Below are 56,629 nucleotides of genomic sequence, written 5' to 3'. Positions count from 1 at the left end.
GAAGGTCAAGGACAACCGTTCCGACGCCGCCGAGTCACTGCGCAACATCGCCGACTTCAGCAGCGATTCCCAAGTCAGCGCCATCATCATGGGCGGCTGTAACGAATGCGCGGTGGGTGCGGTCGGTACCATCAACGAGAAGCGGATTCCCACCATTGCGCTCGCCGCTTCCGGTGCGATCGCCTCCCCGGTCGCCGAACGGCGCTACGTGTTCAAGCTGGGCCCGAACGCCGCCGACAGCGCCGCCGCACTCACCACCGAACTGCGCCGCAAGGCGGTCCGCAAGGTGGGTCTGCTCTACAGCGACGACGACTACGGCCGGGAGGGCGCGACCGCACTGCGCCGCGAGCTGGCCAAGGCCAACATCAAGGCGTCCGCTGAGCAGGTGGTGAAGACCACCGACACCGAGGTCAGCCAGCAGATCGGCCAGCTCACCTCGAAGAAGCCGGACGCGCTGGTCATCTGGACGCCGCCGGAGCAGGCGACGCTGGCCGCCACGACAGCCCAGCAGGCCGCCTTCCGTGGGTCGCTCTTCTTCGACGCGGCAGCGGCCGGTGACCTGTTCCTCGGCGCCGCGGCCCGCGCCACCGAACAGGCCACGCTGATCTTCACGCAGACGATGGTGATCGACGACGTGATCGCCACCACGCCGGCGAAGGCGGCCCGGCGGCAGTGGTTCCAGGACTACACCGCGCGCTACGGCGGGTACAACGGATCGTCGTCGTTCGCGGCCGACGCCGTGCAGCTGATCGCCGACGCCGAACTGCGCGCCGGCGGCGAGCCCGGCAAGGTCGACCGCGGCGGCATCCGGGACGTGCTGGAGACGTCCCAGATGGACGGCCTCTCCGGCCCGATCCGGATGACGCCGGACAACCACTCCGGGCTGATGCCGCAGGCTCTCACCACGCTGGTGGCCCGCAACGGCCGGTGGCGGCTGGCGGGCTGAACCCCACCACGAACGGCGAGGGCCGGCCTCCTGTCGGGGGGCCGGCCCTCGCCGTTGTTCGGGGGGTGGAGCCGTCAGCGGCTGCTGGTGGTCTCGCGCACCCAGGGCAGGGCGATCCGCTCGATGAGCAGGAGCGCCGAGTAGAGCAGGATGCTCACCAGCGCCACCAGCATGATCGCCGCCCAGGCGGTGGCGGTGTCGCCGACGCCCGCGTACTGGAGGATGACGTAACCCAGGCCGCTCTCGCCGGCCTGGAACTCACCGATCACCGCGCCAATCGCGGCAAGCGGCATGGCCACCTTGAGACCGACGAAGATCTGCGGCAGCGCCGCCGGGAAACGCACCTTGCGGAACGCCTGCCAGCGGGAGGCGTTCCAGGACCGCACCAGCTCCGCCAGGTCGGCCGGGGTGGTGGTCAACCCGGTCGCGGTGGAGAGCACGATCGGGAAGAAGCACAGCAGGAACACCATGGTCAGGATGGGCTTCTGACCCCAGCCCAGCGCCACCACCAGCAGCGGGCCCAGCGTGATCTTCGGCACCGCGTTCACCGCGACGAGCAGCGGGGTGAACATCCGCTCCACAGTGCGGGAGCTGGCCAGGGAGAGTCCGATCAGGACACCGGCGGCCGCCGACAGGGCGAACCCGAACAGGATCTCCAGCAGCGTGTCCCAGGTGTGTTCCAACATCCGGGCGGGCTTGTCGACGAACGCGGTGAGCACGTCACCCGGCGGTGGCAGGGCGGCCGGGTGGACCAGCTCCAGCCGGGCGATGAGCCACCACGCCGCCAGGGCGACGAGGATGCCGGCCACGGGCAGCAGCGTCGCCCCGGTCCCGGCGCGCAGGCCGGCGCCCCGACCCGCCTCGCGGCCGGGGCCCGGAGGCGGGGTCGCCGCCACGGCCGGCTCTGCTGAGCGGACGTCGGTCATCTTCTTCTCCTCGATATCCCACGGCCCGCGGGGGCCGACGAGCGACGGGGGTACGTCCCGCCGGAACCGGCGGAACGTACCCCCTGGTGACGACCGGACGATCAGGCCTTCGGCGCGAGGCTGAAGTCGATGATCTGCTCGGGGGTGATGTTCTGCTTCAACGCGCCGGCGCCCTGCAGGATCGCGATGCTCTTGGCGACCCGGCCGCTGTCGAGCGTGCCGATGGCGGTGCCCGAGTTGCCGGAGCGGACGTACGCGGCCATCAGCTCGAGCTCGGCGGCGGCGGACGCGGTGTTGGTGGCGTCGACGTTCTTCTTCAGCAGGTCGGCGGCCTCCTTCGGGTTCGCCAGGCTGTACTCCAGGCCCTTGAGCAGCGCCGCGGTGAACCGCTTCACCATCTCGGGCTTCTCCTTGGCGATCTTGGAGGAGGTGATCAGCACGTTGCCGTAGAGGTCCTGCATCACGTTGCTGTACGGCAGCATGACAGCCTTCTTCTTGGCCACGGCCTCGATCGTCGGCTGACCGACGACGAACTGGCCGATGCCGTCCACCGAGCCGGAGGCCAGCGTGCCGATCAGTGCCTGCGCCTCACCGTTGACCCAGGTCACCTTGCTGGCGTCCACACCGGCGAGCCGGGCGTACGTCGGGAACAGGTTGCGGACGACGGAGCCGGGGGTGTCGGCGAGCTTCTTGCCCTCGAGGTCCTTCGGGGAGGCGATGTTCTTGCCCTCGACGGTGGCGATGCCGGCCATCGTGCGCTGCTGGATCGCGGCCACCGCGACGAAGTCCTTCGCCTGGCCGTTGCCGAGCTGGAGCAGACCGCCGGTGAGGTCGATCGGCCCGAAGTCGGCCTGTCCGCCGACGACCGTCTGGATGACGCCGCCGGTGCCCTGGCCCGCCTTGATCTCGACGTCGAACCCGGCCTCCTTGAAGAAGCCCTTCTCCTTCGCCACCCAGGCGTAGGAGTCACGACCGAAGTTGCCGAAGGAGGTGAGGTAGGTCACCTTCTCCGGCGTCCCTCCGCTGCCGCCCTTGGCGTCGTCACCCGAATCCGACCCGCTGCTGCACGCGGAGACGAAGGCGAGGGCAGTGGCCAGCGCGGCCGTAGCGACCGTACGGGTCAGCCTTCTCATCAGTAGCACCATGTCCTTTCCGACCGGGGCCGGCAGGCCACCGGAGGGGGTTGTCGCGGCGGAACCGGCGAGAGGGGTGGAAGCCGGCACCGCCATCGTGAGGGGACTCTTCGCGGGCACAGCGTACGAGAAACCCACAGTTGCGACGCCAGGCGTATCGGGTTGCGGAACGGAAACAACATGACGAGCACCCCGGACGGTGCGTTACACAGACACGCCCGCTAGCCTTTGTCGGATTCCTGACCGTCCACTCAGCGGAGGTCCGCCGGAGATGATCCGACTGTCCGGGGTGTCGCGTACCTTCGAGGGCCGGTCCGGCCGGGTCGAAGCCCTGCGCGGCATCGACCTCGACGTCACCGAGGGTGAGTTCGTCGCCGTCCTCGGCCGCTCGGGCTGCGGCAAGTCCACCCTGCTCCGGCTGATCGCCGGGCTTCTCCCGCTGACCGCCGGCGAGATCACCGTCGCCGGTACGCCGATCACGCGGCCCCGCCGCGACATCGCCATGCTCTTCCAGAAACCGGCGCTGCTGCCCTGGCGCAGCGTCCTCGACAACGTCCTGCTGCCGGTCGAGGTCTTCGGCTGGAGCCGCGCCAAGCACCGCGGGCGCGCCCGCGAGCTGCTCGACGTCGCCGGGCTGTCCGGTTTCGAGAAGCGGCTGCCGCACGAACTCTCCGGCGGCATGCAGCAGCGCGTCTCGCTGTGCCGTTCGCTGATCGGCGAACCCCGGGTGATGCTGATGGACGAGCCGTTCTCCGCGCTGGACGCGCTCACCCGCGAGGAACTCTCCGGTGAACTTCAGCGGGTGCACATGGAGAACAAGCCGACCATCGTCTTCGTCACCCACTCGATCGACGAGGCGGTGCTGCTCGCCGACCGGGTGGTCGTCCTGAGCCCCCGCCCCGGCCGGATCCGCAAGGTCGTCGAGGTGACCATCCCCCGCCCCCGCACCCTGGGGCGCAACGCCCACCTGGCCGACGTGGCCCAGGTCAGCGCCGACCTGCACGAGCTGTTGATGGAACGCGACCAGCCGGCCGTGGCCGGCGCGGAAGGACGATGACCATGCGGGTGTCGGTCTTCACCGAGCCGCACCGGGGCGCCAGCTACGACGACCAGCTCCGCTTCGCCAAGCTGGCCGAGGCCGGCGGGTACGAGGGCTTCCTGCGCGCCGACCACTACCAGTCGATGGGCGCCGACCCCGGCCTGCCCGGCCCGACCGACGCCTGGCTGACCCTCGCCGCGCTGGCCCGGGAGACCGAACGCATCCGGCTCGGCACCCTGGTGACGTCGGCCACCTTCCGGTTGCCGGGCCCCCTGGCCGTGATGGTCGCGCAGGTCGACCAGATGAGTGGCGGCCGGGTCGAGTTGGGCATCGGCGCGGGCTGGTACGAGCGCGAACACCTCTCGTACGGCATCCCGTTCCCGGCCGTCGGCGAACGCTTCGACCGGCTGGCCGAGCAACTTGAGGTGATCACCGGTCTGTGGGCGACGCCGTCGGGCGAGACGTACAGCTTCACCGGCGACCACTACCGGCTGGTGGACGCGCCCGCCCTGCCCAAGCCCGTGCAGGTGCCCGGACCACCGATCATCGTGGGCGGACGCGGCCCCAAGCGCACCCCCGACCTGGCCGCCCGGTACGCCACGGAGTTCAACATGCCGTTCAAGTCCGTGGCGGAGACCGCCACGGCGTACGACCGGGTGCGGGAGGCGTGTGACCGCGCCGGCCGGGCCGGGTCCGGGCGTGCGCCGCTGGTGCTCTCCGCCGGGATCGTGGTGGCCATCGGCCGGACTGACGCGGAGGCGCAGCGGCGAGCCGCGCCCCTGCACGAGAAGAGCGCACTGCCACCGGAGGACCCGGTGGTCGGGTCGCCCGCGCAACTCGTGCAGCGGCTCGGCGAGTTCGCCGAGATCGGCGCGACCCGGGTGCACCTGCGGATGACCGACCTCGCCGACCTCGACCACCTCGAGCTGATCGCCGCCGAGGTGCTCCCGCAACTGGACGGAGAACGATGACCAACGTGATCGACGGAACCGAACTCGGGCCGGTGGGCCAGGAGATCGTGTACGAGAACGACCGGGTCCGGGTCTGGCACATCCGGCTCGAACCGGGTGAGCGGCAGCCTCTGCACCGCCACGACCACCCCTACCTGGTGGTGGCGATCGAGGGCGCGAAGAACGTCGTTCAGACCGTCGACGGCACCCTGATCGACGCCGACGAGCCCACCGGTGGCGTGGTCTACCGGGACCCGGGAGCGGTGCACATGCTCACCAATGTCGGAGACACGACTTACCTGGCCCGGCTGGTCGAACTCAAGTAGACCCGCCGGGCGCGGTCCGGCGTGCCGCGCGGCGCGCCGGTGGCGATCCGGTGTACCAGGTGCGTAACGTGCCGGACATGGCCTTTCGGACCTGGGGCAGACTGCTGCTCACGGCGCTCGGGGTGAGCGTGCTGGCCGGGGCCGGTCAGCTCGGTGTCGCGTACGGCTTCGGCATCGTCCGGCTCACCGGCGCTTTCACCGGCACGACCGTCAACCAGTGGCCGGCCCAGCTCGTCTGGGTGGGCTGGTTCGCCGCGAACGCCGCCGTCGCCGGCGCCGTCCTGACCGGACGACTGGCCCGCCGGGACACCCCGGCGGCCGGCACTGGCCGGCAGCTGGCCATCGGTGGCGCCGCCGCGCTGGGCGCCACCGCCGTCGCGCCGCTCTGCATGCAACCCGCCCGGGCCGCCGAGTTGATCTCGGTCGACCCGGTCTGGGCGGTGGGCATCTGCGCCATCCTCGGCGCGATCATCGGAGCGGGCGCGGCCATCGCCGTCCTGCTCCGGCCCGAGCTGGGCTGGAACATGGCGGCCGTGGCCGGCGCGGTCTGGCTGCTGGCGCTGATCTCCGTCCTGCCGTCGCTCGGCACGGCCGGCCCACTGCCCACGGTGCGGCTCGGCGTACTGGAGCCGAGCTGGCTCGACGACGACGCCGCCCAGCGGCTCGCGCTGCTGCTGCTGCCCATCACAGCGCTGCTCGCCGGCGCGGCGACCGCCGGGCTCTCCCGCTGGCGGGGTCAGGTCCCCCTGGTCAGCGGTGCCACCGGCGTGGCCGGTCCGGTCCTGGTGGCGATCGCCTACCTGACCGCCGGCCCCGGGGACGCGGTGGACCGCTACCAGACCACCCCCTACTACGGCGCGCTGATCGCGGTCCTCGCCGGTGCGCTCGGCGCGGCGGCGGCAGCCCTGCTGCGCTGGCCGGTACGCGCCCGTGGCACCGACCCGCAGGTGGTCGAGCCGACCACCATCCTGCGTCCACTGCCCGCCGGCCCAGCCCTGCCCGGTGCCAGGTCGGCCGGTGCGGCGGACGACCTCGACGCCACCGGTCACCCGGCGGACGAGCCAACCGCCACCGGGCGCACCGCACTCGCGACGTTCGCCGGCACGACCACCACCCCGGGGCGGACGGGGTCCGGCCCGGTCACCACCGACGGCGCGGTACGTACCGTTCCGGCGCACTGGGACTGGCCGGGGACCACGGCGAGCGGCCAGCACGGCCCGGCCGCCGCCTCTCCCCTCGCCGGGCTCGACTCGTCGCTGGGCGCCGAGGTGTCGGACCATCCGCTGGGCAGCACCGCTGGCCGCACGCTCCCGCCCACGGACGACCTCCCGACGAGCGAGGGCGGGGCCGCCGAGCGGACGGACCCCGACACGGACGCCAGCGACCGGGCCACGACCGACCCGGCCACGACCGACCGGGATACGACCGGCGCGAGCAGCTCCGACGGCGCGAGCGCGACGGGCGGTGCCGCCACCACGGCGACGCCGACGCCCAAGCCGCGCCGGACCCGCAAGGCGAAGTCCACCCCCTCCACGTCGGACGCCGATCCCACACCGTCGGCCACCGAGTCCGCATCCATCGGAGTCAAAGCGGCCACGGCGCCCGACGCCAGCAGCTCCGAGGCGCCCGACGCCAGCGGCTCCGAGGCGCCCGCGACGCCGGTATCCACGGGCTCCGCGGCGCCCGCGACGCTCGTATCCACCGGCTCCGAGGCGACCACGACGTCCGGTGCCGGCGAAATCACCGCCGCCGGTGCCGCCGGCAAGCCGGCGGCGGGCGCGGGTACGGGACGGGCCAGGAAGGCCACCCGGCCCGGCAGCGCCACCGACGACGCCCGACCCACCAACCCGGCCACCCCGACCGGCCCGGACACTCCCGCCACCCCCACCGCCTCGGACACTCCCACCGGTCCGGACAGCCCGGCCGCTGCGGAAGCCCCGGCCGCCCCGCGCGCCGAGGACGCCCCGGAGCGCGACGCGGTAGGTGAGCACGGCGCGGCTGGTCGGGAAGCCGTGACCGCTCCGGCGACGGATGCCACGCCGGCCGTCGCGTCCGGTCCGGTACGCGCCGGCCGCCGGACCGACCCCACCGACGCCGAACGGTTCGAGGACGACTCCGCCGCTCCCCTGTTCGCCGGGGAGCCCGTCGGCGACGCGCAGCCGGACCGGTGGACACCGACCCCGGTGGCCTGGCCGGTCACCTCGGGGCGTACGACAGCGGCGCAGACCAGGGACGCCAGGTCGGCGACGCCGGACGTCGAGACCTCCTCGGACCCGGCCGAGTGGACGCCCCGCCCCCGTCACCGGGCATCCCTGCCGGACCTGAGCCGGGCCAGCACCTGGGACGCCTTCAACACCAGCCGTCGCGCTGGCCCGGCTGGCGCGCAGAACAGCCCGACGCCCCGCAAGCCGTCGACCGACACGACCCCGACCGACACCGCGCCGTCGACCGACACCACGGAGAACGGCACTACGGAGAACGGCACAGCGGGGAACGGCACTACGGGGAACGGCACGGCGGAGGGTTCGACCGCGTCGACCGAGCGTGGCGGCAGCCGCAGCGCGGTGGACCGGGCGGCTGCCCGCTGGCGCCGGGCGACCGGTACGTCGACCCGCACCAGCGGAACCCCGTCCTCCGAGGCGGAGCCGATCCCGGCGCCCCCGGTGGTGGCGGGGCAGGTGGAGTCGGTGCCCGACAGCCCGGCGAACGTCGAGCCGACGCCCGACGACGAGGCGGAGCAGCCGGCTCGGCGTGGACGGCTCGGCGGCCTGTTCCGCCGCAACCGCTCCCGGGCGGATGAGGAGACCCGGCCCGTGTCGGAGGCCGAGGAGCCGCTGCCGGCGCAGGACGAGGAGTTCGTCGACTGGGTCGCCGGTCTGGGCAAGCCGGTCGCCGACAACGAGCCGGAGCAGGAGAACGGCCGCCGCTCGCTGCGCTCAACCGGGCGGCACCACCGCGACTGACCGGCCCGCCCCGCCGTTGCCGGCCCGACCCGCACGAAGGCGGGCCGGCAACGGTGCGAGCCGGCAAACGGTGCGAGCCGGCAAACGGTGCGGGCCGGCAAACGGTGCGAGCCGGCAAACGGTGTGGACGGATCAGGCCAGCGGCAGGTAGACCCGACCCCCGCCGGAGACGAACTCCTCCGACTTGTCCTTCATGCCGCGGGCCGCGTACTCCTTGAGTTCCTGGGTGATCTTCATGGAGCAGAACTTCGGTCCGCACATCGAGCAGAAGTGGGCCGTCTTCGCCGGCTCGGCCGGGAGCGTCGCGTCGTGGTACGAGCGCGCGGTCTCCGGGTCGAGTGAGAGGTTGAACTGGTCCTCCCAGCGGAACTCGAACCGCGCCTTCGACAGCGCGTCGTCCCACGCCTGCGCGCCGGGGTGTCCCTTGGCCAGGTCCGCCGCGTGGGCGGCGATCTTGTACGCGATCACGCCCGCCTTCACGTCGTCGCGGTCGGGCAGTCCGAGGTGTTCCTTCGGGGTGACGTAGCAGAGCATGGCGGTGCCGAACATGCCGATCATCGCGGCGCCGATGGCCGAGGTGATGTGGTCGTACGCGGGCGCGATGTCGGTGGTCAGCGGACCGAGGGTGTAGAAGGGCGCCTCGTGGCACCACTCCTGCTGGAGGTCCACGTTCTCCTTGATCTTGTGCATGGGCACGTGACCGGGGCCCTCGATCATCACCTGCACGTCGTGTTCCCAGGCGACCGTCGTCAACTCGCCGAGGGTGCGCAGCTCGGCGAACTGCGCCTCGTCGTTGGCGTCCGCGATGGAGCCGGGGCGCAGCCCGTCGCCGAGCGAGAACGTCACGTCGTACCGCGCGAGCAGCGCGCACAGCTCGGCGAAGTTGGTGTAGAGGAAGTTCTCCTCGTGGTGGGCCAGGCACCACGCGGCCATGATCGAGCCGCCCCGGGAGACGATCCCGGTGACCCGGTCCACGGCCAACGGCACGTACGGCAGCAGCACGCCGGCGTGCACGGTCATGTAGTCGACGCCCTGTTCGGCCTGCTCGATGACCGTCTCACGGAACACCTCCCAGCTCAGCTTCACCGGGTCGCCGCCGACCTTCTCCAGCGCCTGGTAGATCGGCACGGTGCCGATGGGCACCGGCGAGTTCCGCACGATCGCCTCGCGGGTCTCGTGGATGCGCTTGCCGGTGGACAGGTCCATCACGGTGTCCGCGCCCCAGCGGGTCGCCCAGGTGAGCTTCTCCACCTCCTCGGCGACCGACGAGCTGACCGCCGAGGTGCCGATGTTGGCGTTCACCTTCACCAGGAACGCCTTGCCGATGATCGCCGGTTCGCACTCCGGGTGGTTGACGTTGAGCGGCAGCACCGCCCGGCCGGCGGCGATCTCCGTCCGGACCAGCTCCGGGTCGACGTTCTCCCGGATCGCCACGAACTCCATCTCCGGCGTCACCACACCGGCCCGCGCGTAGGCGAGCTGCGTCGGACGGCGACCGTCCCTGCCGGCCAGCGGCGTGCCGGCGCCCCGCACGGGCGCCACGTCACCCCGCTCGGCGATCCACGGCCCCCGCAACGCGGGCAACCCCACCTCCGGGTCCGATCCCGGGCCGGACGTGTCGTAGAGCCGCACCGGCGGATGGTCACGGGTCAACGCCACCTCCGCGAACGGCACCCGCACATCCGGCCGCGAACCCTCGACGTACACCTTGCCTCGTGCCTGCACGACAACCTCCCTGGTGATCAAGAGGACCAGCCGAAGTGGTCCAGCGGTCCACGTCCCGCACCCAGCTCCCAGCTCCGCGCACCGGTCAGCGCGCGGAGCACGTACTCCTTGGCGGCCTCCACCGCCGCCGGCACCGGATCGCCCGACGCGAGCCGCACCGCGATCGCCGCCGAGAACGAACACCCGGTGCCGTGGGTGTGCCGGGTGTCCACCCGGGGTGCGCGCAGCAGGGTGGTGACGCCACCGCCGCACAGCACGTCGACCGCTTCGTCGCCGTCCACGTCACCACCGGTGACCACGACGAACTCCGGGCCGCCGGCCGCGAGCGCCTCGGCGGCCACGACCATCCCGGCCACGTCGTCCACTCCGCGTCCGGTGATGGCCGCGGCCTCCGCGCAGTTCGGCGTCGCCACCATGGCGTACGGCAGCAGCCGCTCCACCGCGCTCACCACGCCGAGCCGGTGGCCGCTCGTGGCGACCAGTACCGGGTCGACGACGAGGCGTGGCAGCCGGCCGTCCCGGGCGGCCTCGGCCACCACGTCGGCGACCGCCGGTGTGCCGAGCATTCCCGTCTTGACCGCGCCGACCGTGAAGTCGTCGAGCACGCTGTCGAGCTGTTCGGCGACGGTTCGCGGCGGCAACGGCAGCACGGCGTCGACACCCCGCGTGTTCTGCGCGGTGACCGCCGTGAGGACGCTCGTGCCGTACGCCCCGAGCGCGGCGAAGACCTTGAGGTCGGCCTGGATACCCGCGCCGGCACCTGAGTCGGAACCGGCGATGGTCAGCACGGTGCTTGGGGTCATCGTCTTTCCTTGGTTGCGGTTGAAGGCTGCGGCCGACCGTGCCTGCGAACGACCGCCTCGGCACAGGCGCTGGTCAGGGTGGTGGCTACCTCGGCTGGGTCTTCCGCGCGCATGAGTGCGCCCAGCACCGCCACTCCGACGGCTCCCGCCTCGACGCAGGCGGTCACCTGCTCCGGGGTCTCCACTCCCCCGAGGGCCAGGACGGGCACCGGGCTCGCCTCGACCAGACTGCGCAGCCCCGCAGCGCCCAGGGGCGGGCCGTAGCCGGGTTTCGTCCTCGTGGGATGCACGGGCGAGAGGGTGGCGTAGTGCTCGGTGGTCAGTCGGTCCAGCTCGGCCCGGTCGTGGCAGGAGCGGCCGACCAGCCCGTGGACCGGTGGCGGGTACGGGCCGGCGGCGGGCAGGTGGACGGCGTCGCCGCCGAGCGGGTCCGGGCCGGCCACGACGAGGGTTCCGCCGACGTCGGCGAGGATCGCGCGCAGGTCGGCGGCGAGGGCGGCGCGCTCGGCGCGGGGCAGGTCCTTCTCCCGCAGCACCACCCACCGCACTCCCCCGGCCACGGCCCCCGCCACCACCCGGTCGAGCCCGGCCCGCGCGGCGAGCCGATCGGTGAGCACGACAACCCCGGACGGCGGGGTCACAGGTCCGGTCTTCCCTCGTCGGGGCTGGATGCCAGGGCGTGGAAGCGGCGGGCGATCCGTCCGGCGCCGGCGGCCAGGCGGCCGGCCTCGACGGCGTACCGCATCGCCGTGGCCATCGCCACCGGATCGGCGGCCCGGGTGACCGCGCTGGCCAGCAGCACCGCGTCGCAGCCCAGCTCCATGGCCAGGGCCGCGTCGGACGCGGTGCCGATGCCGGCGTCCAGGATCACCGGCACGTCGACGCTCTGCCGGATGAGCCGGATGTGGTGCGGGTTGCCGATGCCGAGCCCGGAGCCGATGGGCGCGCCGGCCGGCATCACGGCGGCGCAGCCCACGTCGGCGAGCCGGCGGGCGAGCACCGGGTCGTCACTGGTGTACGGCAGGACGGTGAACCCGTCGGCGACCAGCTCCTCGGCGGCGCGGAGCAGTTCCACCCCGTCGGGCAGGAGGGTCCGCTCGTCGCCGATCACCTCCAGCTTGACCCAGTCGGTGTCGAACGCGTCCCGGGCCAGTCGGGCCACCTTCACCGCCTCGGTGGCGGTGTGGCAGCCGGCGGTGTTCGGCAACAGTCGTACGCCGCAGCGGTCCAGCAGCTCCAGCAGCCCACCGCCGGTGCCGGGGGCGGTGTCCACGCGGCGCAGGGCGAGGGTGACCAGCTCGGTCCCGGACGCGCGGATCGCCTGCTCCAGCACGTGCAGGTTCGCGGCACCGCCGGTGCCGAGGATCAACCGCGATCCGAACGTCTCCCCACCCAGCTCCAACGACACGCCGCTCACCCGCCCTGCGCGGCGGTGAGCACCTCGACCCGGTCACCGTCGTGCAGCACCGTGACCGGCCAGCCGGCCCGGGGCACCACCTCGCCGTTGACCGCCACGGCCACTCCCCGGTGCTGCGGGGCCACGTCCCGTACGAGGTCGGCCACCGAGGCGCCGCCGGGGACGTTGCGCCCGGTCCCGTTCACCGTCAACTGCATGGGTCCTCCTGGTCGGTGCGGGCCGTGCCGGGGAACCGGTCGGGCCGAAAGGGCGCGAGCAGCGGGTCGGGTACGCCGGTGAGCACCAGGTCGGCCATCAGGTCGGCGGTGACCGGGGTGAGCACGATGCCGTGCCGGTGGTGTCCGGTGGCGGCCAGCACGTCCGGCCGGCCGGGCAGCGGTCCGAGGATCGGCGCGTTGTCCGGGGTGCCCGGTCGGAGCCCCGCGACCGCCTCGACGAGGTCGTACTCGGCCAGCTCGGGCAGCAGGTCGACGCCGGCGCGGAGCAGTCGCAGCACGGCACCGGCGGTGACCGTGGTGTCCGTGCGTTCCTCGACCGTCGCGCCGAGCACCACCTCGCCGTCGACGCGGGGCACCGCGTACACGTGCTCGCCGTCGGCGTACCCCCGGATGACGTGCCGGAAGCCCGGCGCGACGCCGCCGGGTGCGCGCAGCCGGAGGATCTGGCCCTTCACCGGCCGCACCGGCAGCCCGGTGAGGGCGGCGGCGCCGCAGCCGGCCGCGACGACAGTGACGCGGGCGTCCAGGTCGGACAGTCGGCGGACCGGTCGCGGCACGAGCACCGCGCCGGCCCGCCGCGCGGCCGTGCGCAGAGCCGGCACCAGCAGCCGGGGGTCGACCTGATGGTCGGTGGGCGCGAGCGCGCCGCCGCGCACCCTCGGCGCGAGCGCCGGCTCGCGGTCGCGCAGCCCGCTGGGCAGCAGCGGGGTCACCGGCAGACCGAGACCCTGCTGGTACGCCCACAGCCGCCGCGCCTCAGCCAGGTCGTCACCGGTCAGGCCGACCATCAGGGTGCCCTCGGTCCGGTAGCCGAACTCGACGCCTGTCGCCTCGGTCAGCTCGGCGGTGAACGCCGGCCACCGGGCCGCGGACGCCAGCAGCAGCCCGGTCAGCTGCCGCTCACCGAAGTACGCCTCGGCGACCGGGGAGAGCATGCCGGCGGCCACCGCCGAGGCTCCCGACCCGGACGCCTGGTCGTGCACCGCCACCCGCAGGCCTTGGGCCGCCAACCGCCAGGCGACGGCCAGCCCGATCGGCCCGGCCCCCACCACCGCCACGTCGGTGGCGGTGTCCTCGCCCGTCACGCCAGTGCCCGCAGCAGTTCGGCGGTGGCGCGGGCCGGATCGGCGGCGGTGGAGAGCGCACCGACCACGGCCACCCCGTACGCCCCGGCCGCGCGCAGCGCCGGTACGCGGGCGGCTGTCACTCCGCCGATCGCGATGACCGGGACGTCGACCGCGTCGGTGACCGCGCGTACTCCCTCGGGGCCGATGGGGTCGGGCAGTCCCGGTTTGGTGCTCGTGGTGTGGCACGGCCCGACGCCCAGGTAGTTGGCCCCGGCGACGACCGCGTCGACCGCGGTCCCCGGCTCGCGGGCGGTGGCGCCCAGCACGCCGGTGGGGCCGAGCACGTGTCGGGCGGCGGTGACCGGCAGGTCGTCGGCTCCGACGTGACCGCCGGCGGCACCGGCCGCGAGCGCCACGTGCAGGCGGTCGTTGACCAGGCAGGTCGCCCCGTACGGCGCGCAGAGGGCCAGCACGGCACGGGTCAGCTCGTACGCCGCGCGGTCGGTGGCGGAGTCCTCGACGCGGACCTGCACCACCAGGTCGGCGCGGGCCGCCGTGAGGGCGGCGCGGACCACGCCGAGCGGGTTGCACCCGGCTCGGGTGTCGGTGATCAGATGCAGTCGTCCCAGGGACGGCACGGCAACGCTCCTCCCTGCGCCGGCATTACCCGGATCAGGTTCGACGGTCGGGGGCTGTCAGCCCCCCTCTCAGCCCGGTACACCGGGCTCCCGTGGGTTACTTGCGTGTCACCGTACGACAGATCCGCCAGCCTGCCAAGGGAGGGGTCGACGGGCCTGCGCGACCAAATCGACCGGGCGCTTTCTCCCGGTCCTGTTCGGAATGTCGCCCCCCGTTGCAGAACCGTTACCCGCCGGCATCTTGCCGGACATCGAGCGAGCCGAATTAATTTGTTCAGCGATTCGACAAAATGCCGGCGTGGACGCCCTGGCACGGCATCCCCACCGGCTCCATCCGGGACGGTCTTCGGCGAGCCGACCCCCGCGTATTCCTGTCCACTTGCGACATTGGAGGCGGCGTGTCCCGTTCTCGTCGTGCCCGCGTACCCATCACCGCGACCCTCATCTCCCTGGCCCTCGCCTCGACGACCCTGCTCGGGTCGCCGGTGCAGGCGGCTCCCGCCGCAGCCCAGATCCCCCCGCGCGACGCGCAGGCCGCTGCCCCGGTCACCCAGGTGGTGCCGAAGGCGCCGAAGGCCGCAGCCGCCGACCCCTACTCCGTGCTGGTCTTCTCCAAGACCGCCGGCTTCCGGCACGACTCCATCCCCACCGGCATCGCCGCCATTCAACAGCTCGGCGCCGCCAACGGATTCACCGTGGACAACTCCGAGGACGGCGCCGTATTCACCGACGCCAACCTGGCGAAGTACAAGGCGGTGGTCTGGCTCTCCACCACCGGTGACGTGCTCAACGCCGAGCAGCAGGCCGCGTTCGAGCGTTACGTGAAGGCCGGCGGCGGCTACGTCGGCATCCACGCCGCGTCCGACACCGAGTACAGCTGGGCCTGGTACGGCGACCTGGTCGGCGCGTACTTCGCCAACCACCCGCAGAACCAGCAGGCCACCGTCAAGGTGGAGGACCACGCCCACCCGTCCACCGCCGAACTTCCGGACCGCTGGTCCCGGTTCGACGAGTGGTACAACTTCCAGACCAACCCGCGGCCGGACGTGCACGTGCTGGCCAGCCTCGACGAGAAGAGCTACACCCCGGGCGCCGGCGCGATGGGCGCCGACCACCCGACCGCCTGGTGTCAGGACTTCGACGGCGGTCGCTCCTGGTACACCGGCGGCGGGCACACCCGCGAGTCGTACGCCGAGCCCGAGTTCCTGGGCCACCTGCTCGGTGGCATCCAGACAGCGGCCGGCGTGGTCGACGCCGACTGCGGCGCGTCGAAGACCTCGAACTTCGAGAAGGTCGCCCTGGACAGCAACACCAGCAACCCGATGGAACTGGACATCGCCCCCGACGGGCGGGTCTTCTACATCGAGCGCGACGGCCGGGTGCAGATCATCAAGCCGGACACCGGCAACACCGTCACCGCCGTCGACCTGGACGTCTTCACCGGAAACGAGGACGGCCTGATCGGCATCCGGCTCGACCCGGACTTCGCCACCAACAAGTGGGTGTACCTGTACTACGCCCCCAACGACGGCGTCACCCGCAACCTGCTGTCCCGGTTCACGGTGACCGGCGACACCATCGACCTGGCAAGCGAGAAGCAGGTGCTGCGGGTGGACACCCAGCGCAACACCTGCTGCCACGCCGGCGGCAGCATGGCGTTCGACAGCGCCGGCAACCTCTACCTGGCCACCGGCGACAACACCAACCCGTTCGAGTCGAGCGCGTACGCGCCGCTCGACGAGCGTCCGGGCCGCCAGGACTACGACTCGCAGCGCACCTCGGCCAACACCAACGACCTGCGCGGCAAGGTGATCCGGATCCACCCGGAGGACGACGGGACGTACACCGTCCCGGCGGGCAACCTCTTCGCGCCGGGCACCGAGAAGACCCGTCCCGAGATCTACGCGATGGGCTTCCGCAACCCGTTCCGGATCGGCACCGACCCGAAGACCAACACGCTGTACGTGGCGGACTACGGGCCGGACGCCAACGCGGACAACCCGAACCGGGGCCCCCGCGGCCTGGTCGAGTGGAACATCGTCACCCCCGGCAACTACGGCTGGCCGTACTGCACGGGCACGAACGAGGCGTACAACGACTACACGTTCCCGTCCGGACCGAGCGGCCCGAAGTTCGACTGCGCGGCACCGGTGAACAACTCGCCGAACAACACCGGCCTGACCAACCTCCCGCCGGTCGTCCCGGCCACCGTCGACTACGGCTACGCCGGTGACGCCCGGTACCCGGAGATCGGCGGCGGCGGCGCACCGATGGGCGGCCCGGTCTACCGGTACGACGCCGACCTCAACTCGACCCGCAAGTGGCCGGCGTACTACGACGGCAAGGCGCTGCTCGGCGAGTGGAACCAGAACAAGATGTACACCATGCAGGTGACCGCCGACGGCAAGTCGCTTGTGGACATCAACCAGCTGCTCACCGGCATGACGATGGTCCGGCCGATGGACTTCGAGTTCGGCCCGGACGGCGCGTTGTACCTGATCGAGTGGGGCAGCGGCTTCGGCGGCAACAACGACAACTCGGGCGTCTACCGGATCGACTACACCGCCGGTGACCGCGCGCCGATCGCGGCGGCGTCCGCCAACCCGACCTCGGGTCCGGCACCGTTGACCGTGGCCTTCTCCAGCGCCGGATCCCGGGACCCGGACGGTGGGACGCTCACCTACGCCTGGGCCTTCGGCGACGGGCAGACGTCCACCGAGGCGAACCCGACGCACACGTACGCCACGGCTGGCAACTACACCGCCCAGCTCACCGTCACCAACCCCAAGGGCCGTACGGCGGTGGCGAACGTACCGGTCACCGTGGGCAACACCGCGCCGACGGTGACCATCGAGTTCCCGCCGGACGGCGGCTTCTTCAACTGGGGCGACCAGGTCCGCTACTCGATCACGGTGACCGACCCCGAGGACGGTCAGATCGACTGTGACCGGGTGCAGCTCCAGGTGCTGCTCGGCCACGACGAGCACGCCCACCCGCTGGAGCAGCACACCGGCTGCACCGGCACCGTCCAGACGTCACTCGCCTCCGGGCACGGCGCCGAGGCGAACGTGTTCGCGGTCTTCGAGGCCACCTACACCGACGAGGGTGGTGCCGGCGGGTCCGGCGCGCTGACCGGCCGGCAGATCGAGATCCTCCAGCCCAAGCAGAAGCAGGCCGAGTACTTCACCGCCACCGGGCGCGCCCCGGTGAGCACCGGCGGCGGCGACGCCGGCGTGCAGCGGGAGACCGGCGCCGACACCGCCGGTGGCGGCCAGAACATCGCGTTCATCGAGGACGGCGACTGGTGGTCGGTCGCCCCGGCGGACCTCACCAACATCACCGAGATTCGGTTCCGGGCCGCCTCGGCCGCCGCCGGCGGTCGGATCGAGGTCCGGGCGGGCGCGGTGGACGGGCCGGTGGTCGCCACGGCGACCGTGCCGGCGACCGGCGCGTGGCAGACGTACACGGACGTGAGCGCACCGGTCACCGGCGCCGCGAGCGGCTCGCTGTACTTCGTGGCCCGGGACCCGAGCGGCGGAACGGGTTCGCTGTTCAACGTCAACTGGATGGACTTCGTCGGTCGGGGCGTCACCGAGAACGCGCCGCCGGTGGTCACCGCCACCGCCACCCCGGCCACCGGCACCGCGCCGGTCACCGTGGCGTTCGACGGCACGGCCACCGACGCCGAGGGCGACACCCCGCTGACGTACGCCTGGGACTTCGGTGACGGCGGCACGGCGTCCACGTTGGACGCCAGCCACACCTACGCCAGCCCGGGCACCTTCACGGCCACCCTCACGGTGACCGACAGCAAGGGCGCCAGGTCGTACGCCACAGTGCCGGTGCGGGTCGACGCCCCGGACACGTCCTGCTTCGGGGCGCGTTCGGACGACTTCAACGGCAACAGCCTCGACAAGGCTCGCTGGTCCAGCGTCATCCGCGAGAACCAGCTCTACTCGGTCGGTGGCGGCGCGCTGCGGCTGCCCACCGGCGTGGGTGACCTCTACGGCGCCCGCAACGACGCCACGAACCTGGTGCTCCAGCCGGCACCGACCGGCGCGTGGCAGATGACCACCAAGGTCACCCTCCCCGTCACGGCCAACTACCAGCAGGCCGGCCTGCTGGTGTACGGCGACGACGACAACTACGCCAAGGTGGACCTGCTGTACAACGGCAGCCGTCGGGTGGAGTTCATCCGGGAGACGGCGGCCACGCCACGCAACGAGGCCGCCGACGCCACCAATGCACCGGCCGGTGACACCGTGTACCTGCGGATCACCAGCGACGGGACGAACCTGACCGCCGCCGCCTCGGGCGACGGACAGACCTTCACCCCGGTCGGCCGCTCGGCCGCGCTCGCCGGCATCACCAACCCGCGGATCGGGGTCTTCGCGCTCAACGGAGGCACCGAGGCACCGGTGGTCGACGCCGCGTTCGACTCGTTCCAGGTCACGCCGGACGCCCCGGCCGGCCCGGTCGACCCGTCGGACGAGTTCACCGGCGACACGCTGGACAAGTGCCGGTGGGACGCCATCACGCGGGAGGACCCGAACGGTTACCGGGTCATCGGTGGCGCGCTGCGGATCGACGTGCCGAACGGTGACATCTACGGCACCGACAACACCGGGCCGAAGAACTTCATCCTCCAGACCGCGCCGTCCGGCGACTGGACCCTGGAGACGAAGGTCGACGGCAGCCTGCTGAACGAGCAGTACCAGCAGGCCGGTCTGCTCGTGCAGGCCGACGACGACAACTACCTGAAGTTCGACTTCATCGCGGACAACCAGGCCGGCCAGGCGGTGACGCGGCGGATCGAGTTCCGCAGCGAGATCGCCGGGGCGGTGCAGAACCCGCAGCCGGAGGCGGCCAACCTCACCTCGGCGGTGTGGCACCTGCGGCTGGCCCGCACCGGTGACACGTTCACCGCGTCGTACTCGGCCGACGGGACGACCTGGACCGCGTTGGAGACGTTGACCAACAGCGCGGTGGGTGCCACCCCGAAGGTCGGGTTGTTCACCCTGGGCGCCAACCAGACGGCCTCGAAGACCGTCGCGTTCGACTACTTCCGGTTGAGCACGACTGTCGCCGACGAGACCGCGCCGGTCACCACGGCGACGGTGTCCGGCACCCCGACCGAGGGGTGGTACACCGGGCCGGTGACGGTGACCCTCACCGCCGCCGACGAGGCCGGCGGCAGCGGGCTCGCCAGCACCGAGTACCAGCTGGACGGTGCCACCACGTGGACGGCGTACACCGCTCCGGTGACGGTCAGCGGGGACGGCGAGCACGAGCTGCGGTTCCGCTCGACCGACGAGGCGGGCAACGTGGAGGCGACGAAGACCGTCACAGTCAAGATCGACACCACCGCGCCGGTCACCACCGTCACGTTCGCTCCGGCGAACGACGCCGGTTGGCACAACGGGACCATCCCGGTGGTGCTGACCTCGACCGACGCCGGCTCCGGGGTCAGGACGGTGGAGTGGTCGCTGGACGGTGGCACCTGGACGCCGTACACGGAGCCGGTCGAGGTGACCGGTGACGGGCAGCACGAGCTGCTGTTCCGGTCCACCGACAGGGCCGGCAACGTCGAGACGCTCAAGTCGGCGGTGCTGCGCATCGACGGCACGAAGCCGACGCTGCTGGTCTCCGGTATCGCCGACGGCCAGCTCTACGGTGACAGCCAGGACGTCCGGGTGTCCTGGCAGGCCGTCGACCCGACCTCGGGCATCGCGTCCGTGGTCGGCACGTTGAACGGCAGGGCGTACGCCAGCGGCACCCTGCAGGCCATGTACGAGCTGCCGCTCGGCCTGCACGAGCTGACCGTCACCGCGACCGACAAGGCGGGCAACACGACCACCTCGACGGTCCGGTTCTTCGTCACCACCTCGTTCCGGGACATGCAGAACCTGCTAGACCGGTTCAAGGCGACGGGGCGGCTCTCGGCCAAGGCGCACAAGCAGTTGACGGCGAAGCTCGACGCGGCCCGCCAGGCCGAGGCGGCCGGCAACGACGCCAAGGCGATCAAGCAGTTGACGCAGTTCCGGACGCTCGCCGCCGACGCCACCCTGGTGGCCGAGGCGGAGGTCCGGGACGTCCTGGTCCGGGACGCCGACGCCATGATCGTCCGGCTTGGGGGCACGGCCAGCAAGGCCGGAGTCAAGGCGAACGACGGCGAACCGGTCAAGGGCGCGGGACGGCTCGGTGGCGACGCCACCCGGTTGGCGCCCGGTCGCCAGCTCTGATCCGACGAGGCCCCTCCCCGGCGCTGCGGCGCCGGGGAGGGGCCTCCCTCATCGGTAGTGGGGAGATGTCCGTGACGGGTATCCGCAAGCTGGCCGCCGCCGTGTTCGTGGGGCTGGCCCTGACCCTGTTCGCCGCGACCCCGGCCGCGGCTCGGGCCGACAAACTCAAGCTGACGGTGGCCGGCGACGGGGCCGAGGGGGTCACCATCCAGGCCACCTACGCCGACGGTCGTCGACTCGACAAGCTGGTACGGCTGGTCCTCACCGCCACCGGCCCGGACGGGCAGAAGGTCGGCCCGCTGCAACTGGAACCGCAGCCCGAGGGGCAGGGCTTCTACAGCAGCGGTCCGGTGCTCTCCGCCGGCGCCTGGAGGGTGACGGTGACCTCCCCCGCTCCGCTGCCCGGCGAGGCCACCGCCACCGTGCGGGCGCGGCCCGCGCAGACGCCACCGGCACCCGCGCCGGTCGCGGTGACCACGCCAACGGACGACACGGGCGGCGCGAACTGGTGGCCGTTCGCGGCGGCCGGTCTGGTGCTCGTCGCCGCGGCGATGGGGGTGGCCATGCTGTTCGGCAGGCGGCGCGGTACGCCGGACGACTGATCGGCCCGGCATCAGAGAAACAGGCGAACGCCGTGCCGGATGCCCTCTTCAGATCGACTGTCGTTCGGGAGTGGAGGCGGCGGTGGAGGTGCTGGTGGCGTCGGCGGTGTCGGAGCGCCGGTGACGCACCTCGGTCGGTAGCACCGCCAGCGCGACAAGCGCGCCGACCAGGCCCGTCGCGGCGAAGCCCCACGCCGGTGCGGAGGCATCGATCACCGCTCCGGCCAGGGGGGCTCCGAGGGCCACCCCCACCGTCATGGCCGAGCCGTGCAGGCCCATCGCCTCACCTCGGACGTTGGCCGGCACCAGGCGACTCACCGCGTCGGCGGTGGCGGCTACGGTCGGCGCGGTGAGCGCCCCGGACGGCAGCAGCACCAGCGCCAGCAGCCACCACTCGCCGCTGCCCAGACAGGCCGGAATGGTGACCAGGCCAAGCACCACGGCGAGGCCCACCGACGACACCGGCCGGGACAGCGCGCCGTAGGTGAAGCCGCCGACCAACGAGTACGAGGCCCAGAGCGCCAGCACCACACCGCTCCAGTCGACCTGACCGGCGTCACGCAGCACCGCCACCACTGTCACATCGGTGCCGGCGATCACCAGAGTGCCGGCCGCGCCACCGACGAGCAGCCCGACCAGCCGTGCGGTCAGCCACCGTCGACGGGGCGGCGGCGGCTCCGTCGTCGTCTCCTCGTCCCGTGCCCGCGTTGGTGGGTTGAGCACCAGCAGCGCGAGTCCGGTCAGCACGATGCCACCGCCCACCGCGTACATGGCCAGGGTGGGCGAGACCGTGGTGGCCAGGGCCACAGCCGCCGCCGGCCCGATCATGAAGCTGAGCTCCACCGACATCGAGTCCAGCGCGTACGCCTGACGGCGTTGGGCCGGCGGGACCAGCGCGGCGATCGACTGCCGAACGACGGAGAAGACCGGGAGGGTGAGCAGCCCGCCAACGAACGCGGCGCCGAGCAGGAGCGGGTACGGCAGGACCGGTGCCGTACCCCAGAACAGCGCCTCTGCGACCGTGGTCAGCAGCAGCATCGGCCGCAGGCCACGCCTGTCGACAAGCCGCCCGAGCAGTGGGGCACCGAGCGCCGAACCGACCGTCAGCGCGGCCCCGACGAGTCCGGCGGCGAAGTAGCCGCGACCGAGATCGAGTACGTGCAGCGTGACCGCCACGGCAGTGGCCGCCACCGGCACCCGGGCCAGGATCGCGACCAGCAGCAGTGGTCGCAACCCTGGCAGCGCGAGCGCGTCCCGGTAGGGCGTCAGATCCACCATGCGGCCGACCGTATTACCGGCCCCGGCGGTCGGGCGAGCGGTCCGATCGCACGATAAACAGTGCTCAGAGGCCGATCGCGCCGAGACAGTCACCGCCCCTGGGCGACGTAGAGGGGGACGCCGCACCCCCGTCCAGAGCCGCGTCAGGGACCTCGGTGCGGACCTTCCACAAAGGAAGGGCGATCAGCCCGGATCGACCTCAGGCCCACTCCGTGTGATGTGCGCCACATACCGCTGATCGCTGTCGCGACCCCGACCCCGAGGGCTCAGAGAACGGCGCGCAGCGCGGCCAGATCCTCGTCGCTGGGCTCCCAGGTGCCGGCGGCGGCGTTCGCCACCACCTGCTCGGGCGTGGTGGCCCCGGCGATCACCGAGGTCACCGCCGGCTGGGCGGCCAGCCCACCGATCGCCACCTGGAGCATCGTCAGACCCCGCTCGGCCGCGTACGCCTCGATCGCCTCGATGGTGTCCCAGTCGGCGGCGGCGAGCCGATCGGCGTACCGGCCACCGCCGGAGAGCCGGCTGCCGGCGGGCGGCTGCTCGCTGCGCTTGTACTTGCCGGTGAGCAGGCCATTGGCGAGCGGGAAGAACGGCAGCATGCCGAGGCCGAACCGCTCGCACGCCGGGATCACCTCGGTCTCCACCGAGCGTTCCAGCAGGCTGTAGTGGTTCTGCGCGCTGATGAAGCGGGACCGCCCGTTGGACGAGGCCACCCAGTCAGCGTCGGCGATCTGCCAGCCGGCGAAGTTGGAGTTGCCCAGGTAGCGCACCTTGCCGTCGCGGACCAGGTCGTCCAGGGCGGCGAGGGTCTCGTCGATCGGGGTGCCCGGGTCGGGCTCGTGCATCTGGTACAGGTCGATGTGGTCGGTGCCGAGCCGGCGCAGCGACGCCTCGACAGCACGGGCGATGTAGCGCCGCGCGCCACGCGCGCCGAAGTCCGGCCCGTTCAGGCCGTTCATGTCCATGCCGAACTTGGTGGCCACCACCACGTCGTCGCGGCGACCCTTGAGGGCCTGCCCGAGCAGTTCCTCGGAGCCGCCCTGCGGTTCGCCGTAAATGTCGGCGGTGTCGAACAGGTTGATTCCGGCGTCCAGGGCCGCGTCGACCACCGCGCGGGTGCCGTCGAGGTCGAGCTTCCGGCCGAAGTTGTTGCAGCCGATGCCGACCACGGACACCACGAGCCCGGAGTCGCCCAGCCGGCGATAGGTCATCTCAGTCACGAGATCCACCCTATGCCCAGCGAAGGAAGGGCACCTTACTAGCGCCTAGGCGCTAGTAAGGTGCCCTTCCTTCGCGCTCAGCCGACGTCCCAGACCGGCTCCGGGGTCTCCACCACCTCGTTGTCGCCCCGGAACAGCACGAACCGGTCGAAGGACCGGGTGAACCAGCGGTCGTGGGTGACCGCGATCACCGTTCCCTCGAACGCGTTCAGCCCGGCCTCCAACGCCTCGGCACTGGCCAGGTCGAGGTTGTCGGTGGGCTCGTCGAGCAGCAGCAGGGTCGCCCCGGACAGCTCCAGCAGCAGCACCAGGAACCGGGCCTGCTGGCCACCGGAGAGCGTGCCGAAGCGCTGGTCGCCCTGCCCGGCGAGCTCGTACCGGCTGAGCACCCCCATCGCCGCGTGCCGGTCCATCCCGGTGCGGTGGTCGTCACCCCGCCAGAGGATCTCGACGAGGGTCCTGGACATCAGCTCCGGCCGGTCGTGGGTCTGCGAGAAGTGCCCGGGACGGACCCGCGCGCCGAGCCGGGCCGTGCCGTCGTGCGCCACCGGGGCGAGCGCGCCCGCCCCGTCGACCGGCCCGTTGGCCGGGTCCGGGTCGGTGCCGCCCCGGGCCAGCAGCCGCAGGAAGTGCGACTTGCCGGTGCCGTTGGCACCGAGCACGGCGACGCGGTCGCCGTACCAGATCTCCAGGTCGAAGGGGAAGGTCAGGCCGTCCAGCTCCAGCTGCTCGCAGACGACCGCGCGCTTGCCGGTCCGCCCGCCGCTCAGCCGCATCCGGATGTCCTGGTCCTTCGGGGGTACGGGCGGCGGCCCGGCCTCCTCGAACTTGCGCAGCCGGGTCTGCGCGGCCTGGTACCGCGAGGCCAACCCGTCGTTGTACGCCGCCTTCTGCTTGTACATCAGCATCAGCTCGCGGAGCTTCTGATGCTCCTCGTCCCAGCGTCGGCGCAGCTCGTCGAGGCGGGCGTGCCGGGCGACCCGCGCCTCGTGCCAGCTGGCGAAGCCGCCCGGGTGCACCCAGGCGCTGCCGCCCTCCACGGCGACCACCCGGTCGGCGCTCTGGGCCAGCAGCTCACGGTCGTGCGAGACGTAGAGCACCGACTTGGTCGACTCGCGCAGCCGCGCCTCCAGCCAGCGTTTGCCGGGCACGTCGAGGAAGTTGTCCGGTTCGTCGAGCAGCAGCACCTCGTCGGGGCCGCGCAGCAGCAGCTCCAGGGCGAAGCGTTTCTGCTGGCCGCCGGAGAGCGTGCGCACCGGACGGACCCGGGTGGCGTCCCAGGGCTTGTCGAGCACGATTGTCGAGACGGTGTCGAAGAGCACCTCGGCGTCGTACCCGCCGACCTCGCCCCAGGCGCCCAGCGCGTCGGCGTACGCCAGCTGGGCCTTGCCGGCGGCGGTGCTGTACTTGCCGCGGACCTCGGCGGCCCGCATGTCCGCCTCGGTCTCGGCCAGTCGGAGGCCGGCGTCGCGCAGCGCCGGCGGAGCCAGCGACAGGGCCAGGTCGGCGAGTGTCGACTCGTCTCCGATCATGCCGATGAACTGGCGCATCACGCCCAGGCCGCCGGCTCGCGCGACGACTCCGGTACGCACCGGCAGGTCGCCGGCGACCATCCGCAGCAGCGTCGTCTTACCCGCGCCGTTCGGCCCGACGAGGGCGACCTTGGCGCCCTCGCCGACCCGGAACGACACGTCGGCGAAGAGTTCCCGACCGTCGGGCAGGATGTGCCCGACTCCTGCCACGTCCACGTATCCCACGCCGGGATCCTGCCGCAGACGGCGGCGGGGGCATATCCATTTACCGGGTGACCCGCAGCACCCGGAAGCCCTTCTGGCTGGCGTGCCGCTCGACCTGCCAGCCCTGCTCGGTGAGCCAGCGCTGGAGCGAGTCACCGCCGAGGTGCCGGGCGACAACCAGCCAGCCGACGCCGTCCGGGGCGAGCCGGGGCAGCCAGCGCAGCAGCAGCTCGTGCAGCTCCTCCTTGCCGATCCGGATCGGCGGGTTCGACCACAGCTCGGCGAACGTCAGGTCCGCCGGTATGTCGTCCGGCGCGCTCACCCGGACCCGGTCGGCGGCGCCGATCCTCGCCGCGTTGGCGGCGGTGAGGTCGCGGGCGCGCGCGTTGACGTCGACGGCCCAGACGGTGCTCGCCGGCGCCATGTCGGCCAGGACGCACGCGATGGGGCCGAACCCGCAGCCGAGGTCGAGCAGGTCGCCTGTGGTGTCGGCGGTGGGCAGCTCGGCTTTGCGCAGCAGCACGGCGGTGCCCGGGTCGAGCCGGCTGGCGGAGAAGACCCCGCCGGCCGAGGCGAGCCGGTAGTCGCGGTCGGCGACGGAGAACTCGACCTCGCGCGGCGGGGCGTCGCTTGCGGGTTGAGCGGTGAAGTAGTGGTCGCCGGTCACGTCGGCAATTCTCGCACCGGCAGGGACACGTGCCGACACGGCCCACGCATACATTTCCCGTTATTACCCCCTAAAGGGACAATGCCTCTTACTCTGGGCGACATGGTGTATCGGTACGAGTCCGATCAGGACGCTTTCGAGGAGTACCCGGAGCCCGGGTCCGACGTGGCCGAGTTCGACGGCCCACCCCCGCCGGCCGGGCCCTCTCCGTCGCGCTTCCCCGCGCCGTCGCTGCCCAGGCCGAACCAGCTCGTCCTGCCCTCGACGCAGCCGCCGCCGGCCCGTGCCGAGATTCCGCTGGCCGCACCACGCGAGCAGGTCTACACCTCGGCACAGCCGATCGAGCAGACCAACCGGCGCGGCGGGGGCCGACTCTGGCAGGTGGTGATCGGCGGCGCGGCCGTCCTGGTCCTGCTCGCACTCTGCGGCCTGGGCGCCGCCGCGCTCCTCTCCGATCGCGACAAGCCGCAGCCGGACACCAGCCCCACCTACCAGCCGAACGCCGTCGCGTCCGCCCCCGCCGAACGCCAGGACCTCGACTCCCGGGACACCGACCAGTCCCCGCTCACCGCCCGGGAGGTCTTCCCGGGCAAGGAACTGAAGCTCGCTGGCGGCCAGGCCCCCTATGAGGTGCTCAAGACACACTCCAGCGGCAGTTGCGCCGTCGCCGCCACCGGTGAGGTGGCCGACATGCTGGTCCGGCTCGGCTGCAACCAGGTCGTACGGGCCACCCTGCGGACCCCCGACGGCGACCACCTGGTCACCACCGGCCTGTTCAACCTCACCGACAAGGCCAGCGCCGAGCGGACCCGGGAGCGGATCCGGCAGCTCCTCGACGAACGGCAGGGCCGCTTCCGGGGTCTCACCGCCGGCGACGACACCGATGTGCTGGGCACCGCCCCCGCCCGGGTCGGCTGGCAGGTGCGCGGCCACTACCTGGCGTACGCGCTGGTGGTCCGCGCGGACGGCGCCGCCGTGAAGGCCGGCGACCCCAGGATCCGGGAGATCATGTTCGACGTGCTCGAGCTGCATCTCAGCAAGGGCGTGCTCCAGCGGCGCGCGGACGGCGGCACAGCCGGGCAACCGACCGCCGCACCGGCGGAGAGCAGCGGCACCCAGAGCGGCGACGGAGAACTGCCGGGCGACTGACGACGGCGACGACCCGCCGGCCGTGGTCAGCCCTCGACGGTCACCCGCAGCCGGCGGGTCAGCTCGGCGCGACGGGCGTACTCGGCCGGGTCCTGCGGGTAGCCCACCGCGACGAGGGTCAGCCCGTGCGCCGGCGCCACGGTCACCTCGCTGGACCGCTCCCGGTGGACGAGCAGACTGCCCGGCCACCGCACCGGGCGGCGGCCGTCCCCGGCCACCAGCATGGCTCCCACCAGGCTGCGCACCATGGCCTGACAGAACGCGTCCGCCTGCACGGTGGCGACCAGGACGCCGTCGGGGTCCCGGCGCCAGTCCAGCCGCGTCACCTCGCGCAGCGTCGTCGCGTTCTCCTTGCGCCGGCAGTACGCGGCGAAGTCGTGCTCGCCGACCAGGCCGGCGGCAGCGGCGTTCAACGCGGCCAGGTCCAGCGGTCGCGGCCAGGCCAGCACCTCGTGCCGGCGCAGCGGCTCCGCGCCGAACGGCGCATCGGTCACCCGGTACTCGTACCGCCGGAAGGTGGCCGAGAACCGGGCGTCGAACTCGGCCGGCACCTCGGTCATCGCCCGGACGCGCACATCGGTGGGGAGCAGGCGGGCCAGTCGGCGCAGCAACCGTCCCTCGTGCTGCCGCCACACGTCGACGGGCAGATCCAGGTGGCAGACCTGCCCGGTGGCGTGCACGCCCGCGTCGGTCCGGCCGGCCACGGTCAACCCGGTGACCGTACCGGCGCCGAGGACCAGGTCCAGGGTCTCGACGAGCACCCCCGCGACGGTCCGCCGGGTCGGCTGGGGTGCCCAACCGGAGAAACCGGCGCCGTCGTACGAGACGTCCAGCCGTAGCCGGATCCGCTCGTCCACCTCGTACCTCCTGTCACGGGTCGGGCCCGACACCCCGATGGGGTGCCGGGCCCGACGTTGCCCTTGATCAGGCCTTGTTCTCGGTGGCCTCGTCGCTGTCCTCGCGGGCGGCGTCGGTGTCACCGGAAGCCGACACCGGAGCCTCGGAGTCCTGGTCGGCGTCGGCCGACTTCGGGGTCTCGTCGGCCGGGGCGAGGGCCTCGACCTTGTCCTGCTGCGCGGCCTTGCGGGCGGCGGTCTTCTTGTTCGCCTTCGGCTCGGCGACCTGAAGCTCCTCCACCAGCTCGATGATGGCCATCGGAGCGTTGTCACCCTTGCGCGGACCGGTCTTCACGATCCGGGTGTAACCGCCGGGACGGTTGGCGTACCGGGGCGCGATCTGGTCGAACAGGGCGTAGACCACGTCCTTGTCCTTGACGACACCCAGCACCCGCCGCCGCGAGGCGAGGTCACCGCGCTTGGCCTTGGTGATGAGCTGCTCGGCCAGCGGACGCAGCCGCCGGGCCTTCGTCTCGGTGGTCTGGATCTTGCCGTGCTGGAACAGCGCGGTCGCCAGGTTGGCGAGCATCAGCCGCTCGTGCGAGGGGCTGCCGCCGAGGCGGGGGCCCTTGGTGGGCGTGGGCATTTTTGGTGCTCCTCAGTTGTGGCGGCAGCGCGGACTAGAGCTGCTCGGTCTCGCGGTAGTCGTCGGTGTCGTAGTCGGCCTCGCCGAAGGTGTCCACGACGTGCGCCGGGTCGAAGTTCGGAGCCGAGTCCTTCAGCCCGAGACCCATCCCGGCGAGCTTCATCTTGACCTCGTCGATCGACTTCTGCCCGAAGTTGCGGATGTCGAGGAGGTCGGCCTCGGTACGCCCGATGAGCTCACCAACGGAGTTGATGCCCTCGCGCTTGAGGCAGTTGTAGGAGCGGACGGTGAGGTCCAGCTCCTCGATCGGCAGGGCCAGGTCCGCCGCCAGCTGGGCGTCCTGCGGGGACGGCCCGATGTCGATGCCCTCGGCGGTCTCGTCCAGCTCCCGGGCCAGCCCGAACAGCTCCACGAGCGTCGAACCGGCGGAGGCCAGCGCGGTACGCGGACCCATCGACGGCTTGGTCTCGACGTCGATGATCAGCCGGTCGAAGTCGGTGCGCTGCTCGACACGGGTCGCCTCGACGCGGTAGGTCACCTTCAGCACCGGCGAGTAGATCGAGTCGACCGGGATCCGGCCGATCTCGGCGCCGGACTGCTTGTTCTGCGCGGCCGTCACGTAGCCCCGGCCCCGCTCGACGGTCAGCTCCATGTCGAGCCGGCCCTTGCCGTTGAGGGTCGCGAGCTTCAGGTCCGGGTTGTGCACCGAGACGCCGGCCGGGGGCTGGATGTCCCCCGCGGTCACGTCGCCCGGGCCCTGCTTGCGCAGGTACATGCTGACCGGCTCGTCGTGCTCGGAGCTGACGCACAGCTCCTTGATGTTCATGACGAGCTCGACCACGTCCTCCTTGACACCGGGGATCGTGGTGAACTCGTGCAGCACACCGTCGATCTTGATCGAGGTGACGGCCGCGCCCGGGATCGACGACAGCAGCGTACGCCGCAGCGAGTTGCCCAGGGTGTAGCCGAAGCCCGGCTCCAGCGGCTCGATGGCGAACCGGGAACGGGTCTCGTTGATCGACTCCTCGGAGAGGGAGGGTCGCTGGCTGATGAGCATCTTTTCTCTTCTCTTCCGGGACGCCCGCTATTTGACGTCCACGACACAAACTGTTCCGGTGGCCCGCCCCGAGGGGCGGGCCACCGAACGAGCTCGGACTACTTGGAGTAGAGCTCGACGATCAGCTGCTCCTGGACCTGCGTGTCGATGACCTGCCGGGCCGGGAGGGAGTGCACGAGCACCTTCATCTGGCTCGGGATGGCCTCGAGCCACGCCGGAACCGTCTTCGAGCCGGCCTGAGCCTGCGCGACGATGAACGGGGTGAGCTCCTTGCTCTTGCCCCGGACCTCGATGATGTCGTGCTCCTTGACGCGGTACGACGGGATGTCGACCTTCTTGCCGTTCACCGTGAAGTGACCGTGCTTGACCAGCTGGCGGGCCATGTCCCGCGAGTGGGCGTAGCCGGCCCGGTAAACGACGTTGTCCAGCCGCGACTCGAGGATCTGCAGGAGGACCTCACCGGTCTTGGCCTGCTTGCCGACGGCTTCCTCGTAGTAACCGCGGAACTGCTTCTCCAGCACGCCGTAGACACGACGGGCCTTCTGCTTCTCACGGAGCTGGAGCAGGTACTCCGTCTCCTTCGTGCGGCCGCGGCCGTGCTGCCCGGGCGGGAACGGCCGGGACTCGAACGGGCACTTCGGTCCATCGCACTTGCTGCCCTTGAGGAACAGCTTCATCTTCTCCCGCCGGCAACGGCGGCAGTCAGCACCGGTGTAACGAGCCATCTCTCTCTACCTCTCAGACCCGACGACGCTTAGGCGGACGGCATCCGTTGTGCGGCTGCGGGGTGACGTCGGCGATCTGGCCGACCTCCAGCCCGACGGCCTGCAGCGAACGGATCGCGGTCTCCCGGCCGGAGCCGGGGCCCTTGACGAACACGTCGACCTTGCGCATGCCGTGCTCCATGGCCCGACGCGCGGCGGCCTCGGCGGCCAGCTGCGCGGCGAACGGAGTCGACTTGCGGGAGCCCTTGAAGCCCACCTGGCCAGCGGAGGCCCAGGAGATGACCGCACCGGTCGGGTCCGTGATGGACACGATGGTGTTGTTGAAGGTGCTCTTGATGTGCGCCTGCCCGTGGGCGACGTTCTTGCGTTCCTTGCGCCGGACCTTCTTGACAGCGGCTCCGGCACGAGCCTTCGGTGGCATAAGTCTGTGCGCTCCTAGTTGACTTTCCGGACTGGGTCCCGGCCTGGCCCGCCCTAGCGGCGGCCGACCCCGTCATCCGGTTAAGAACTACTTCTTGCCGGGCTTCTTCTTGCCGGCGACGGTCCGCTTCGGGCCCTTGCGGGTCCGGGCGTTGGTCTTGGTCCGCTGGCCACGCACGGGCAGGCCCCGGCGGTGCCGGATGCCGGCGTAGCAGCCGATCTCAACCTTGCGGCGGATGTCAGCGGCGACCTCGCGGCGCAGGTCGCCTTCAACCTTGTAGTTGCCCTCGATGTGGTCGCGGAGCTGCACGAGCTCCTCGTCCGTGAGGTCCCGAGCGCGCTTGTCCGGCGAGATGCCGGTGGCGGCGAGTGTCTCCAGGGCGCGGGTGCGACCGACCCCGAAGATGTAGGTGAGCGCGATCTCCATCCGCTTCTCGCGGGGGAGATCCACGCCGACTAGACGTGCCATGTGCGGGCGTACTCCTCGTGATGTGTGGCGGAGGTGTGGACCCGTCCCATCCCGCTACCGGCCGTCCCGTCTTTCCGACGCGGTGAGCGCCGGCGACCGGGATCGGTCGCTGCCCGAGCGGGCCCCGGCCTCCGACCGGGGGTCAGCCACGCAAGGAGTACGTCTTCACGTACCGCTCGCGGCTGGGACGAGCATGTGTGATGTGTGTCGCTGGGGATCTGCCCGGACCAACGCCACCCGGCCGAGGTACGGCCGGACGGGCTGAGTCAGCCCTGGCGCTGCTTGTGGCGCGGGTCGCTGCAGATGACCATGACCCGGCCGTGCCGGCGGATAACCCGGCACTTGTTGCAGATCCTCTTGACGCTCGGCTTGACCTTCACGGTTGCCTTACTTCCCATCTGGCCCGGCGACGCGGAGTACGCGAGACCGGACGTCGAAGACGGACACGGGACTTCCCGGCCGTCGTCAGGACTACTTGTAGCGGTAGACGATGCGCCCGCGGGTCAGGTCGTACGGCGAGAGTTCGACGACGACCCGGTCCTCCGGAAGGATGCGGATGTAGTGCTGCCGCATCTTGCCGCTGATGTGAGCCAGCACCTTGTGGCCGTTCGCGAGCTCCACCCGGAACATAGCGTTCGGCAGGGGCTCGATGACCCGACCCTCGATCTCAATGGCTCCGTCTTTTTTCGGCATGTCCTCCGCTGTCCTGACGTCGATTGCTCCGGGCGGCCCACAACGTCTTACACGGGAACTGACCTTGATCAGATGCCCGCGCCAGCCGCGGCTCCAGGACCCACCGAAGCGCAGGGTGGGCATGCCGGAGTGGACGCTGTGCGCCGATCAGAAAGTGTACGCCGGCCTGCGGGCCGTCGCCAAACCGGCCACCCCCCACGTCGCCGTGGCGGGCGCCAAACCCCTGTCCGGGCGCCGGATGACCTTGGCGGAGCCGACGACCACCGGTCGGTCAGCCGGCGGCATCGTCCCGTTCGTCCGGTTCGCTGGACCGCAGCTCACGGCGGCGCTCCCGCTTCATCCGCTTGCGCTGCCGCCGGCGTTCCCGCTCGACGGCGCGGCGCCGAGGCTCTCCCCCAGCCAGCCCGGTCACCGTCCGGACCGCCAGCACCGCACCCCACGGCCCGGCCACCCAGATCGGCCAGAAGTAGAGCAGCTCCCCGCTGACCAGCGAGGTCACCGCCCAGATCGTCACCACGATGGCGATCACCCGGAGGTACGGCAGCCACACCTCGGCCAGCCAGCGGGCCGTCACGCCGCCGCTCACCGGGCGGGGCCGGTCACCCGGGCCGGCGCTGGGCGGGACCGCCGGGTCGACAGACGCGAGCGTCGCACTCTCGGTGGGCGTCACCGGGGGCAGGTCGGTCAGTAGGGCGTCCAACTCGGCGTACGTACGTGCCGCGTACGCCCGCTGCAAGCGCTCGTCGTACTCGTGCAGGTCGAGCCGACCCTCGCCGAGAGCGACCCGCAGCCGGTCGGCCACCGCCTCCCGGTCCGCGTCCGCCGCTCGCATCCCGTCGCGCCCGTCCATGCCGGCAAGCATGCCATTCCCGCCCCACCCCCGGACGCCCGCGAATCCTGACGTCGGCGCGAGAGGCTCAGGGAGTGGTGGAGGCTGCCGGTTGGCGTGCGGTGACCAGGTCGCCCAGGCGGGCACGGCCGCCGTCGAAGGCGGTGAGCACCCAGACGCCGTCGGGCAGCAGTGCCATCGAGTGCTCGACGTGCGCCGCCACCGACCCGTCCCGGGTGACGACCGTCCAGCCATCGGCCAGCTCGACCGTCCGCGGCGACGCCATGGTGATCATCGGCTCGATGGCGAGCGCCATGCCGGGCACCAGCCGCGGCCCCTTACCCGGGCGTCCGTGGTTGAGCACGTGCGGGTCCTGGTGCATCTCGGTGCCGATGCCGTGCCCGCCGTAGCCGTCGACGATCCCGTACCGACCGCCCTTGCGGACGGCCGACTCCACCGCGTGGGAGATGTCGGTGAGTCGCCCCTTGCCGCTGGCGGCACCCCGCGCGGCGGCTGCGATACCGGCCCACATCGCGTCCTCGGCCACGTCGGCCATCTTGAGCAGCGCCGGGTCGACCTCGCCCACCCCGACCGTGATCGCCGAGTCGCCGTGCCAGCCGTTCAGCACCGCCCCGCAGTCGATCGAGATGAGATCGCCCTCGGCGAGCACCTGCTTCGCCGACGGGATGGCGTGAACGATCTGCTCGTTCACCGAGGAGCAGATCGACGCCGGAAAGCCGTGGTAGCCCTTGAACGACGGAACCGCACCCGCCTCGCGGATGGTCGACTCGGCGATGGCGTCCAGATCGGCGGTGCTCACACCGGGGGCCACAGCCTCCCGCATGCGACGCAGCGCCTCCGCCACCACCAGCCCGGCGGCCCGCATCTTCTCGATCTGGTCAGGGGTCTTCAGCTGGATGTCCAGCTGGGGACGACGCATGGAGCGATTACCTTTCGTTGCCGAACAGCGGGGCACGTCTCGCGTACCCCGCTGTTCGCACTCTATCCGCCGTGGCCCGGGGAGGACCTCAGCCGCCGTACGACCGCAGTGCGTCGATGGCCCGGGTGGTGACGTCCTCCACCGGTCCGGTGGCGTCGATCCCGACCAGCTTGCCCTGGGCGCCGTAGTAGTCGACCAGGGGCGCGGTCTTCTCGCTGTACTCACGGAGCCGCGTGGCGATCGTCTCCGGCTTGTCGTCGTCGCGCTGGAACAGCTCGGCGCCACACCGGTCACAGATGCCGTCCCGGCTGGTGGCGTCGAACTCGACGTGCCAGATCTTGCCGCAACCCCGGCAGGTACGCCGACCGGAGAGCCGCCGGATCACCTCGTCGTCGTCGACGACCAGTTCCAGGACCAGATCGAGGGCCGTGCCCAGATCGGCGAGGAGCTTGTCCAGGGCGGCGGCCTGCGGAGTCGTCCGCGGGAAGCCGTCCAGTAGGAAGCCCTCACTGGCGTCGGGCTCGGCCAGCCGGTCCCGGACCATGTTGATGGTGACCTCGTCCGGAACCAGCTCGCCCGCGTCCATGTACCGCTTCGCCTCGACACCGAGGGGCGTGCCCTGGGTGACGTTCGACCGGAAGATGTCCCCGGTCGAGATCTTCGGCACCGAGAGGTGCGCGGCGATGAACTCGGCCTGAGTGCCCTTGCCCGCGCCCGGCGGGCCAACCAGAACGAGTCTCATCTACCGCAGGAACCCTTCGTAGTTCCGCTGCATGAGTTGGCTCTCGATCTGCTTCACGGTCTCCAGACCGACGCCGACCATGATGAGCACAGCGGTGCCGCCGAACGGGAAGTTCTGGTACTGCTGGTTGTCCAGCCAGATGAAGAAGAAGTTCGGCAGGATCGAGATGACGCCCAGGTACAGCGCGCCCGGCAGGGTGATCCGGCTGAGGATGAAGTCCAGGTAGTCGGCGGTCGGCTTGCCCGGGCGGATACCCGGCACGAACCCGCCGTACTTCTTCATGTTGTCCGCGACCTCGGTCGGGTTGAACGTGATCGAGACGTAGAAGTACGTGAAGAAGATGATCATCAGGAAGTAGACCGTGATGTAGATCGGGCTACTCGGGTTGACCAGGTTGTTCTGGATCCACGCCTGGGTCTTGCCCGGGTCGTTCTGGTCGAAGAACTGCAGGGCCAGCTGCGGCAGGTAGAGCAGCGACGAGCCGAAGATGACCGGGATGACACCGGCCTGGTTGACCTTCAACGGGATGTAGGTCGAGGTGCCGCCGTACATCCGCCGGCCGATCATCCGCTTGGCGTACTGCACCGGGATCCGGCGCTGCGCCTGCTCGATGAACGTGACAGCCGTGATGACCACCAGGACCAGCGCGATGACCAGGGCGAACATGTCCCAGCCCTTGCTGGTCTTGATCTGCCAACCCTCGCTGGGCAGCCGCGCCGCGATCGAGGTGAAGATCAGGACGGACATGCCGTTGCCGACGCCCCGGTCGGTGATCAGCTCACCGAGCCACATGACCATGCCGGTGCCGGCGGTCATCGTCATCACCAGGATGGTCAGGGTCAGCCAGTCCGGGATGCCGGTGCCGGTGGGGATGATCGGGAACTGGTCGCACTTGTTCTGGAAGAGCTGCCCGGACCGGGCCAGGGCCACGAACGCCGAGGCCTGGAGCACACCGAGACCGAGAGTCAGGTACCGCGTGTACTGGGTGATCTTCGCCTGACCGGCCTGGCCCTCCTTGCGGAGCTGCTCCAGGCGCGGGATCACGACGGTCAGCAGCTGCAGGATGATCGACGCCGTGATGTAGGGCATGATGCCCAGCGCGAAGACCGAGAGCTGGAGCAGCGCCCCGCCGGAGAAGAGGTTGAGCAGGTTCACCACCCCGGTGGTGTCACCCTGGATGGTGTCGAGGCACTTCTGCACGTTGCCGTACGAGACGCCCGGGCTGGGGAGCGTGGCACCCAGCCGGTAGACCGCGATGATGCCTACTGTGAACAGCAGCTTCTTGCGCAGGTCAGGCGTACGGAACGCACTGAGAAAGGCGGACAGCAACTTCTTCCTCCTGCGCGAGGCGGGCCGCCGGTGATCCCTGGCGGGTCGGGGTGGATCACGGGCGAGCGCCCGCAATCCATGGCTGGGATGGGACTCTAACAGCCCTATCCCGGTCCGGGCAGGTGTGCCCGGCTACATAAACCGATTCCGATATTACCGGGCGCACACGGCCCAGGATGACCATGGCGTCCGTCCAGTTGCTCACAACTGGACGGACGCCATGGTCGTACGCCTTACAGCTCGGTGACGGAGCCACCGGCGGCAGCGATCTTCTCCTTGGCCGACGCGCTGAACGCGTGCGCCGACACCTGGAGCGCCACCCCGCCGAGATCCCCGGTGCCGAGGACCTTGACCGGGTGGCCCTTACGGACCGCACCGGCCTCGATCAGCTCCAGCGGGCCAACCTGGCCACCGTTCGGGAACAGCTCGGCGAGCCGGTCCAGGTTGACCACCTGGAAGACCACCTTGAACCTGTTCTTGAAGCCCTTCATCTTCGGCAGGCGCATGTGGATGGGCATCTGCCCACCCTCGAACGCCGCCGAGATGTTCTTGCGGGCCTTGGAGCCCTTCGTACCGCGACCAGCGGTCTTGCCCTTGGAACCCTCACCGCGACCCACACGGGTCTTCGCGGTCTTGGAACCGGGCGCCGGACGCAGGTGGTGAACCTTGATCGTCATTACTCGACCTCCTCGACCTTCACGAGGTGGTTGACCGTGAAGATCATGCCGCGGATCTCGGGCCGGTCCTCCTTGACCACCACGTCGTTGATCCGCTTGAGACCGAGCGAACGCAGCGAGTCACGCTGGTTCTGCTTGGTCCCGATGCCGGACCGGAGCTGGGTGACCTTCAGACGTGCCATCAGTGCGCCACCCCCGCACGCGACGCCAGCATGGCGGCCGGCGCGACGTCCTCCACCGGCAGGCCACGACGCGCCGCGACCTGCTCGGGGGACTCGAGCCCCTTCAGGGCCGCCACGGTGGCGTGCACGATGTTGATCGGGTTCGACGAACCGAGGCTCTTGGAGAGCACGTCGTGGATCCCGGCGCACTCCAGCACGGCACGCACCGGACCACCGGCGATGACACCCGTACCGGCCGAGGCCGGCTTGAGCAGCACCACGCCAGCGGCGTCCTCACCCGTCACCGGGTGCGGGATCGACTGGCCGATACGCGGAACCTTGAAGAAGTGCTTCTTGGCCTCCTCGACACCCTTGGCGATGGCCGCGGGCACCTCCTTGGCCTTTCCGTAGCCCACGCCGACCGTGCCGTCGCCGTCGCCCACGATCACCAGGGCGGTGAAGCTGAAGCGACGACCACCCTTCACGACCTTGGCGACGCGGTTGATCGCGACGACCCGCTCAAGGTGCGGGGTCTTCTCGACGGGCGCGTTTCCGCGGCCGCCCTCACGGCGGTTGTCGCGGCGACCACCCTCGTTGCCACCGGACCCGCCGCCACGGCGCTGTTGACCTGGCATCAGCAGCCTTCCTTATCTCTCGTGACGGGGTTGTTAGAACTCGAGCCCGGCTTCGCGGGCGGCATCGGCAAGCGCGGCGACCCGCCCCGCGTACCGGTTGCCACCGCGGTCGAAGACGACCTTGGAGACGCCGGCGGCCTTGGCCCGCTCGGCGAGCAGGGCGCCCACCTTGCCGGCGAGGGCGCTCTTGTCGCCCTCCGTGCCGCGCAGCGAGGCGTCCAGGGTCGACGCCGACGCCAGGGTGTGACCCTTGGAGTCGTCGACGATCTGGGCGACCATGTGCCGCAGCGAACGGGTGACGACCAGGCGCGGACGCTCGGCCGTACCGGTGACGTTCTTGCGGACGCGGAAGTGCCGACGCGCACGCCCAACGGCGCGCTTGGCGGCGACGCCGCGGCGGCGCTTGAGCAGCGTGGCGCTCACTTCTTACCTGCCTTTCCAGCCTTGCGGCGGATGACCTCGCCCTGGTACTTCACGCCCTTGCCCTTGTAGGGCTCCGGCGGACGGATCTTCCGGATGTTGGCGGCGACCTCACCGACCTGCTGCTTGTCGATGCCGGCCACGTGGAACAGGGTCGGCCGCTCCACCGTGAAGGTGATGCCCGCCGGGGCGGGAACGACCACCGGGTGCGAGAACCCGAGCGCGAACTCGAGGTCCGAACCCTTGGCGGTGACCCGGTAACCGGTGCCGGCGATCTCCAGGCTCTTGCGGTAGCCCTCGGTGACCCCGACGATCATGTTGGCGATCAGCGTACGGCTCAGGCCGTGGAGCTCCTTGGCCTTGCGCTCGTCGTTCGGCCGGTTGACGCTCAGCTCCCCGTTGTCCGCCCGCTCGATGGTGATCGGCTCGGCGAGGGTGTGCTGGAGCTGGCCCTTGGGGCCCTTGACCTTGACGGTCTGTCCGTCGATCGTGATGTCGACGCCCGTCGGAACGGGGATCGACTTACGTCCAATTCGCGACATTTCTACCTGTCTCCCGTTACCAGACGAAGGCGAGGACTTCCCCGCCAACACTCCGCTTGCGGGCCTGCCGGTCGGTCAGCAGCCCCTGGGACGTCGAAATGATCGCCACGCCCAGCCCACCGAGCACCCGCGGGAGCCCGTCCGACTTGGCGTACACCCGGAGACCGGGCTTGGACACGCGCTTGATGCCGGCCAGGCTCCGCTCGCGGTTCTGGCCGTACTTCAGCTCGACGACCAGTCGCTTGCCGACGGCGCCCTCCTCGGGCTCCTCGACCGACCAGGTGGCGATGTAACCCTCGGCCTTCAGGACCTCGGCGATGTTCGCCTTGATCTTGGAGTAGGGCATCTTCACCTGATCGTGGTACGCCTGGTTGGCGTTACGCAGACGCGTGAGCATGTCTGCGATCGGGTCGGTCATCGTCATGGATTTCGTCAGCCTTTCTCGCCGGGGTTCCCGGGGCATCAGCCCCGGGCCTACGGCGAAGAGCAATACCTAATCGGTGCAGGAGTTCCCGACTGACAGCCGGGACGCGGTCGCCCTTACCAGGAAGCCTTGGACACGCCCGGCAGCTCACCGCGGTGGGCCATCTCCCGGATGCAGACCCGGCAGAGACCGAACTTGCGGTAGACCGCCTTCGGACGCCCGCACCGCTGGCAGCGGGTGTACGCGCGAACCGAGAACTTCGGCTTCGCGGCCGCCTTGATGATCAGCGCCTTCTTGGCCATCTCAGTTCTCCTTGAACGGGAAGCCCAGGAGCTTGAGCAGCGCCCGGCCCTCGTCGTCGGTCGTGGCGGTGGTGACCACCGTGATGTCCATGCCCCGCTGGCGATCGATCCTGTCCTGGTCGATCTCGTGGAACACCGACTGCTCGGTCAGACCGAACGTGTAGTTGCCGTGCCCGTCCAGCTTGCGCCCGTCCAGACCGCGGAAGTCGCGGATACGCGGCAGCGAGATGGACAGCAGCCGGTCCAGGAACTCCCACATCCGGTCGCCGCGAAGGGTGACCTTCGCACCGATCGGCATGCCCTCGCGGAGCTTGAACTGCGCGATGGACTTGGTCGCCCGCCGCACCTGCGGCTTCTGGCCGGTGATCGTGGCGAGGTCACGGACCGCGCCGTCGATCAGCTTGGCGTCGCGAGCAGCCTCGCCGACACCCATGTTGACGACGATCTTGACCAGCCGCGGCACCTGCATGGGGTTGCCGTAGCTGTGCTGCTCACGCAGCTGGGCCACGATCTCGTTGCGGTACCGCTCCTTGAGGCGCGGCATGGTCTTTTCGGTAGCCGTGGTCATCACAGGTCCTTACCGGTGCTACGCGCGATGCGGACCTTCTGGCCGTTGTCGTCGATCCGGTAACCGACGCGGGTCGGCTTGCCGTCGGAGTCCAGGACCTGCACGTTCGAGACGTGGATCGGGGCCTCCTGAGTGACGATGCCGCCGGTCTTGGCGCCACGCTGGGTGGTGCTGATGCGGGTGTGCTTCTTGACCCGGTTCACGCCCTCGACCAGGACCTTGTCCTGCCGCGGGTAGGCCGCGATGACCTTGCCCTTGGCACCCTTGTCCTTGCCGGCGATGACGACGACCGTGTCGCCCTTCTTGACCTTCACGGTCACAACACCTCCGGCGCGAGGGAAATAATCTTCATGAACCGCTTGTCCCGCAGCTCCCGGCCCACCGGGCCGAAGATACGGGTACCGCGCGGGTCCCCGCCGTCCTTGATGATGACGGCGGCGTTCTCGTCGAAGCGGATGTACGAGCCGTCCGGCCGCCGCTTCTCCTTGGCGGTGCGAACGACGACAGCCTTGACGACGTCGCCCTTCTTCACACCGGCACCCGGGATGGCGTCCTTGACGGTGGCCACGATGACGTCGCCGATACTCGCGTAGCGCCGACCGGAGCCACCGAGAACCCGGATGCACAGGATCTCCCGAGCACCCGTGTTGTCGGCGACGCGCAGTCGCGACTCCTGCTGAATCACGTCTATCTCCTATGTCTGCCGGTTCTCCGGCCGCCGTGGCGGCCGGAGCCTGGCGGAACCAACGCCCGACGCAACGCCGGGCGAGCTCGAGCCTTCGCTACTTGGCCTTTTCCAGGATCTCCACGATCCGCCAACGCTTGGTGGCGCTCAGCGGCCGGGTCTCCATGATCAGGACCCGGTCGCCGGTGCCAGCGGCGTTCTGCTCGTCGTGCACCTTCAGCTTGCTCGTACGGCGCATGATCTTGCCGTAGAGAGCGTGCCGAACCCGGTCCTCGACCTCGACCACGACGGTCTTGTCCATCTTGTCGCTGACCACCAGGCCCTCACGGACCTTGCGGCGGGACCGCGCGGCGGCGGTGGCGGTGTCTTCGGTCATGATGCAGTCACCTCAGTCGGCGCGGCCGAGAGCCCCAGCTCGCGCTCGCGCATGATCGTGTAGATCCGGGCGATCTCCCGACGGATGACCTGCAACCGCCGGTTGTTGTCCAGCTGCCCGGTCGCGGCCTGCACGCGGAGGTTGAACAGCTCCGCCTTGGCCTCCCGCAGCTTCGTGACCAGCTCCTCCTCGGAGAGCTCACGCAGCTCGGTCGCCTTAACGCCCGCTGCCATCAGGATTCACCCACTTCGCGCGTAACAATGCGGCACTTCATCGGGAGCTTGTGGATCGCGCGACGCATGGCCTCTCGCGCGATCTGCTCGTTGGGGAAGGACATCTCGAAGAGAATCCGACCCGGCTTGACGTTGGAGACCCACCACTCCGGCGAACCCTTACCGGAACCCATCCGGGTCTCGGCAGGCTTCTTGGTGAGGGCCTGGTCCGGGAAGATCGTGATCCAGACCTTGCCGCCACGCTTGATGTGACGGGTCATCGCGATACGCGCCGACTCGATCTGGCGGTTGGTCACGTACGCCGGCTCGAGAGCCTGGATCCCGAACTCGCCGAACACCACCCGGTTACCACCCTTGGACGCGCCACTGCGGTCCGGGTGGTGCGGCTTGCGGAAGCCCTTCGGGGGCTTGCGCGGCATCAGCATCTGTCAGCCCTCCTGCTGCGTTTCTGCCGGAGCAGCCGCGGCCGCGACAGCAGCGCTGTCGACCGGCTCGCCACTCGGCGTCTCGGCCTGCTGCGCGATGGTGGTCGCAGCAGCCCGGCCGGCCTCGGTGCCGCCAGCCGTCGTGCCGGACGAACCCGACCGGCCACGGCGCGGACGCTCGGGACGGTCGCCACGCTCACCACGACGCGGGCGGGACGGACCGGCCTCGGCCGGAGCCTCCCGGCCCGGGACGGCGTCGCCCTTGTAGATCCAGACCTTCACACCGATCCGGCCGAACGTGGTACGGGCCTCGAAGAAGCCGTACTCGATGTTGGCCCGCAGCGTGTGCAGCGGAACCCGGCCCTCACGGTAGAACTCGGTCCGGCTCATCTCGGCGCCGCCGAGGCGGCCCGAAACCTGAACCCGGATGCCCTTGCAGACCGGGTTCTTCATCGCCGACTGCATGGCCTTGCGCATCGCCCGACGGAAGCTGACCCGGCTGGACAGCTGCTCGGCCACGCCCTGCGCGACGAGCTGAGCGTCCGACTCGGGGTTCTTCACCTCGATGATGTTCAGCTGGACCTGCTTGCCGGTGAGCTTCTCCAGCTCGCCGCGGATCCGGTCGGCCTCCGCACCCTTACGGCCGATGACGATGCCCGGCCGGGCGGTGTGGATGTCGACCCGGACCCGGTCGCGGGTGCGCTCGATGTCGACCTTGGAAATCCCGGCGCGCTCCAGGCCCTTGGACATCATGCGGCGGATCTTGACATCCTCGCCGATGTAGTCCTTGTAGAGCTTGTCCGCGAACCAGCGGGACTTCCAGTCGGTCGAGATGCCGAGCCGGAACCCAGTGGGGTGAACCTTCTGACCCATTACTCGGCGCCCTCCGTCTTGCTCTGCGCTTCGGCCGGTGCGGCCTCCGTGGCCGGAGCGGCCTTCTTGGCCGCGGCCTTCCTCGGCGCTGCCGGCGCGACCGCCTCGACCGCCACGGTGATGTGACAGGTCCGCTTGCGGATCCGGTACGCCCGACCCTGCGCCCGAGGCTGGAACCGCTTCATCGTCGGGCCCTCGTCCACGAACGCCTCGCTGACGAGCAGCGCGTCGGGGTCCAGCCGCTCGTTGTTCTCCGCGTTGGCGATCGCGCTAGCGAGCACCTTGTACACCTGCTCGCTCGCAGCCTGCGGCGCGAACTGCAGCACCGTGAGCGCCTCCTTCGCGGGCAGGCCGCGGACGAGGTTGACCACCCGGCGCGCCTTCATCGGCGAGATGCGCACGTGCCGCGCAACCGCCCGCGCGCCCGGAAGCACCGGAGCGTCGCCCTTTCCTGGCATCGCTGTAACCCCTTGTTCCCTCTATCCGTATGCCCGCGGCGTCAGCGCCGACGGCTCTTCCGGTCGTCCTTCTCGTGACCCTTGAACGTGCGGGTCAGCGCGAACTCGCCGAGCTTGTGCCCGACCATCGCCTCGGTCACGAACACCGGGACGTGCTTGCGTCCGTCATGCACGGCGATCGTGTGCCCCAGCATCTCGGGGATGATCGTCGAGCGCCGCGACCAGGTCTTGATCACGTTCTTGGAGCCCTTGTCGTTCTGAACTTCCACCTTCTTGAGCAGGTGGTCGTCGACGAACGGGCCCTTCTTCAGGCTGCGAGGCATGTCTTATCTCCCTCAGCCGCGCTTACGCGTGGCGTAGCGACGGCGGACGATCAGCTTGTCACTCGGCTGGCCCTTACGCCGGGTACGGCCCTCGGGCTTACCCTGCGGGTTGACCGGGTGGCGACCACCGGAGGTCTTACCCTCACCACCACCGTGCGGGTGGTCGACCGGGTTCATGGCGACACCACGGACGGTCGGGCGCTTGCCCTTCCACCGCATCCGGCCGGCCTTACCCCAGTTGATGTTCGACTGGTCGGCGTTGCCGATCTCGCCGACGCTCGCGCGGCAGCGCACGTCCACACGCCGGATCTCGCCGGACGGCATACGCAGGGTCGCGTACGCGCCCTCACGGCCGAGCAGCTGGATGCCGACGCCGGCGGAACGGGCCAGCTTGGCCCCGCCACCCGGACGCAGCTCCACGTTGTGGATCGTGGTACCGACCGGGATGTTGCGCAGCGGCAGGTTGTTGCCCGGCTTGATGTCGGCGCCCGGACCGGACTCGACGCGGTCGCCCTGCTTCATGTCCTTCGGCGCGATGATGTACCGCTTCTCGCCGTCGGCGTAGTGCAGCAGCGCGATGCGCGCCGTGCGGTTGGGGTCGTACTCGATGTGAGCGACCTTCGCCGGCACGCCGTCCTTGTCGACCCGCTTGAAGTCGATCAGACGGTACTGGCGCTTGTGACCTCCACCGTGGTGCCGCGTGGTGATCCGGCCGTGGGCGTTACGCCCGCCCTTCTTCGGCAGCGGAGCCAGCAGCGACTTCTCCGGCGTGGACCGGGTGATCTCGGCGAAGTCGGCGACACTCGAGCCACGTCGGCCCGGCGTCGTCGGCTTGTACTTACGGATAGCCATTGTCTACACCCCTCAGCTGACCGGGCCGCCGAAGGCCTCGATACGGTCACCGTCAGCCAGCTTCACGATCGCCCGCTTGGTCGCCTTGCGCTGACCGAAACCGGTCTTGGTGCGCTTGCGCTTCCCCTGGCGGTTGAGCGTGTTGACCGTCAGGACGCGGACGTTGAAGATCTGCTGGATAGCGATCTTGATCTCGGTCTTGTTCGCGTCCGGGTGCACCAGGAAGGTGTACCAGTTCCGGTTCAGCTCGCTGTAGCTCTTCTCCGAGACGACCGGCGCCACGATGATGTCGCGCGGGTCGGCGATCGTGCTCACTTGCCACCCTCCTCGGTGGTCTCGGCGGGCACGCCCAGGAACTCGTCCAGGGCGTCCTTGGTGAAGACCACGTCGTCGGCCACGAGCACGTCGTACGTGTTCAGCTGGCCGGACTCGATCAGGTGCACCCGCGGCTCGTTGCGCAGCGACACCCAGTTCAGCTCGTCGGTGCTGCTCAGCACGACGAGGACCCGACGGGCCTCGGTGAGCTTGGTCAGCGTGGCCAGGGCGGCCTTGGTCGACGGCTTCTCGCCCGAGACGAACGCCTCGACAACGTGCACCTGCCCGGCGCGGGCCCGGTCGGAGAGGGCACCCCGCAGCGCGGCGGCCTTCATCTTCTTCGGGGTCCGCTGGCTGTAGTCACGCGGCACGGGACCGTGCACCACGCCACCGCCGGCGAACTGCGGCGCGCGGATCGAGCCCTGCCGGGCGCGACCGGTGCCCTTCTGCTTGTACGGCTTCTTGCCGCCGCCGGAAACCTCGGCGCGGGTCTTGGTCTTGTGCGTGCCCTGTCGGGCCGCCGCGAGCTGGGCCACCACGACCTGGTGCATCAGCGCGACGTTGGCCTGCACGTCGAAGATGTCCGCCGGCAGCTCGACGGAGCTGCTGGTGGTGCCTTCGACGGTGCGCACGTCAACGGTGGTCACTTGGCCGCACCGCCCTTCTTCACCTTGCTCTTGGCCGCGGTACGGACCAGAACCAGCGCGCCCTTGGGGCCGGGAATGGCACCACGGACGAGCAGGAGGTTGTTCTCGGTGTCGACCGCCTGGACGGTGAGGTTCTGCACGGTGTAGCGCACGCCACCCATGCGTCCGGCCATCCGGGTGCCCTTGAAGACACGACCCGGGGTGGCGCAGGCGCCGATGGAGCCGGGCGAGCGGTGCTTGCGCTCGACGCCGTGACCGGCGCCCAGACCGTGGAAGCCGTGCCGCTTCATCGGGCCGGCGTAGCCCTTGCCCTTGGTCTTTCCGGTGACGTCGATGGTGACGCCGGCCGGGAACTCCTCGACCGTGACCTCCTGGCCGAGCGAGTACTCACCGGCGTCCGTGGTGCGCAGCTCGACGATGTGCCGGCGCGGCGCCACGTCCGCCTTCGCGTAGTGCCCGCTGATCGGCTTCTTGACCTTGCGCGGGTCGATGGTGCCGTAGGCCAGCTGGACCGCGGAGTAACCGTCCTTCTCGGCGCTACGAACCTGGCTGATGACGCACGGGCCGGCCTCGACCACGGTCACGGGAACAACCTTGTTGTTGTCCCAGACCTGGGTCATGCCGAGCTTGGCGCCCAGGATCCCCTTGACTTGCCTGTCCATTTGTCCGGTCCCTACAGCTTGATCTCGATGTCGACGCCAGCCGGCAGGTCGAGGCGCATGAGCGAGTCGACCGTCTTCGGGGTCGGGTCGATGATGTCGATCAGCCGCTTGTGCGTGCGCATCTCGAAGTGCTCGCGCGAGTCCTTGTACTTGTGCGGCGAGCGGATAACGCAGAAACGGTTGATCTCCGTGGGCAGCGGCACCGGGCCCGCGACCTGCGCCCCGGTACGCGTCACCGTCTCGACGATCTTCCGAGCCGAGGAGTCGACGACCTCGTGGTCATAGGCCTTGAGCCGGATGCGGATCTTCTGTCCCGCCATGGTGGCTTCTGTTCCTTCTCTCGATGCCGCTGTGTTGCGGGCGCCTGTACCGGCTGGTACAGGCCCACTTCGCCGACCCCCGCGGTCGGGCGTGTCGCGCCCTCGGGCCGGGCTCCGCCCCGGGACTCCGGAGCGGTCCTGACCGCGCGGTGGGTCAAGGCGCCGATCGCATTACCGCGACCTGAACGCCGTGCGAGGGTGGTTGGCGACTGGGCCGCCAACCACCCTACGCTCGACTGTGCCGCCACCCGGAGGTTCAGCGAAAGCCGAACACAGGCGACGAACTGTCGTTACGCAACCTGACTAGTATGCCGCACGACCGGCGGCGGGTCTAATCGGGGTTACCTAGCTCACTTGACGATCTTGGTGACGAACCCGGCGCCGACGGTGCGGCCACCCTCGCGGATCGCGAACTTGAGGTTCTCCTCCATGGCGATGGGCTGGATCAGCTTCACCGACATGGTGGTGTTGTCACCCGGCATGACCATCTCGGTGCCCTCGGGAAGGGTGACGACACCGGTGACGTCCGTGGTCCGGAAGTAGAACTGCGGACGGTAGTTCTGGAAGAACGGGGTGTGCCGGCCGCCCTCCTCCTTGGAGAGGATGTAGACCGTCGCCTCGAACTCCGTGTGCGGGGTCGTGGTGCCCGGCTTGACGACCACCATGCCGCGCTCGACGTCCTCGCGCTTGATGCCACGCAGCAGCAGACCGACGTTCTCGCCCGCGCGGGCCTCGTCGAGCAGCTTGCGGAACATCTCGATACCGGTGCAGACCGTCTTCTGCGACTTCTCGCGGATACCGACGATCTCCACCTCCTCGTTCGGCTTGAGGATGCCGCGCTCGGCGCGACCGGTGACGACGGTGCCACGACCGGTGATCGTGAAGACGTCCTCGATCGGCATGAGGAACGGCTTCTCGGTCTCGCGCTCCGGCTGCGGGATCGCGGTGTCGACCGCGGTCATCAGGTCCAGCAGCTTGCCGGTCCACTCGGGGTCACCCTCGAGGGCCTTCAGCGCCGACACCCGAACGACCGGCAGGTCGTCACCCGGGTACTCCTGCGAGGAGAGCAGCTCGCGCACCTCGAGCTCGACGAGCTCCAGGAGCTCCTCGTCGTCGACCATGTCGCTCTTGTTGAGCGCCACGACGATGTACGGCACGCCAACCTGGCGGGCCAGCAGCACGTGCTCGCGGGTCTGCGGCATCGGACCGTCGGTCGCCGCGACCACCAGGATCGCGCCGTCCATCTGCGCGGCACCGGTGATCATGTTCTTGATGTAGTCCGCGTGGCCGGGGCAGTCGACGTGCGCGTAGTGCCGCGCCTCGGTCTGGTACTCGACGTGCGCGATCGAGATCGTGATGCCGCGGGCCTTCTCCTCCGGCGCCTTGTCGATCTCGTCGAACGGCGTGTAAGGGTTCAGGTCCGGGTACTGGTCGTGCAGGACCTTGGTGATGGCCGCCGTCAGCGTCGTCTTACCGTGGTCGATGTGACCAATGGTGCCGATGTTGACGTGCGGCTTAGTCCGCTCGAACTTAGCCTTCGCCACTGGTGTCCTCCTGTGGACTTCTTGGTTCGTACGCCCGGCGCGCCGGTCGGCGCTTAGGACTCTGTCGACAGCCTTTCCGGCCTGAACGGCCGGAGAGCTTTTGTGGGTTCTGCGGCGATGAAGCCTACAGGCCCGGTCTCACGCGATCCGATCGTGGTGGCCGCGGGCGGGAGAACCCTCCCGCGACCACCCACGAATCACCTGCTCAGCGACGTTACTCGCCCGTCGCCTTGGCGATGATCTCCTTCGCCACGCTCTGCGGAACCTCGGCGTAGGAGTCGAACTGCATGCTGTAGCTAGCCCGGCCCTGGGTCTTCGACCGCAGGTCGCCGACGTAGCCGAACATCTCCGACAACGGCACCAGAGCCCGGACGATGCGGGCGCCGCTGCGCTCCTCCATCGCCTGGATGATGCCGCGGCGGGAGTTGAGGTCGCCGATGACGTCACCCATGTTCTCCTCAGGAGTGGTGACTTCAACGGCCATCATCGGCTCGAGCAGTGCCGGATCGGCCTTGCGGGCCGCGTCCTTCATCACCATCGAGCCGGCGATCTTGAATGCCATTTCCGAGGAGTCGACCTCGTGGTACTGGCCGTCCAGCAGCGTCAGCTTCACGCCGACGAGCGGGAAGCCCGCCAGGATGCCGTACTGCATGGCGTCCTGCGCACCGGCGTCCACCGAGGGGATGAACTCCCGGGGGATGCGGCCGCCGCTGACGGCGTTCGCGAACTCGTAGGTCGGCGAGTCGTTGTCCAGCGGAAGCGGCTCGACGCTCACGATCACGCGGGCGTACTGGCCGGAACCACCGGTCTGCTTCTTGTGGGTGTACTCGACCTTGTCCACCTTGCGGCGGATGGTCTCGCGGTACGCCACCTGCGGCTTGCCGACGTTCGCCTCGACGTTGAACTCGCGGCGCATCCGGTCGACCAGGATGTCCAGGTGCAGCTCACCCATGCCGGAGATGACCGTCTGACCGGTCTCCTCGTCCAGCTGGACGCGGAAGGTCGGGTCCTCCTCGGCCAGGCGCTGGATGGCCGTGCCCAGCTTCTCCTGGTCGGACTTGGTCTTCGGCTCGATCGCCACCGAGATGACCGGCTCCGGGAAGGTCATCGACTCCAGGATTACCGGGTTCGCCGGGTCGGAGAGAGTGTCGCCGGTGGTGGTCTGCTTGAGACCCTGCACGGCGATGATGTCGCCAGCCTGCGCCGACGGACGCTCTTCCCGCTTGTTGGCGTGCATCTGGTAGATCTTGCCGATCCGCTCCTTGCGGTCCTTGGTGGAGTTGACCACCTGGGAACCGGAATCGAGCGTGCCGGAGTAGACCCGCACGTAGGTGAGCTTGCCCAGGTGCTTGTCCGTCTGGATCTTGAAGGCCAGGCCGGAGAAGGGCTCCGAGTTGGACGGCTTACGCAGCAGCGGGGTCTCGCCGTCGGTAGCCGTACCCTCGATGGCCGGAACGTCAAGCGGCGACGGCAGGAAGTCGACCACGGCGTCGAGCATGGGCTGGACGCCCTTGTTCTTGAACGCCGAGCCGCACAGCACCGGGTTGGCCTTGCCGGCGATGGTGGCACGCCGGATGGCGGCCTTGATCTCCTCGACGGAGATCTCCTCGCCCTCCAGGTACTTCTCCATCACCGCGTCGTCGACGTCGGCCAGGGTCTCCATCAGCTTCTCGCGCCACTCGGCAGCGGAGTCGGCCAGCTCGGCCGGGATCTCCTCAACCGCGTAGTCCTCACCCTTCTGGGTCTCCCCGCGCCAGGTGAGGGCGCGCATGCCGATCAGGTCCACGACGCCGATGTGGTCGCCCTCGAGCCCGATCGGGATCTGGAGCACCAGCGGGGTGGCGTTCAGCCGGTCGATCATCATCTGCACGCAGCGGAAGAAGTCGGCGCCGGTCCGGTCGAGCTTGTTGACGAAGCACATCCGCGGGACGTTGTACTTGTCGGCCTGCCGCCAGACGTTCTCCGTCTGCGGCTCCACGCCGGCGACACCGTCGTAGACCGCGACCGCACCATCCAGCACCCGCAGCGACCGCTCGACCTCGACCGTGAAGTCGACGTGACCGGGCGTGTCGATGATCTGGATCGTGTGGCCCTTCCACTCACACTTGGTAGCAGCGGAGGTGATGGTGATACCACGCTCCTGCTCCTGCTCCATCCAGTCCATGACGGCAGCGCCCTCGTGGACCTCACCGATCTTGTACGTGATGCCGGTGTAGAACAGGATCCGCTCGGTGGTCGTGGTCTTACCGGCATCGATGTGCGCCATGATGCCGATGTTGCGTACGTTGGCGAGCGCGTCTGCGGCGGCCACTTCAATCCCTACTTATCGTCGTCTCGACTCAACTGGTGGCGGTTCCGGCGCCCGAGAGCGCCGGAACCAGGGTGTTACCAGCGGTAGTGCGCGAAGGCCTTGTTGGACTCGGCCATCTTGTGCGTGTCCTCGCGCCGCTTGACGGCGGCACCGAGGCCGTTGCTCGCGTCCAGCAGCTCGTTCATGAGCCGCTCGACCATGGTCTTCTCGCGGCGGGCGCGGGAGTAGGTGACCAGCCAACGCAGGCCCAGCGTGGTCGCCCGGGCGGGGCGGACCTCGACCGGAACCTGGTAGGTGGCGCCACCGACACGACGGCTGCGCACCTCGAGAGTCGGCTTGACGTTGTCCATCGCCCGCTTGAGGGTGACGACCGGGTCGGTGCCGGACTTCTCGCGGCAGCCCTCGAGGGCCGCGTACACGATGGACTCGGCGAGCTGACGCTTGCCGCGGAGCAGGATCTTGTTCACCAACTGGGTGACCAGCGGCGAGTTGTACACCGGGTCAGCGACCAGCGGCCGCCGCGGAGCGGGTCCCTTACGCGGCATGTCAGCTCTTCTCCTTCTTCGCGCCGTAACGGCTGCGCGCCTGCTTGCGGTTACGGACACCCTGGGTGTCGAGCGAGCCGCGGACGATCTTGTAACGCACGCCGGGGAGGTCCTTCACACGGCCGCCACGCACGAGCACGATCGAGTGCTCCTGGAGGTTGTGGCCGACGCCCGGGATGTAGGCGGTCACCTCGATCTGGCTGCTGAGCTTGACACGAGCGACCTTGCGCAGCGCCGAGTTCGGCTTCTTCGGGGTCGTGGTGTACACGCGGGTGCACACGCCGCGCCGCTGGGGAGACCCCTTCAGCGCAGGGGTCTTGGTCTTGGTCGTCTTGGCCTGACGGCCCTTTCGGACCAACTGCTGAATGGTGGGCACCGGGTTTCTCCGCTCCCTTCGGCCGCACTGTCGCGGCCGCGCCGTCTGCTCGTTAGCCGGCCTGATGACCGGCTCTCCTACATTCCGACCAGGGCCACCTCGCGGAGGCCCCGGTACCCGCGGTCGGGCGTGTCGCCCAGCTCACGGTCCCGGTACGGACGCTTTCGCGGACCCACCGGGTTGTGTCACCGGCACGCGGGTCGCCCCGCACCGGGTCATTGGCTTGTCGTGCCCGCTGCCCGTCACCGGAACCAGCGCACGCACGAGTTGCCCGGGCAGGCCCGGGCACAAGAGGAAAGAGTACCTACCACAGCCGGCCAGGTCAAAACGGAACGGCCCGGCGGCCGTCTCACGCCCGCCAGTCGAATCCCGCTCAGCCCGTCGCCCGCGATGGGCACCTACGGACACAAGTGTACCGGCTTCCCCACCGGGCCACCCGTCGCCCCCGCAGCGGGAGGCACCGACCCGGATCCGGGGCCTCGGGCGACCAGGCCGCACGGCCGGTTCGGGGGGTGACCGGCCTCACGTCAGGGAGATCAGCAGGGACAGGCCGAGCGCCAACAGGCTGAGCAGCGCTCCCGCGCCCCCACAGCTGACACCGGCCACCGCGAGCCCTCGACCGGTGAACCGGACCGCCGGCGGCCCCGACGGTCGGCGGATCTGCCGCCGGCCGAGCAGACCGGCCACGACCGCGCCCACCCCGGACAGCACGCCCAGCACCGCGAAGGCCCCGGACGCCCAGACCCCACCCTCGTTCGCGAAGGCCACCCCGAAGCAGATCACCAGCAACGAGACCAGGACCGACGCGATCCCGGCCACCAGCGCACCGACCGCCAGGCCCGAGGTGACCGGGGGCACGTCCAGGTACACGACGCCGTACGGCGTGCCGGGCACCGCCTCCACCCGCTTCGGCGGGCGACGCTGCTCGTCGGTCGGTGGCGGCACCGGAGGACCCCAGCCGGGAGCGCGCCCCGACTGACCCGGGCCGGGAGCGTGCCCCGGAGGACCCCAGCCCGGAGCGTGCCCCGGCTGACCCCAACCCGGCGGAGGGCCGTACCCGAACGGAGGCTGCCCCCAGCCGGGCGGCGGGGACGGAGTACCGGACACCGCGTACGGCTGGCCGGAGCCGGGCGCCGCGCCCCAGCCGGGCGACGTCGGACCCCCGGAAGCTGGCGTGCCCCCGGAAGCCGCCGGAACACCCCAGCCGGGCGACGTCGCGCCCTCGGCGGGCGCCGGCGGGCCCCCGGAGGCCGGCATCCCCTCGGCGGGCGCCGGCTGGCCTCCGGAGACCGGCGTCCCCTCGGCGGGCGCCGGCGTGCCCCAGCCGGGCGGAGGCGTGCCCCAGCCCGGCTGCGGCGGGGCGCCCCAACCCGGCGCGTCGGGGCGAGGGGCGTCCCCCTGCGGGGTGGCCGTCGGCGGCGCGTCGGCGGCGGGCGTGTCCGGCTGCCCGTTCCCGTCGGGCCGCGCCCAGGCGCTGGGCGTGACCGGAGTCTGGGCCGTCGGACCGGGCTCGGCCGTCTGATCCGCGGGCTGATCCGCTGCCTGGGGTGGGGTCGGCGGCGGGGCCGGCGCGCCAGGATGCCCGGCCGGTCCGTCCGCCGGGGGCCGCGCCGGTTCCGTCACGAGGTCCTCCTGTCGACAGGCCACCACCGCCGTGCGGCGGACACCGGCCAGGCTACCGCCGGGGGTCCCGCCGCCCACGCCCGGCGCGACCGCTGGTCGGGTCAGTCCATGTTCGTCGGGTAGTCGTGGCCGAACGGCGAGCCCGCCAACCGGACCACGCCGATCACCACCGCGATCACCACGCTGACGGCCACCAGCACCAGGCCGATCCAGGCCATCCGCTCCCCCCGTCGCAGCCAGGCGCCGCCGGTGAGGAAACCCCCCGACGCGTACGCCTCACGGCGCGCCTGCCGGGACAGCAGAAGCGCCACGGTCGCCGGCACCACCCCACCGATGAACAGGCCGGTGAGCATCCCGAGCAGGCCCAGCGCGAAGACCGCCCGCGCCTTCGTGGCACGGGCCGGGTCGGGATCCAGCGGGTGACGTGGAGCCTGCTGCGCGCTGGACACCTGGCCGGCTGCGGTGGTCATGCCCCCATTCTGCCGAACCTGGTGCGCGGTTGGGCGGGTCCGGACACGACGAGGCCCCCGGCAGGTGCCGGGGGCCTCGTCGGTGGTGGTGCTTAGCGGTACGACCCGAAGTCGAAGTCGTCAAGCGGCACAGCCTGGCCGCTCGCCGGCCCGAAACCGTAGTCGGACTCCGGGTAACCGGTCATCGAGTAGACCTTGGCCTTGGCCTCCTCGGTCGGCTCCACCCGGACGTTGCGGTACTTGCTGATGCCGGTACCGGCCGGAATGAGCTTACCGATGATCACGTTCTCCTTGAGGCCGACCAACGAGTCGCTGCGCGAGTTGATCGCAGCGTCGGTCAGCACCCGGGTGGTCTCCTGGAAGGAGGCAGCCGAGAGCCAGGAGTCGGTGGCCAGCGAGGCCTTGGTGATACCCATCAGCACCGGACGGCCGGCGGCGGGCTCGCCGCCCTCCGACACGAGCCGGCGGTTCTCCGACTCGAACAGCGCCCGGTCGACGAGCACACCCGGCAGGAACTCGGTCGAGCCGGAGTCGATGACCGTCACCCGCTTGAGCATCTGGCGGATGATGATCTCGATGTGCTTGTCGTGGATGAGCACGCCCTGCGAGCGGTAGACCTCCTGGACCTCCTGGGTCAGGTGGACCTGGACCGCCCGCGGACCCATGATCCGCAGAAGCTCGTGCGGGTCGATGGTGCCCTCGGTGAGCTTCTCGCCGACCGCGACGTGACCGCCGTCGTGGGTACGCAGACGCACCCGCTTGGAGATCTTGTCGTAGACGATCTCGTCGCTGCCGTCGTCCGGCACCACGATGATCTTCCGCGAGCGCTCGCCGTCCTCGATCCGGATCCGGCCGGGGGTGTCGGCGATGGGCGCCTTACCCTTCGGGACCCGGGCCTCGAAGATTTCCTGGACACGCGGCAGACCCTGGGTGATGTCCTCACCCGCGACACCACCGGTGTGGAAGGTACGCATCGTCAGCTGCGTACCCGGCTCACCGATCGACTGGGCGGCGATGATGCCGACCGCCTCGCCGACGTCCACGGTCTTGCCGGTCGGCAGCGAACGCCCGTAGCAGGCACCGCAGACGCCCAGCTTCGACTCGCAGGTGAGCACGCTGCGCACCCGGACCGTCTCCACGCCGGCGGCGACGATCTTGTCGACCCCGATGGAGTTGATGTCCTGACCCCGCTCGGCGACGACGGTGCCGTCCGGCCCCTTGATGTCGTCGGCCAGGGTCCGGGCGTGCACGCTGGTCTCGGCGTGCTCGTGCACGACCAGCCTGCCGTCCTCCAGGCGCTCGCCGATCTGCATCGGGATCGCCCGGTCGGTGCCGCAGTCCTCCTCGCGGATGATCACGTCCTGGGAGACGTCCACCAGACGACGGGTCAGGTAACCCGAGTCGGCGGTCCGCAGCGCGGTGTCGGCGAGACCCTTACGGGCACCGTGCGTGGAGATGAAGTACTCCAGCACGGACAGACCCTCCCGGTAGCTGGCCTTGATCGGCCGCGGGATGATCTCGCCCTTGGGGTTGGCCACCAGACCACGGATCGCCGCGATCTGCCGGAGCTGGAGCAGGTTACCGCGGGCACCCGAGTTGATCATCTTCCACAGTGGGTTCTCCTGCGGCAGCGCGGTGTCCATCTCCTTGGCGACCTCGTTGGTCGCCTTGGTCCAGATCTCGATGAGTTCGCCGCGACGCTCCTCGGCGGTCATCAGACCACGCTGGTACTGCTTGTCGATCCGGTCAGCTTCCTTCTCGTACTTCGCCAGGATCTCCGCCTTGCGCGGCGGAGCGATGACGTCCTCCATGCCGATCGTCACGCCGGACCAGGTGGCCCAGTGGAAACCGGCCTCCTTGAGCCCGTCCAGGGTGGCAGCCAGGGCCACCTTGGGGAAGCGCTCGGCGAGGTCGTTGACGATCGCGGAGAGCTGACCCTTGCGGATCTCGTAGTTCACGAAGCGGTAGCCCTGCGGCAGCGTCTCGTTGAACAGCACCCGACCGAGGGTGGTCTCCACGGTCAGCGGCTCACCCTCGACCCAGCCCTCCGGGGCGGTCCACGCCTCGGCGCCGGAGCCGTTGTCGACACCGACCACGCCGCGCAGACGGATCTTCACCGGAGCCTGCAGGTGCAGCTCGCCGTTGTCGAACGCCATCCGCGCCTCGGCGTCCGAGCTGAACGCCCGGCCCTCGCCCTTCTCACCGGCGGTGAGGTGGGTGAGGTGGTACAGGCCGATGACCATGTCCTGGGTGGGCATGGTGACCGGCTTGCCGTCGGCCGGCTTGAGGATGTTGTTCGACGACAGCATCAGGATCCGCGCCTCGGCCTGGGCCTCGGCGGACAGCGGCACGTGCACCGCCATCTGGTCACCGTCGAAGTCGGCGTTGAACGCGGTGCAGACCAGCGGGTGGATCTGGATCGCCTTGCCCTCGACCAGCTGCGGCTCGAAGGCCTGGATGCCCAGACGGTGCAGGGTCGGCGCGCGGTTCAGCAGCACCGGGTGCTCGCCGATGACCTCTTCCAGCACGTCCCACACGACCGGGCGCTGACGCTCGACCATCCGCTTGGCGGACTTGATGTTCTGCGCGTGGTTGAGGTCCACCAGCCGCTTCATCACGAACGGCTTGAACAGCTCCAGCGCCATCTGCTTGGGCAGACCGCACTGGTGCAGCTTGAGCTTCGGGCCGACCACGATGACCGAACGGCCGGAGTAGTCGACGCGCTTGCCCAGCAGGTTCTGGCGGAACCGGCCCTGCTTGCCCTTGAGCATGTCGGACAGCGACTTGAGCGGGCGGTTACCCGGACCGGTGACCGGCCGGCCGCGGCGGCCGTTGTCGAACAGCGCGTCGACGGCCTCCTGGAGCATCCGCTTCTCGTTGTTGACGATGATCTCGGGCGCGCCGAGGTCGATCAGCCGCTTGAGGCGGTTGTTCCGGTTGATCACGCGGCGGTACAGGTCGTTCAGGTCCGAGGTCGCGAAGCGGCCACCGTCGAGCTGCACCATCGGGCGCAGGTCCGGCGGGATGACCGGGACGCAGTCCAGCACCATGCCGAGCGGCGAGTTGCGGGTGTTCAGGAACGCCGCCACGACCTTGAGCCGCTTGAGCGCCCGGATCTTCCGCTGGCCCTTGCCGGACCGGATGGTCTCGCGCAGGCTCTCGGCCTCGGCGTCGAGGTCCATGTTCTGGACCAGCGCCTTGATCGCCTCGGCGCCCATCGAGCCGGTGAAGTACTCACCGAACCGGTCGCGCAGCTCGCGGTAGAGCAGCTCGTCGGTGACCAGCTGCTTCGGCTCCAGCTTGCGGAAGGTGTCCAGCACCTCGTCCAGGCGGTCGATCTCGCGCTGGGCCCGGTCGCGGATCTGGCGCATCTCGCGCTCTCCGCCCTCCTTGACCTTGCGCCGGACGTCCGCCTTGGCACCCTCGGCCTCCAGCTCGGCCAGGTCGGCCTCCAGCTTGGCGGCCCGCTTCTCGATCTCCGAGTCGCGGCTGTTCTCAGACTGCCGCTTCTCGGCGAGGATCTCGTTCTCGATCGTCGAGAGGTCACGGTGACGCGACTCGGCGTCCACGCTCGTCACGACGTACGAGGCGAAGTAGATGATCTTTTCGAGGTCCTTGGGGGCGAGGTCCAGCAGGTAGCCCAGCCGGCTCGGAACGCCCTTGAAGTACCAGATGTGGGTCACCGGAGCGGCGAGCTCGATGTGCCCCATCCGCTCACGACGGACCTTGGAGCGGGTCACCTCGACGCCGCAGCGCTCACAGATGATGCCCTTGAACCGAACGCGCTTGTACTTACCGCAGTAGCACTCCCAGTCCCGCTGCGGACCGAAGATCTTCTCGCAGAAGAGCCCGTCCTTTTCCGGCTTCAGGGTGCGGTAGTTGATGGTCTCAGGCTTCTTGACCTCGCCGTGCGACCACTGACGGATGTCGTCGGCGGTGGCGAGACCAATGCGCAGCTCGTCGAAGAAGTTGACGTCGAGCACTATGTCCCCTATGTCGTCGTCTGTACTGCTAATTCTCGGGTGGGGTCGGGGGCCGCCTCGGCCCCCCCCCCCCCCAAACCACCAAACACAAACACCCAACACCACACCCCCCCCGACCGCGCCAAGCCCCACCCCCCCACCCCCCCAG

Annotated in this window: 61 protein-coding genes and 1 riboswitch (1 of these 62 cut by a window edge); of the genes, 8 read left to right on the top strand and 53 right to left on the bottom strand. The window is 70.3% G+C overall.

The window, feature by feature from the left end:
* Positions 1–946: the 3' portion of an ABC transporter substrate-binding protein gene (locus tag ABZS77_RS18390; protein ID WP_354823956.1), read on the top strand. The gene continues 236 nt to the left of window position 1, outside the view; 946 of the gene's 1,182 nt are visible here — the last part of the coding sequence; its start codon lies off the left edge, out of view; it ends in the stop codon at positions 944–946.
* A 74-nt stretch (positions 947–1,020) separates the two neighbouring features.
* Here ABZS77_RS18390 and ABZS77_RS18385 read toward each other — a convergent pair whose 3' ends face one another.
* Both ABZS77_RS18385 and ABZS77_RS18380 read right to left on the bottom strand, forming a co-directional pair.
* Positions 1,021–1,872, bottom strand: a complete 852-nt coding sequence (locus ABZS77_RS18385; RefSeq protein ID WP_354823954.1) for an ABC transporter permease — start codon at positions 1,870–1,872, stop codon at positions 1,021–1,023.
* A gap of 101 nt (positions 1,873–1,973) precedes the next feature.
* Positions 1,974–3,005, bottom strand: coding sequence for an ABC transporter substrate-binding protein (locus tag ABZS77_RS18380; protein ID WP_354823952.1), 1,032 nt, complete (start codon positions 3,003–3,005; stop codon positions 1,974–1,976).
* Positions 3,006–3,276: 271 nt separating this feature from the next.
* On the opposite strand from ABZS77_RS18380, the gene ABZS77_RS18375 reads away from it, so the two are divergent.
* From ABZS77_RS18375 to ABZS77_RS18360, 4 genes are all read left to right on the top strand, one after another.
* Entirely contained in the window at positions 3,277–4,062 is a 786-nt protein-coding gene (locus tag ABZS77_RS18375; protein ID WP_354823950.1) for an ABC transporter ATP-binding protein, read from the top strand.
* Positions 4,063–4,064: 2 nt separating this feature from the next.
* Positions 4,065–5,015 (top strand): LLM class F420-dependent oxidoreductase, encoded by a 951-nt coding sequence (locus tag ABZS77_RS18370; protein ID WP_354824098.1) that lies wholly within the window; start codon positions 4,065–4,067, stop codon positions 5,013–5,015.
* Positions 5,012–5,320: a cupin gene (locus tag ABZS77_RS18365; protein WP_354823948.1), complete on the top strand. Its 309-nt coding sequence runs from the start codon at positions 5,012–5,014 to the stop codon at positions 5,318–5,320. Before ABZS77_RS18370 ends, ABZS77_RS18365 begins: the two co-directional genes overlap by 4 nt.
* 77 nt (positions 5,321–5,397) lie before the next feature.
* Positions 5,398–8,283: a hypothetical protein gene (locus tag ABZS77_RS18360; protein ID WP_354823946.1), complete on the top strand. Its 2,886-nt coding sequence runs from the start codon at positions 5,398–5,400 to the stop codon at positions 8,281–8,283.
* Positions 8,284–8,415: 132 nt separating this feature from the next.
* Here the strand turns inward: ABZS77_RS18360 and thiC are convergent, their stop codons facing one another.
* The 7 genes from thiC to thiE all read right to left on the bottom strand — a co-directional run bounded on the left by thiC (position 8,416) and on the right by thiE (position 14,151).
* A complete protein-coding gene (gene thiC, locus ABZS77_RS18355; protein WP_354823944.1) occupies positions 8,416–10,008 on the bottom strand; it encodes a phosphomethylpyrimidine synthase ThiC in 1,593 nt (530 codons plus the stop codon).
* A gap of 17 nt (positions 10,009–10,025) precedes the next feature.
* Positions 10,026–10,811, bottom strand: coding sequence for a bifunctional hydroxymethylpyrimidine kinase/phosphomethylpyrimidine kinase (gene thiD / locus ABZS77_RS18350; RefSeq protein WP_354823942.1), 786 nt, complete (start codon positions 10,809–10,811; stop codon positions 10,026–10,028).
* A complete protein-coding gene (locus ABZS77_RS18345) occupies positions 10,808–11,452 on the bottom strand; it encodes a thiamine phosphate synthase (RefSeq protein ID WP_354823940.1) in 645 nt (214 codons plus the stop codon). The genes thiD and ABZS77_RS18345 overlap by 4 nt, the downstream gene beginning before the upstream one ends.
* Positions 11,449–12,228, bottom strand: a complete 780-nt coding sequence (locus ABZS77_RS18340) for a thiazole synthase (protein ID WP_354823938.1) — start codon at positions 12,226–12,228, stop codon at positions 11,449–11,451. The genes ABZS77_RS18345 and ABZS77_RS18340 overlap by 4 nt, the downstream gene beginning before the upstream one ends.
* Positions 12,225–12,425, bottom strand: a complete 201-nt coding sequence (thiS, locus tag ABZS77_RS18335) for a sulfur carrier protein ThiS (protein ID WP_354823936.1) — start codon at positions 12,423–12,425, stop codon at positions 12,225–12,227. The genes ABZS77_RS18340 and thiS overlap by 4 nt, the downstream gene beginning before the upstream one ends.
* Positions 12,416–13,531 carry a glycine oxidase ThiO gene (gene thiO, locus ABZS77_RS18330; protein ID WP_354823934.1) on the bottom strand — a complete coding sequence of 372 codons (1,116 nt, stop codon included), beginning with the start codon at positions 13,529–13,531 and terminating at the stop codon, positions 12,416–12,418. Before thiO ends, thiS begins: the two co-directional genes overlap by 10 nt.
* A complete protein-coding gene (gene thiE, locus ABZS77_RS18325) occupies positions 13,528–14,151 on the bottom strand; it encodes a thiamine phosphate synthase (RefSeq protein WP_354823932.1) in 624 nt (207 codons plus the stop codon). The genes thiO and thiE overlap by 4 nt, the downstream gene beginning before the upstream one ends.
* A riboswitch (TPP riboswitch) is annotated at positions 14,146–14,255 on the bottom strand. Its footprint overlaps the gene before it by 6 nt.
* Before the next feature lie 294 nt (positions 14,256–14,549).
* On the opposite strand from thiE, the gene ABZS77_RS18320 reads away from it, so the two are divergent.
* Positions 14,550–20,393, top strand: coding sequence for a ThuA domain-containing protein (locus tag ABZS77_RS18320; protein ID WP_354823930.1), 5,844 nt, complete (start codon positions 14,550–14,552; stop codon positions 20,391–20,393).
* Positions 20,394–20,464: 71 nt separating this feature from the next.
* Positions 20,465–20,995, top strand: coding sequence for a hypothetical protein (locus tag ABZS77_RS18315; protein WP_354823928.1), 531 nt, complete (start codon positions 20,465–20,467; stop codon positions 20,993–20,995).
* A gap of 48 nt (positions 20,996–21,043) precedes the next feature.
* Here the strand turns inward: ABZS77_RS18315 and ABZS77_RS18310 are convergent, their stop codons facing one another.
* The 4 genes from ABZS77_RS18310 to ABZS77_RS18295 form a co-directional block, all read right to left on the bottom strand.
* Positions 21,044–22,273, bottom strand: coding sequence for an MFS transporter (locus tag ABZS77_RS18310; protein ID WP_354823926.1), 1,230 nt, complete (start codon positions 22,271–22,273; stop codon positions 21,044–21,046).
* A gap of 266 nt (positions 22,274–22,539) precedes the next feature.
* Positions 22,540–23,502, bottom strand: coding sequence for an aldo/keto reductase (locus tag ABZS77_RS18305; protein WP_354823924.1), 963 nt, complete (start codon positions 23,500–23,502; stop codon positions 22,540–22,542).
* Positions 23,503–23,570: 68 nt separating this feature from the next.
* Positions 23,571–25,250 carry an ATP-binding cassette domain-containing protein gene (locus ABZS77_RS18300; RefSeq protein ID WP_354823922.1) on the bottom strand — a complete coding sequence of 560 codons (1,680 nt, stop codon included), beginning with the start codon at positions 25,248–25,250 and terminating at the stop codon, positions 23,571–23,573.
* A 40-nt stretch (positions 25,251–25,290) separates the two neighbouring features.
* On the bottom strand, positions 25,291–25,896 hold the full coding sequence (locus ABZS77_RS18295; protein WP_354823920.1) for a methyltransferase: 606 nt from the start codon (positions 25,894–25,896) through the stop codon (positions 25,291–25,293).
* 102 nt (positions 25,897–25,998) lie between these two features.
* Here ABZS77_RS18295 and ABZS77_RS18290 point away from each other — a divergent pair, with 102 nt between their 5' ends.
* On the top strand, positions 25,999–27,045 hold the full coding sequence (locus tag ABZS77_RS18290) for a hypothetical protein (RefSeq protein ID WP_354823918.1): 1,047 nt from the start codon (positions 25,999–26,001) through the stop codon (positions 27,043–27,045).
* A gap of 26 nt (positions 27,046–27,071) precedes the next feature.
* Here ABZS77_RS18290 and truA read toward each other — a convergent pair whose 3' ends face one another.
* The 40 genes from truA to ABZS77_RS18090 all read right to left on the bottom strand — a co-directional run bounded on the left by truA (position 27,072) and on the right by ABZS77_RS18090 (position 56,481).
* Positions 27,072–27,902, bottom strand: coding sequence for a tRNA pseudouridine(38-40) synthase TruA (gene truA / locus ABZS77_RS18285; protein ID WP_354823916.1), 831 nt, complete (start codon positions 27,900–27,902; stop codon positions 27,072–27,074).
* 67 nt (positions 27,903–27,969) lie between these two features.
* Positions 27,970–28,527: a 50S ribosomal protein L17 gene (gene rplQ / locus ABZS77_RS18280; RefSeq protein WP_354823914.1), complete on the bottom strand. Its 558-nt coding sequence runs from the start codon at positions 28,525–28,527 to the stop codon at positions 27,970–27,972.
* 34 nt (positions 28,528–28,561) lie between these two features.
* Complete coding sequence (locus tag ABZS77_RS18275; RefSeq protein ID WP_007465227.1) at positions 28,562–29,584, bottom strand: DNA-directed RNA polymerase subunit alpha; 1,023 nt, start codon at positions 29,582–29,584, stop codon at positions 28,562–28,564.
* 98 nt (positions 29,585–29,682) lie between these two features.
* Positions 29,683–30,309 (bottom strand): 30S ribosomal protein S4, encoded by a 627-nt coding sequence (gene rpsD / locus ABZS77_RS18270; protein ID WP_030489600.1) that lies wholly within the window; start codon positions 30,307–30,309, stop codon positions 29,683–29,685.
* Between the two features lie 13 nt (positions 30,310–30,322).
* Positions 30,323–30,730: a 30S ribosomal protein S11 gene (gene rpsK, locus ABZS77_RS18265; protein WP_030329919.1), complete on the bottom strand. Its 408-nt coding sequence runs from the start codon at positions 30,728–30,730 to the stop codon at positions 30,323–30,325.
* A gap of 87 nt (positions 30,731–30,817) precedes the next feature.
* The gene (rpsM, locus tag ABZS77_RS18260; RefSeq protein WP_007465236.1) at positions 30,818–31,198 is read right to left on the bottom strand and encodes a 30S ribosomal protein S13; all 381 of its coding nucleotides are present in this window, start codon (positions 31,196–31,198) and stop codon (positions 30,818–30,820) included.
* 266 nt (positions 31,199–31,464) lie between these two features.
* Positions 31,465–31,578 carry a 50S ribosomal protein L36 gene (gene rpmJ, locus ABZS77_RS18255; protein WP_043965539.1) on the bottom strand — a complete coding sequence of 38 codons (114 nt, stop codon included), beginning with the start codon at positions 31,576–31,578 and terminating at the stop codon, positions 31,465–31,467.
* Positions 31,579–31,669: 91 nt separating this feature from the next.
* A complete protein-coding gene (gene infA / locus ABZS77_RS18250; RefSeq protein WP_007073013.1) occupies positions 31,670–31,891 on the bottom strand; it encodes a translation initiation factor IF-1 in 222 nt (73 codons plus the stop codon).
* 271 nt (positions 31,892–32,162) lie between these two features.
* Positions 32,163–32,741 (bottom strand): DUF1707 domain-containing protein, encoded by a 579-nt coding sequence (locus tag ABZS77_RS18245; RefSeq protein ID WP_354823912.1) that lies wholly within the window; start codon positions 32,739–32,741, stop codon positions 32,163–32,165.
* 67 nt (positions 32,742–32,808) lie between these two features.
* Positions 32,809–33,660, bottom strand: coding sequence for a type I methionyl aminopeptidase (map, locus tag ABZS77_RS18240; protein WP_354823910.1), 852 nt, complete (start codon positions 33,658–33,660; stop codon positions 32,809–32,811).
* Between the two features lie 88 nt (positions 33,661–33,748).
* A complete protein-coding gene (locus ABZS77_RS18235; protein WP_030489597.1) occupies positions 33,749–34,402 on the bottom strand; it encodes an adenylate kinase in 654 nt (217 codons plus the stop codon).
* Complete coding sequence (gene secY / locus ABZS77_RS18230) at positions 34,403–35,731, bottom strand: preprotein translocase subunit SecY (protein WP_354823908.1); 1,329 nt, start codon at positions 35,729–35,731, stop codon at positions 34,403–34,405.
* Between the two features lie 233 nt (positions 35,732–35,964).
* Positions 35,965–36,408 (bottom strand): 50S ribosomal protein L15, encoded by a 444-nt coding sequence (rplO, locus tag ABZS77_RS18225; RefSeq protein WP_354823906.1) that lies wholly within the window; start codon positions 36,406–36,408, stop codon positions 35,965–35,967.
* Entirely contained in the window at positions 36,408–36,590 is a 183-nt protein-coding gene (rpmD, locus tag ABZS77_RS18220) for a 50S ribosomal protein L30 (protein ID WP_030329904.1), read from the bottom strand. The genes rplO and rpmD overlap by 1 nt, the downstream gene beginning before the upstream one ends.
* Complete coding sequence (gene rpsE / locus ABZS77_RS18215) at positions 36,590–37,204, bottom strand: 30S ribosomal protein S5 (protein WP_074314587.1); 615 nt, start codon at positions 37,202–37,204, stop codon at positions 36,590–36,592. The genes rpmD and rpsE overlap by 1 nt, the downstream gene beginning before the upstream one ends.
* A gap of 33 nt (positions 37,205–37,237) precedes the next feature.
* Positions 37,238–37,627, bottom strand: a complete 390-nt coding sequence (rplR, locus tag ABZS77_RS18210; RefSeq protein WP_139585972.1) for a 50S ribosomal protein L18 — start codon at positions 37,625–37,627, stop codon at positions 37,238–37,240.
* Positions 37,624–38,166: a 50S ribosomal protein L6 gene (gene rplF, locus ABZS77_RS18205; protein ID WP_354823904.1), complete on the bottom strand. Its 543-nt coding sequence runs from the start codon at positions 38,164–38,166 to the stop codon at positions 37,624–37,626. Before rplF ends, rplR begins: the two co-directional genes overlap by 4 nt.
* Before the next feature lie 16 nt (positions 38,167–38,182).
* On the bottom strand, positions 38,183–38,590 hold the full coding sequence (rpsH, locus tag ABZS77_RS18200) for a 30S ribosomal protein S8 (protein WP_007465270.1): 408 nt from the start codon (positions 38,588–38,590) through the stop codon (positions 38,183–38,185).
* Positions 38,591–38,706: 116 nt separating this feature from the next.
* Positions 38,707–38,892, bottom strand: a complete 186-nt coding sequence (locus ABZS77_RS18195; RefSeq protein WP_007465272.1) for a type Z 30S ribosomal protein S14 — start codon at positions 38,890–38,892, stop codon at positions 38,707–38,709.
* Position 38,893: 1 nt separating this feature from the next.
* The gene (gene rplE, locus ABZS77_RS18190) at positions 38,894–39,460 is read right to left on the bottom strand and encodes a 50S ribosomal protein L5 (protein WP_139585969.1); all 567 of its coding nucleotides are present in this window, start codon (positions 39,458–39,460) and stop codon (positions 38,894–38,896) included.
* A complete protein-coding gene (gene rplX, locus ABZS77_RS18185; RefSeq protein ID WP_007465276.1) occupies positions 39,460–39,780 on the bottom strand; it encodes a 50S ribosomal protein L24 in 321 nt (106 codons plus the stop codon). Before rplX ends, rplE begins: the two co-directional genes overlap by 1 nt.
* Positions 39,777–40,145 (bottom strand): 50S ribosomal protein L14, encoded by a 369-nt coding sequence (rplN, locus tag ABZS77_RS18180; RefSeq protein ID WP_007073026.1) that lies wholly within the window; start codon positions 40,143–40,145, stop codon positions 39,777–39,779. Before rplN ends, rplX begins: the two co-directional genes overlap by 4 nt.
* 97 nt (positions 40,146–40,242) lie before the next feature.
* Positions 40,243–40,521 (bottom strand): 30S ribosomal protein S17, encoded by a 279-nt coding sequence (rpsQ, locus tag ABZS77_RS18175; RefSeq protein ID WP_109817183.1) that lies wholly within the window; start codon positions 40,519–40,521, stop codon positions 40,243–40,245.
* Positions 40,518–40,754 (bottom strand): 50S ribosomal protein L29, encoded by a 237-nt coding sequence (gene rpmC, locus ABZS77_RS18170; RefSeq protein ID WP_007465283.1) that lies wholly within the window; start codon positions 40,752–40,754, stop codon positions 40,518–40,520. Before rpmC ends, rpsQ begins: the two co-directional genes overlap by 4 nt.
* Positions 40,754–41,179 carry a 50S ribosomal protein L16 gene (rplP, locus tag ABZS77_RS18165; RefSeq protein ID WP_121653126.1) on the bottom strand — a complete coding sequence of 142 codons (426 nt, stop codon included), beginning with the start codon at positions 41,177–41,179 and terminating at the stop codon, positions 40,754–40,756. Before rplP ends, rpmC begins: the two co-directional genes overlap by 1 nt.
* Before the next feature lie 3 nt (positions 41,180–41,182).
* Positions 41,183–42,052, bottom strand: a complete 870-nt coding sequence (gene rpsC, locus ABZS77_RS18160) for a 30S ribosomal protein S3 (protein ID WP_007465294.1) — start codon at positions 42,050–42,052, stop codon at positions 41,183–41,185.
* Positions 42,052–42,510, bottom strand: a complete 459-nt coding sequence (rplV, locus tag ABZS77_RS18155; protein WP_139585967.1) for a 50S ribosomal protein L22 — start codon at positions 42,508–42,510, stop codon at positions 42,052–42,054. The genes rpsC and rplV overlap by 1 nt, the downstream gene beginning before the upstream one ends.
* A gap of 41 nt (positions 42,511–42,551) precedes the next feature.
* Positions 42,552–42,833: a 30S ribosomal protein S19 gene (rpsS, locus tag ABZS77_RS18150; RefSeq protein ID WP_007465299.1), complete on the bottom strand. Its 282-nt coding sequence runs from the start codon at positions 42,831–42,833 to the stop codon at positions 42,552–42,554.
* A gap of 12 nt (positions 42,834–42,845) precedes the next feature.
* Positions 42,846–43,685 (bottom strand): 50S ribosomal protein L2, encoded by an 840-nt coding sequence (gene rplB, locus ABZS77_RS18145; protein ID WP_007465301.1) that lies wholly within the window; start codon positions 43,683–43,685, stop codon positions 42,846–42,848.
* Between the two features lie 12 nt (positions 43,686–43,697).
* Entirely contained in the window at positions 43,698–44,000 is a 303-nt protein-coding gene (gene rplW, locus ABZS77_RS18140; protein ID WP_007465304.1) for a 50S ribosomal protein L23, read from the bottom strand.
* On the bottom strand, positions 43,997–44,647 hold the full coding sequence (gene rplD, locus ABZS77_RS18135) for a 50S ribosomal protein L4 (protein ID WP_354823902.1): 651 nt from the start codon (positions 44,645–44,647) through the stop codon (positions 43,997–43,999). Before rplD ends, rplW begins: the two co-directional genes overlap by 4 nt.
* A complete protein-coding gene (gene rplC, locus ABZS77_RS18130) occupies positions 44,644–45,309 on the bottom strand; it encodes a 50S ribosomal protein L3 (protein WP_354823900.1) in 666 nt (221 codons plus the stop codon). The genes rplD and rplC overlap by 4 nt, the downstream gene beginning before the upstream one ends.
* Before the next feature lie 11 nt (positions 45,310–45,320).
* Complete coding sequence (gene rpsJ / locus ABZS77_RS18125; protein ID WP_007073037.1) at positions 45,321–45,629, bottom strand: 30S ribosomal protein S10; 309 nt, start codon at positions 45,627–45,629, stop codon at positions 45,321–45,323.
* 350 nt (positions 45,630–45,979) lie between these two features.
* A complete protein-coding gene (gene tuf / locus ABZS77_RS18120) occupies positions 45,980–47,173 on the bottom strand; it encodes an elongation factor Tu (protein WP_139585961.1) in 1,194 nt (397 codons plus the stop codon).
* Positions 47,174–47,387: 214 nt separating this feature from the next.
* Positions 47,388–49,484, bottom strand: a complete 2,097-nt coding sequence (fusA, locus tag ABZS77_RS18115; protein WP_354823898.1) for an elongation factor G — start codon at positions 49,482–49,484, stop codon at positions 47,388–47,390.
* Between the two features lie 74 nt (positions 49,485–49,558).
* Positions 49,559–50,029: a 30S ribosomal protein S7 gene (gene rpsG, locus ABZS77_RS18110; RefSeq protein ID WP_076466673.1), complete on the bottom strand. Its 471-nt coding sequence runs from the start codon at positions 50,027–50,029 to the stop codon at positions 49,559–49,561.
* A 1-nt stretch (position 50,030) separates the two neighbouring features.
* Positions 50,031–50,405 (bottom strand): 30S ribosomal protein S12, encoded by a 375-nt coding sequence (gene rpsL, locus ABZS77_RS18105; protein ID WP_007465318.1) that lies wholly within the window; start codon positions 50,403–50,405, stop codon positions 50,031–50,033.
* 522 nt (positions 50,406–50,927) lie between these two features.
* On the bottom strand, positions 50,928–51,308 hold the full coding sequence (locus tag ABZS77_RS18100; RefSeq protein ID WP_354824096.1) for a hypothetical protein: 381 nt from the start codon (positions 51,306–51,308) through the stop codon (positions 50,928–50,930).
* Positions 51,309–52,129: 821 nt separating this feature from the next.
* Positions 52,130–52,498, bottom strand: a complete 369-nt coding sequence (locus ABZS77_RS18095; RefSeq protein ID WP_354823896.1) for a hypothetical protein — start codon at positions 52,496–52,498, stop codon at positions 52,130–52,132.
* A gap of 92 nt (positions 52,499–52,590) precedes the next feature.
* Entirely contained in the window at positions 52,591–56,481 is a 3,891-nt protein-coding gene (locus ABZS77_RS18090) for a DNA-directed RNA polymerase subunit beta' (protein ID WP_354823894.1), read from the bottom strand.
* Between the last annotated feature and the right edge of the window lie 148 nt (positions 56,482–56,629).

Source organism: Micromonospora sp. NPDC005298 (assembly GCF_040607375.1).
GTDB lineage: Bacteria > Actinomycetota > Actinomycetes > Mycobacteriales > Micromonosporaceae > Micromonospora.
Note: the sequence above shows the minus strand (reverse complement) of the source record. Positions and strands in the feature narration are given on the sequence as shown.

Coding starts and splice junctions, on each gene's coding strand:
- rpsH (WP_007465270.1), bottom strand. CDS start 38,590: ATGACGATGACCGACCCGATCGCAGACATGCTCACGCGTCTGCGTAAC.
- ABZS77_RS18235 (WP_030489597.1), bottom strand. CDS start 34,402: ATGAGACTCGTTCTGGTTGGCCCGCCGGGCGCGGGCAAGGGCACTCAG.
- rplB (WP_007465301.1), bottom strand. CDS start 43,685: ATGGCTATCCGTAAGTACAAGCCGACGACGCCGGGCCGACGTGGCTCG.
- ABZS77_RS18375 (WP_354823950.1), top strand. CDS start 3,277: ATGATCCGACTGTCCGGGGTGTCGCGTACCTTCGAGGGCCGGTCCGGC.
- ABZS77_RS18365 (WP_354823948.1), top strand. CDS start 5,012: ATGACCAACGTGATCGACGGAACCGAACTCGGGCCGGTGGGCCAGGAG.
- rplQ (WP_354823914.1), bottom strand. CDS start 28,527: ATGCCCACGCCCACCAAGGGCCCCCGCCTCGGCGGCAGCCCCTCGCAC.
- map (WP_354823910.1), bottom strand. CDS start 33,660: ATGCGTCGTCCCCAGCTGGACATCCAGCTGAAGACCCCTGACCAGATC.
- rpsK (WP_030329919.1), bottom strand. CDS start 30,730: ATGCCACCGAAGGCTCGTGCCGGAGCCGCTGTCAAGAAGGTCCGGCGC.
- rplC (WP_354823900.1), bottom strand. CDS start 45,309: ATGGACAGGCAAGTCAAGGGGATCCTGGGCGCCAAGCTCGGCATGACC.
- ABZS77_RS18310 (WP_354823926.1), bottom strand. CDS start 22,273: ATGGTGGATCTGACGCCCTACCGGGACGCGCTCGCGCTGCCAGGGTTG.
- rplP (WP_121653126.1), bottom strand. CDS start 41,179: ATGCTGATGCCGCGCAAGCCCCCGAAGGGCTTCCGCAAGCCGCACCAC.
- thiD (WP_354823942.1), bottom strand. CDS start 10,811: ATGACCCCAAGCACCGTGCTGACCATCGCCGGTTCCGACTCAGGTGCC.
- rpsS (WP_007465299.1), bottom strand. CDS start 42,833: ATGCCTCGCAGCCTGAAGAAGGGCCCGTTCGTCGACGACCACCTGCTC.
- ABZS77_RS18195 (WP_007465272.1), bottom strand. CDS start 38,892: ATGGCCAAGAAGGCGCTGATCATCAAGGCGGCCGCGAAGCCGAAGTTC.
- ABZS77_RS18380 (WP_354823952.1), bottom strand. CDS start 3,005: ATGAGAAGGCTGACCCGTACGGTCGCTACGGCCGCGCTGGCCACTGCC.
- ABZS77_RS18360 (WP_354823946.1), top strand. CDS start 5,398: ATGGCCTTTCGGACCTGGGGCAGACTGCTGCTCACGGCGCTCGGGGTG.
- rpsD (WP_030489600.1), bottom strand. CDS start 30,309: ATGGCTCGTTACACCGGTGCTGACTGCCGCCGTTGCCGGCGGGAGAAG.
- rpsC (WP_007465294.1), bottom strand. CDS start 42,052: ATGGGTCAGAAGGTTCACCCCACTGGGTTCCGGCTCGGCATCTCGACC.
- ABZS77_RS18275 (WP_007465227.1), bottom strand. CDS start 29,584: ATGCTCATCAGCCAGCGACCCTCCCTCTCCGAGGAGTCGATCAACGAG.
- infA (WP_007073013.1), bottom strand. CDS start 31,891: ATGCCGAAAAAAGACGGAGCCATTGAGATCGAGGGTCGGGTCATCGAG.
- rpsE (WP_074314587.1), bottom strand. CDS start 37,204: ATGCCAGGTCAACAGCGCCGTGGCGGCGGGTCCGGTGGCAACGAGGGT.
- ABZS77_RS18245 (WP_354823912.1), bottom strand. CDS start 32,741: ATGGACGGGCGCGACGGGATGCGAGCGGCGGACGCGGACCGGGAGGCG.
- ABZS77_RS18385 (WP_354823954.1), bottom strand. CDS start 1,872: ATGACCGACGTCCGCTCAGCAGAGCCGGCCGTGGCGGCGACCCCGCCT.
- rplO (WP_354823906.1), bottom strand. CDS start 36,408: ATGACGATCAAGGTTCACCACCTGCGTCCGGCGCCCGGTTCCAAGACC.
- thiS (WP_354823936.1), bottom strand. CDS start 12,425: ATGCAGTTGACGGTGAACGGGACCGGGCGCAACGTCCCCGGCGGCGCC.
- rpmD (WP_030329904.1), bottom strand. CDS start 36,590: ATGGCACGTCTGAAGGTCACCCAGCTCCGGTCCGGCATCGGGACCAAG.
- rpsQ (WP_109817183.1), bottom strand. CDS start 40,521: ATGACCGAAGACACCGCCACCGCCGCCGCGCGGTCCCGCCGCAAGGTC.
- rplE (WP_139585969.1), bottom strand. CDS start 39,460: ATGACCACGGCTACCGAAAAGACCATGCCGCGCCTCAAGGAGCGGTAC.
- rplF (WP_354823904.1), bottom strand. CDS start 38,166: ATGTCGCGAATTGGACGTAAGTCGATCCCCGTTCCGACGGGCGTCGAC.
- rpmC (WP_007465283.1), bottom strand. CDS start 40,754: ATGGCAGCGGGCGTTAAGGCGACCGAGCTGCGTGAGCTCTCCGAGGAG.
- ABZS77_RS18290 (WP_354823918.1), top strand. CDS start 25,999: ATGGTGTATCGGTACGAGTCCGATCAGGACGCTTTCGAGGAGTACCCG.
- ABZS77_RS18370 (WP_354824098.1), top strand. CDS start 4,065: ATGCGGGTGTCGGTCTTCACCGAGCCGCACCGGGGCGCCAGCTACGAC.
- rpsJ (WP_007073037.1), bottom strand. CDS start 45,629: ATGGCGGGACAGAAGATCCGCATCCGGCTCAAGGCCTATGACCACGAG.
- rpsM (WP_007465236.1), bottom strand. CDS start 31,198: ATGGCACGTCTAGTCGGCGTGGATCTCCCCCGCGAGAAGCGGATGGAG.
- rplV (WP_139585967.1), bottom strand. CDS start 42,510: ATGCCAGGAAAGGGCGACGCTCCGGTGCTTCCGGGCGCGCGGGCGGTT.
- rpsG (WP_076466673.1), bottom strand. CDS start 50,029: ATGCCGCGTAAGGGACCCGCTCCGCGGCGGCCGCTGGTCGCTGACCCG.
- ABZS77_RS18095 (WP_354823896.1), bottom strand. CDS start 52,498: ATGACCACCGCAGCCGGCCAGGTGTCCAGCGCGCAGCAGGCTCCACGT.